Raw genomic sequence first — 56,430 nt, forward strand, 5'->3', positions numbered from 1 at the left:
GGAGCTTGGCGTCCGCGCTGGCATGCACCAGGGCCGGCGCGCGGCCCCTGCTGGTCCACGGACGTGACCAGTTGAGATGGGCGTGGAGCTCCCGCTCGATGTGATGGTCGTCGTCGCCGCCAGCTTTAACGATGAATCGTGACCCGGCGTGGGTCATCTCGAGGACAGTGGTTTCCACCAAGCCCCAGCTGTGGTCCCGCTCGACGGTCGCGCCCGGAAGCCACTGGTCCACCAGTGCCCGCTGCCGCGGAGAGAGGTTTCCGAACGCAGAAGTCACAGCGGGGATCCTATGAGGCCGGACCCGTCGAACAGTAGGTGGCGACCGCGCCGGCCGTCCGCTATGCCGCAAACCGCGCGTCACGCACGGTAAGCAGTCGCGTCCGCTGTCTCGGGCGGTGGTCGCTGGTCGCCGGTTGCTGGTTGCTGGTTGCTGGTTGCTGGTTGCTCGAGTGTCAGCAGCGGTGGCGTGGTGGCGATCGGAGGGGTCAACACCAAGACCGGTTGGGAAAGCGTCAGATGCCCAGGCGTGTCGGCTTCCCACTGCTTAGGTGTGCGAGTGGAGATCGCATACGCCCTGATGCACAGCCCGTTGGAGGGAAACGGGCCGCTCGGCGGACGTGACTCGGCCGACCGCAGCCCATGGTGTTCAGTGCCCAAGAAGCCGGAATCACGCGGGCGGCCTTCGATCGGATGTCGGATCTGCCGCTGACAGCGCGTCCGAGACGACCGGATCTGGCCGATGACAGTGCGCTTCCCGATTGCCGTGTATGGCTCGGAGTGAGCGCGGGAAAGCTTTGCCCAACGCGTTCAGCGCTCGGTCAGCGCATTCACGGCTTCCTTGGGCAGTTGCCGATCGCTGTAGAGCAGCCGGACGGCCGAGGCGTCGGGGTTTCCCGCGTCCGCGCCGCGCCAGGCCAGCTTGAGCCCGGTACGCTCGACAGCCCGCCGAGACCGTTCGTTGCTCTCCAGCACGTAAGCGGTCATCGGCAGGTCGGGGCGCAGATTTCGCGCTGCGGTAGTCGCTGCCGTGCTGATCTCTTGCGCGTAGCCCTGTCCCCAGAACTGGGGAAGAAGGCGGAAGCCGAGATTCCACGCGACGCCGTAGCGGACGAAGCAGCCCCCTATGCCGACGAAGATGTTGTCCGCGCTGTAAGCGGTCCACATTCCCAGGCCATCACGACGCCACGCCGCACACCAGTTGTCGACCATCTTGTCGGTCTGTTCGATCGCGTCGTGGCGAGTCAAAGGGTCGGGCCCCCACACTCGTGGGTCGGCGTACAGCGCGAACAGCTCCGGTAGGTCCGTTCGGCTCGGCTTCCGCAGGATCAAGCGGTCAGTCGCGACGGCATCCGCCGCGCCCTCGGGATCAGACACCCGCCCATCGTGGGCCAACCGAGGGGCAGTTCCAAGCCATATAGCAGGCCGCGCCCGGGCCCCGCGTCTTCAACTTCATCAGCGCGTCCCACCACTCACCCGGACGTCGTAGAGCCCGCTGGGCGCCGCATCTCAAACAGGATGCTGTCGTGGCCTGCCGCGTCAGGCCGGCTTCCTACGCGAACCGCACCGACTTCCTCAAGTGCTCGCTGAGAACGGCGATTGTCTGGGCCGACAAGAAACACGACCCGCTCGACGAAGCGGAACGCGTGTCCCAGCATGAGGGCCTTGAGCTGCCCGTTCGCCTGGCCGCCCCAGTACGACCTGGCGAGGAACGTCCACCCGATCTCAACTTCGCTGCGTCGCTGATCGTAACCGTGGAATCGGGACGACCCGATGATGTCGCCCGCAGCCGACGTGACCGCCAGAGCGCTGGACGCCAGGGACCCCGCGAAGAACCGCGTGAAGACCTCGTACCGGTACCGATCCCTGGCGGGATGCTGATCCCAGATGAGAGGGTCACGATCAACCTGATAGAGCTCATCAAAGTCCGCCGAACGTAAGGGCCTGACGCCAACGAGATCTCCACGGAGCACGGGCTGCAGATCGAACGGCATGATCGAGTGTATCGCCGAATCAGGTCAGAAGACCGCCCGTGGGAAGGGCAGCCTCTCCCCGCCGGAGGAGTCGCGCCCACCGTCGGAGCATCACCTCATACGCTTCTCAAACGCGCTCCGAGGGATCGTCCGGATCTGCCGCTGACCGGGCGTCACGTTGCGTCACGAATTCGCGGTGGCGCTCGACGCGCGGTCGTGCCGAGAAGAGTGCATCCCACCTCGAGGCGTTGCCACCGTTCCGGTACCCCTGGGGGTCACTCTTCAGCGTTCAAAGACGGACGGGCCGACTGTGCCGAGCGGTATGCGCGTGCGACCGTGGACGAAGTGGCGGCCAGCTGCGGACGGGACGGCAACCAGACGGTCTGAATGCCGAGTTGCTCGTTCATCGCAGCGAGCTGGTACTCGTGGCGAAGGTCCGCGGCCGTACGTAGGCCGCGGACGATGACCGTGGCGCCGCGGCGCAGGCAGTAGGCGGTGGTCAGGCCGGTCCAGGTGTCCACCTCGACATTGCCCCAGGCTGTCGGCATGGCGTCGCGCACGCGTACGGCCCTGGTCGTGGCCTCGGCGGTTGGTCGCTTGTCGGCGTTCACCGCCAGCAACACGATGATCTGGTCGAACATCACCCGGGCACGGGCCACCAGGTCGCGGTGCCCCGGGGTGAGCGGATCGAACGTACCGGGATAGACCGCCAACGAACCGTGTACCGACACCACTCCACGATCCGACGTAGCCGTCACCGCGACTCCAACCACATGGCCACGATCATCCCAGCCGTACATGTGCCGACCCGACTTTGGGCCTTGTCGTCACCGCCGACCACCGCCGACATCCTGATCTGCCGCGATCCGCGCTATGCAGTTGCGGCATGTCGGCGTCGTCAGCGCGTGGACGTGCCGCCGACCGTGCGCGCGACTCGGCGGACAGGGTCACGCGTCGTAGCGGACCCTGCCAGACGTAAACGGTCCCAACAGGTCAAAGAGCGCGTTGTCGATGCGGTGAACCCTGTCCGGACGCCATCGTGCTGTCCTCGTCCCGGCAATCGGGGGACGTGGACCGAGTTCGGCAGCTGAGGATGGAGCGGCCGGGCCCGCCGGTTCGCGGGCCCGGGTTGCTCACAGCGGTCCCAGGACCTCCTCGGGTGGCGCATCCAGCGAGAGCGTCTCGAGCACAGTGAGCAGTTGACGCTCCTCGTACCGGAAATGGCTCTCCATAATGGCTGCGACGCCCTCGAGGTGACGATCCAACTCGGCGACCGGTGCGGCCCGATCGGCCGCGGCCTGCAGGCCTGCGAGCAGGTGCGCGATCATCGAGTGGTCCTGGGTGAGGTAGCGGAGCACGGGCTCCAGCTCCGGGTGGACCGCCTTGATCGCCGGGAACAGGGTGTGGTCCTCGCCCCGATGGTGCCCGTCAAGGGCAGCGCAGAACCCGTGGCAGTACAGCAGCAGGTCACGAGTGGCCGCCTCGCCGGACCGGCCTTCGGCAACCGCACTGCGGGTGAGGTCGAGCGCCTCGCGCAGGCGCGCGTGCACCTGGCGAAGCTCACGGCTCCAGGCGATGAGCCTGGTCGTCTCGCGCTCAGTCACGCGAAGACGAAGGATGCGACGTCAACATCGTCGGTCTCCCTCGGTCGGGCGCCTCCATGCCTGACACCGTCTGCCACCGGCACGCGACGCTACCCGAAGCATAGTTCATCGAGATCAGCTGACGGAAAGGCGAAAGACTGCCATGGTCAGACCATGCACGCTTCTGCCGCGGATCGAGCGCGTGGGCAGCCGGTGCGCCCATCACCGTCCGTAGCCGAGCCGCGCTGGCGCGGACGTTCTGCTTTGCCGATGACCGTCCGTTCGATCAAGGCCAGTGGCGTCGTTCGCCAATGGCGAATCTGCATCAGGGGTCTGCTCAGGGCGCGAGTAGGCCGCGCAGCACCTCGCGCGACGCCATGGTGCCGATGACCTGGCTCCAGCCATGGGGCGCCTACCCACAGCGCCGACGAGAGCCCCTGCACGCCCAGCGTGGTGACCGGGGTACCGAGGTCCGAGCACCCAGGAGGTTCTCAAGGTCGATGGGCATAAGACGGGCCGCCGCCGGCTCGATGGTCGGCCCCGCTGGATCTGGCGCGAGACGTGCACGTCGTATTCGGGCTCTTCACAACCTGGGGTGTAGTTGGGGACCGGAATGCGCCGGGGCGCCCGTCAGGGATCGGCGCCGGCTCGATGCTGGCGGCGGCGCGTGATGCCGGATGGGCCGTCGGCGATAATGTCGGCGTGGAGTATGTGTCCAGGGTGCCCGGTCCGCCGCTGGACGGGCTGATCGACGACCTCTACTACCTGGAGGGCGCTCCGCCGTACTCCCGGTTGATGCTGCCGGCGGCGCCCGCGCCATTGCTCATCGTCAACCTCGGGGCGCCGTTTCTCATCCGCGCAGGCACCGACGTAGACGCCGTGGAGTACGCCGACGGCTGCGCGGTCGCCACGCCCACGCGTGCGTGGGAGTTCAGCTACCCAACCCCGACCCGGTCCGTGGGCGTCCACTTCAGGCCGTGGGGCCTGGCACCGTTCCTTCCGATGCCCGCGTTCGAGTTGTCCGACCGACCTGCGACGGTGGAGCAGATCTGGGGCCAGCCCGCTATCGCTGAATTGCGACACCGACTGACCTTGGCGGACGCACCGCACGAAATGCTGATGTTGCTCGAGGAGGAACTGGTGCGACGGCTGCGGGTGATCGACGGTCTTGACCTGGTCCGCCAAATGAGCAGCGCCGTCGCGGCGGCAGGCGGGACAGTGCCGATCAGCGACATCGGTGTGGCGGCCCGCGCCAGCAGCACGTATTTGGCGAAGCGGTTCAAGGCCGTAGTCGGTGTCACGCCAAAACGGCTGGCTCGCAGCTACCGCTTCAGCTCCACCGTGTTGGCGCTCGACGTCGCTGCACCGATCGACTGGGGAGACGTTGCCGCTGGCGCGGGCTACTTCGACCAGGCCCACTTCGTGCGCGAGTTCCGGGAGTTCACCGGGCTCACGCCGACCCGGTACGCCGAAGTCCGGCGGCGATTCCTGCGCGATCATCCCGACCACGTCCTGGACGGCTGGCCGCTCCCGGCCGATTGATTCCGTACAAGAGCGACAGCTCACGCCGCACAAGACTTGGGACTCCGAACAGAGGAGGAATCCATGGGGAAAGTGGTCATGAACGCGTCGGTTTCGGTGGATGGTTTCATCGCGGCTGAGAACGACGATCCCGGTCCGATCTTCGAGTGGCTGGTCAGCGGTGACGTGCCGTTGGACGACAGTGGCGTTCTGAAGGTGTCGCAGGCTTCGTTCGACCACGTCCGGCCGTACTGGGACGAGGTCGGGGTGACCGTTGCCGGCCGTCACGCCTTCGACATCACCGACGGCTGGGATGGGACGCCTCCGAGTGGGATCGACCATGTGGTCGTGGTGAGTCACCGTGGTGCGCCCGAGGGCTGGGACCTCCAGGCGCCGTTCCACTTTGTCGACGGCATCGAGGCGGCCGTGGCCAAGGCGCGGGAGCTTGCGGGTGACCGCACTGTCGAGTTCGCTGCTGGCGACGTCGGCGGCCAGGCGCTCGCGGCAGGTTGGGTCGACGAGGTACGCATGGACGTCGCACCCGTCGTGCTCGGGTCCGGTAAGCGTTACTTCGGCTCCGTCGACGCGCAGCACCTGCTGGAAGGCCCAGACGTAGTTGTTCAGGGCAACCGGGTGCTTCACCTGCGCTATCGGGTGCGCCGTTGACCGATCTGAGTGGGTACGCGAAGAAGACCGCTGCGACGGTGACAGGAGATCGGGCGTCCGGCTGCGTTTGTGCATCGCTGCCCCGGGACGGAAGTCGTGGTCTTCCAGATTGGTACACCTCGACTTGTCTGACGCTACCTTTGCCTGCCCTGACCTGACCAAGTTCTGCCGGCTCGACGAGCTCGGCTTGGCCGTCACCGGCCAACGACTCAGGCCCGACCGTGCGGTGCTGGCATGCCGGGTCGTCGAGCCGGACCCGTGGTGCCGTCGCTGTGGTTGCGAAGGCGTACCGCGCGACATCGTGACCCGGGAGCTGGCCCACGAGCCGCTGGGCTGGCGGCCGACGATGCTCGTGGTGATCGTGCGCCGCTACCGGTGTACCGCTTGCGGTCACGTGTGGCGCCAGGACACCAGCCTCGCGGCTGAGCCGCGAGCGATGCTGTCGCGTCGCGGGCTGCGGTGGGCACTCGAGGCGATCGTGTGTCAGCACCTGACCGTCGCGAGGGTCGCCGAGGGACTCGGGGTCGCGTGGAACACCGCCAACGACGCTGTCCTGGCCGAAGGCAAGCGGGTGCTGATCAACGACGCCACCCGGTTCGACGGCGTGGCCGCGATTGGGGTCGACGAGCACGTGTGGCGCCACACCCGCCGCGGCGACAAGTACGTCACCGTGATCATCGACCTGACCGGCATCCGTGACGGCACCGGACCCGCTCGGCTGCTGGACATGGTCGAGGGCCGCTCAAAGCAGGCGTTCAAGTCCTGGCTCGCCGACCGTGACCAGACGTGGCGCGACGGGGTGGAGGTGGTGGCGATGGACGGGTTCACCGGCTTCAAGACCGCCACCGCCGAGGAACTCCCCGACGCGGTTGCGGTGATGGATCCCTTCCACGTGGTCCGCTTGGCCGGCGACGCCCTCGACCGGTGTCGCCGCCGGGTCCAGCAGGCCATCCACGGCCACCGCGGGATGAAGAATGACCCGCTCTACTCCGCCCGCCGGACCCTGCACACCGACGCCGACCTGCTCACCGACAAGCAGACCGACCGGCTCGCCGCCCTGTTCGACGACGATGCCCATGTCGAGGTCGAGGCCACCTGGGGGATCTACCAGCGGATGATCGAGGCCTACCGCGAGCAGGACCGGGGTCGTGGCCGCGAGCTGATGGTCAAGCTCATCGACTCGATCAGTCACGGTGTGCCGAAGCCCCTCACCGAGGTCATCACACTCGGTCGAACGCTGAAGAAGCGCGCGGCCGACGTGCTGGCCTACTTCGACCGACCTGGAACGTCCAACGGACCGACGGAGGCCATCAACGGCAGGCTCGAGCACCTGCGTGGCTCCGCCCTCGGCTTCCGCAATCTCACCAACTACATCGCCCGATCCCTGCTCGAGACCGGCGGCTTCAGACCTCAACTACACCCTCATCTGTGATGAGCCCGTATTCGACTTCCGCCTCCCCGTCGTGGTGCTCGCGGCGCTGCTGATGGTCTACGTCTTCTGGCTGGCCCGCGAGACCCGCGATAGTTCGACGTGAGCAGCGGATGAACAACTCCGGCTGGGACCTCCTGCTGGCACCCGTGCTGTCACCGGTTGAGGTACGCCAGGACGGCCCGGACACGGCGGTGGGAATCGTCGGCCGGTGGGAGGTCGAGTTTGGCGAGGATGTTGGTGATGTGCTTTTCCACCGACACCGGTGCCAGCACGAGTGCGGCGCAGAGGGCGGAGTTGGACAGTCCCTGTGCCATCAGGTCCAGGACTTCGCGTTCCCGGGGCGTGAGTCCGCTGATGCCGTGGTTTCGGCTGTTGCGGGCGAAGAGTTGCCGCACTACTTCGGGGTCCATCGCGGTGCCGCCGCTGGCGACCCGTTCGATCGCGTCGAGGAAGTCGTCGAGCGCGGTGACCCGGTCCTTCAACAGATAGCCGACGCCGCCTCGGCCGTCGGCGAGCAGCTCTGCGGCGTAGGCCCGCTCGACGTACTGGGAGACGATCAGCACTCGGGTGTCCGGGTCGGCGGCCCGCAGTTGCAGCGCCGCCCGGAGTCCTTCGTCCCGGAATCCCGGCGGCAGCCGGACGTCGACGATGGACAGATCAGGGCGGTGCTCGGTGACGGCGTCCAGCAGGTCGGGGCCGTTGTCCACGGCCGCGACGACGGTGTGCCCGGTGTCGGTGAGGAGCCGTACCATGCCCTCGCGTAGGAGTAGGAGGTCTTCGGCGATCACGATGCGCATGGGAACTCCGCGTGCAGGATGGTCGGCCCGCCGGCCGGACTGGTGAGGGTGAGCAGGCCGTCGAGCGCTTCGACCCGGCGGCGTAGCCCGTCGAGCCCGGAACCGGTTGGGTCGGCGCCGCCCCGGCCGTCGTCGGTGAGGGTGATGGAGATGACGGTGGCCGTGCGGACCAGGTCGATGGTGCAGGTGGAGGCGTCTGCGTGTTTGCCCGCGTTGGCAAGCCCTTCGGCCACGACGAAGTACGCCGCCGACTCGACTGCCGCGGGATATCGGTCGGACTGGTCGCCGCTGAGTTCGACCGCGAGTGGGCTGTCTGCGGCCAGGGCGGCCAGGGCGGCGTGCAGGCCACGGTCGGTGAGGATCGGCGGGTGGATGCCCCGTACCAGCCGGCGCAGCTCGGCGAGCGCCTCGTCGAGTTGCCGGCGGGCGAGGTCGACATCGGGGACCGCCGCCCCACCGCTGCGGAGCTTGCGGGCGGCCAGCGCCAGGGTCATACCGGCGGCGACGATGCGGGCCTGCGCCCCGTCGTGCAGGTCCCGCTCGATCCGGCGCAACTCCGCCGCCTGGGCGTCCACCACCCGGGTGCGGGTCGCGGCGAGGCGGGTGGCCTGCTCGACCAGGCGGCGGTACGTACCGGGTGCCAGCAACACACGGGCGACCAACGCTTGCGCCCGTGCCATGGTGCGCAGCAGCCAGGCGACCACCGGGAGCAGCAGGAGCCCGACCAGGGTAAGGACGAAACGACCGGGCGTGGTGGTCATCAACCACTTCATCGGGAACGGCGCGTGCGGGTTGGGCACGGCCCAGGCCCAGACGGGCGCGATGATGGCGCTCAGGTCGACAGTGGTGATGACGATCGCGACGATGCCACCGACCAGCCCGAGTGGGAACAGCATCACGAGCCAGGCCAGGTCCCGCCAGGTCGCGGGCTGGGCACCGATCGCAGCGGCGCGCTGGCGGATCGTGCCGGCGTCGATCCGGACGTACGGTGATCCGATCTCCTGCCCGAGCAGCCAGCCGGCCCGGCGGCGTTCGACCGTCGCGAGCCGGCGGGTGATCCACGCCGCGCCGAGGAAGGCCGGCCCGCCGAGCTGGGTGATGCCGATGATGGCGACACCCAGGGTCACGGCGAGGCTCCAGGCCAGCCCGACGACGCCGGCGACCATGCTGCTGACCAGGTACGCCAGGGCCCGCGCCCCCGCTCCCACCATCACCCGGATGGTCGTCGCGGCGGCACGGGCCCGGTCTGACATCGTCAGCGCCCTTCGGCGACAAGCGGCAGGCTCCGCCGGCCCAGCACCAACCGGGTCGGCAGCGCACCGGCGAGCAGGCCCAGGGCGGCCACCCCGCCGAGCATGCCCAGGTAGGTACCCGGGTCGACGATCAGCCGGAAGGTGCCGTCCTGCGCGGTGCTGAACGCGCCGACCACGATGGCGGTGACCGCCATACCGAGTATCAGCCCGACCGCGACGGTGATGGCGGCCTCACGGCTGGCCAGCCGGCGGACCTGACCGGTGGTCGCGCCTGCCAGCCTCAGGTCGGCGTACTCGCGTCGACGTGCCGCCGTGGCGATCGCGAAGGTGTTGACCACCGCGATGGCGGTGAAGCCGAGCGAGATGACCACCATCAGCTCCCAGGCACCCTGCTGGTTCTGTGCGTCGCCGGCCCGGGCCGCCTCGATCGCCGGGGTCACCCGCAGCGCCGGCCAGTCGGCGTGGATCTGTGCCGGCACGTCGCCCTGATATCGCAGCGCGATCGCGCTGACCAGGCCACGGGGGTCGTGTGCGGCGACGAGTTGGGCCGGCAGCACCATGTCTCCGAAGCCGCGGGACCGCTCGTACACCGCCGAGAGCCGCAGTGGGGTCTGGTAGCCATCGGCCAACCAGATCGGCACCTCGTCGCCGAGCTGCCAGCCCTCCTGTTCGGTGAGGAAGCTGCTGGCCGCGAAGGTGCCGTCCCCGCCGATGGCGCCGTCCCGCACCGCCAGATCCAGGACCTGCTCGGAGCCGACGGTGAGCAGCCCCTGCGCCACGTAGTCCTCCGGCTTCCCGCCTTGGGCGACGATGGCCCGGGTGGGCAGCGTCGCCGCGGCGCCGGTGACGCCGGGCAACGCGACGAGCCGGTCGACGGTACCGAGCGGGACGCCGCCCACCCCGGTCACCTGGGCGGTCGCCGCGGCGGTGCGGGCGGCCTGCTCGTCGGCGGTGAGCGCGCCGAGCAGGGCGCTGTTGAGCAGCATGGTGGCGTTGATCGCGAACATCAGGACCAACGGTACGGCTACCGCCGCGACCCGCCGGCCCTCGGCCCGGGTGATCGCGCCGGCCAGCCAGCCGGTGACACCGGTGGTCCCGGCGAGGCGCGACAGCGGCACGATCAGCAGCCGGAGCAGCACCGGCCCGAGCGCGGCCACCGCGCACAGCAGCAACGCGGACGAGACGAAGCTCATGCCCATGCCGAGCGGTCCGCCCAGCGGGACGAAGGTCAGCACGGCGATGGCCCCGCCCGCTGGCACCACGGCGAGCAACGCCCGGACCAGTACGCCGCCACCGGGAGCCGTCGCGGTCTCGGCGAGCGCCTGGGTCGGGGCGATCCGTACCGCCCGACGGGCCGCGATCCGCGCGGCGAGGAACGTGACAAGCAGGCCGGCCAGCGCGGCGCAGAGCAGCACCAGCACGTTGATCCGGACGGTGAACTGTTGCGGGATCGCGTCGATCGTCCGGAATCGGGCGGCGACCAGGTGGGCGACCAGCACACCGAGGGCGCACGCCGGCACCGCCGCGAGGCCGGCGATGAGCATGCTCTCCAAGCCGAGTAGCCGGCGCAACTGGCCGGGGGTGGCCCCGGCCGTTCGCAGCAGCGCCAGCTCCCGCAGCCGCTGCCGTACCCCGAGGGAGACCGTGCCGGTCAGCACGAACACCGCGGCGAAGGCGGTGATGCCGATGACGAACCCGAAGATCGAGATCGGGCCGATGTAGTCGGGCAGTGCGCCGGGCAGATCGGCCCGTACCCGGTCCGCGCCGGTGAGCACCGCCGCGTCGGCGGCCTCGGCTCGTACGGCGGCCAGCAGCGCAGTCCGGTCCGCGCCGGGCGCGGTGAGGATGCCGACCGCGGTCGGTCCGGCGAGTTCGGAGATCGTCTGCACCTCGCGGTCCGCCACGAACAGCGCACCCTGCGCGGGCAGCCCGTCCCCGCTCGCGGGCACGGCGATCCCGGCAACCCGCATCGTCCGGACCCCGGCCTTCGAGGTGACCTGCACGCTATCGCCGGCCGTGACACCGGCCCGCGAGGCCAGGTCCGCGTCGAGCACGACCTCGCCAGGTGACGGCGCGGCGCCGGCCCGCAACGTGTACGGGGTGAGCCGCGCGGACTGCCAGCCGTGCCCGATCACGGGCGCGTCGTCGCGGCCCCGGATCGGTTGCCCGGTCATCGTGCTCAACTGGAGCGGAAACGCGGCATCCGGAATCGCGGCCGTGACACCGGTCAGTCCCGCGACCCGGCTGGCGAGGTCGGCCGGCAACATGCCCGCGCCGGTGAGCCGCTCGCTCTTGACCTTGGTCTTGACCTTGTCCTTCTTCTTTGTGACCGTCTCCAGGGTGACCTCGCGGTCGCCGGAAATCACTACGGTCGCGGCGGCGAACCGGTCGGCCGGTGGCTTCGCCGTCAGCACCGAGAACAGCAGCAGGCCGCCACCGGCCAGCAGCGCGACCGCGAGGAAGGCGGCCAGGAACGTGCCGAGGTAGGCGCCGCGTTGCTGGCGCAGCGTGGCGAGGGCGAGGCGCATCATCGGGCGCTCACCGCCATCATCAGCGCAGCGACCTTCTCCGCCGTCGGGTCGACCAGTTCGTCGACGATCCGGCCGTCAGCAAGAAACACCACCCGGTCGGCCCACGCGGCAGCCGCCGGGTCGTGCGTGACCATGACCACCGTAGTACGGAAGGAGTCCACCGCCTCCCGCAGCAGCCCGAGCACCTCCCGACCGGTGGACAGGTCCAGTGCCCCGGTCGGCTCGTCCGCGAAGATCACCTCGGGACGGCCGGCGAGCGCCCGAGCCAGCGCGACCCGCTGCCGCTGCCCGCCGGAGAGCTGGCCCGGCCGGTCATGCTCCCGGCCGGCGAGACCCACCCGCTGCACGACCTCCCGCGCCCAGGCTTGGTCCGGCCGCACCCCGGCCAGCCGCTGCGGCAGCAGGATGTTGTGCCACACCGACAGCGAGTCCATCAGGTTGTACGACTGGAACACGAACCCGACCCGCCGACGCCGTGCCTCGGTGAGCTTCGGCTCACGCAGCCCGCCGATCTCCTGGCCGGCGAGCAGCACCCGGCCGGTGTCCGGCAGGTCCAACCCCGCCGCGCAGTGCAACAAGGTCGACTTCCCGGAACCGGACGGGCCCATCACCGCGCAGAGCGTACCGGCCGCGAACGCCACCGAAACCCCGTCGAGGGCCCGTACCCCGGCACCGCCCGGATAGCTCTTCGCCACGTCAACCACCTCGACGACCGGCCCGCTGGCCTCGGCCGTACCCCTGTTTCTCATGGTGATCAGCCTGGTCGACGCCGCGTTTCCGGACCACATGGCGACCTTTGATCATCGTGGTAGGGCCACCCCTACCCTCTGGCCGTGCTCGGACCAGTCGGCGCGGTCCCCCACGGCGTCGGCGAGGTTCCGTCGGGTTCGATCTGCTCAATGCCGGCCATTGCCCGGCTGTGGGTGGGGCGGAAGGTCCGGCGGTATGCCTGGGGTGTGACGCCGATAGCGGTGTGGAGGTGCTGGCGCAGGGAGACGCCGGTGCCGAATCCGGCGCGGTGGGCGACGACGTCGACGGGCCAGTCGTGGTCTCCAGCAGGTGCCGGGCCAGGTCGACGCGCTGGCGCGGACGAGCCACTGGCCGGGGCTGGTGTCGACTTCTTCGCGGAAGCGGCGGGTGAAGGTGCGGACGCTGTCCTCGGCGTGGGCGGCCAAGTCGGCCAGCGTGGACAACGGTCTGATGCACGCAATCGGCGAAGGCCACCTCGTCACGCTCGATATCCCGGCCACGATCCCGCTTTTCTAGCGAGCATCCGCTTCTGCCGCTGACAGCGCGGGTGGCCGCCTGGCTCGTCACCTGTGTTCCGTGCGGCATGTGATGATCGGTTCGTGAGCCTTCGTGAGTGGAAGCGCCTGACGCATATCGAGCGGGCTTTCTTCATCAACTCGTTCGAGATGGACCTCCTGCCCGGTGTGTTCGGTGACTTGGACCCCGCCCAGCCGGAGCCGTCGTTGTCCGAGCTGGCCTCCGTCCTGCTGACGTTGGTGGACAACGGCTGGATGGAGATGCGCCGCTACGTGCGGCGGGTTGCCGATGACGGTCGGGAGGGCTTGGCGCACGGCGATCCTGTGCCAAGGGACCAGCTGCCGGTGCTGCTGGCAGACCCGGCCAGTTGGGAGTACCCGGATGATCCGAGTTGGATCGGTGCGCTGACGCTGGTGGAGACCGAAGCCGGCAGGACGATCAGCCGGATGTCCGCTGACGAGATTGCCGCACGGGACAACGTATAGGCGAGCGGCTCAGAGTCCTGTAACGGCATCCCCATCTGCCGCCGACCGGGCGCGTTGACTGCTGGGCCGCCGTAACGCTCCGTACGCGCCGCCCCGGTCACCGACGACGGCTCGGTGCGCGCTCGTAGGCGAGATGAGGCAGCGACATCCGAATCGGCAGTCATGTGCTGCGAGAGTGCTCCCGCCGCATCGACGTCGCGTCGATCTGCGCTCGACCGGGTGTGCGAACCTGCTGAGGATCAGGTGTGGTGCGGATCCGGGGGTGTTCAGATGCTGGTGAGTGCGGTCGAGTTCTACGCGGGCTACGGCACGGTGCTCATCGGCTCGATGGCGTTGCCGGAAGCCGAATGGGACGGTCCTGTCGGATCGGACGACCAACATGTTGTCGTCCAGGCCACCGGGCGGGACACCCTTACCCGGGTGTCCTTCTGGAGGGACACCATGCCGCTCGTGGGCGAGGTCGTGTTCGACGGGGAACTCCGACTGGAGAACCAGACACTCTGGCTCGGCGACATCAACCGCCACAGTTGGTGGAGCATGCGACTATTCCGAGGAGGCGACACCCAACGCCTCGTCGTCCGGGTCGACGACCCCGGTCGCGCATCACGCATCGACGTCGGCATCGACATCGGTTCCCATCTGACATCATTGTCGCCGTCCAACGGTCCGGCGTTGTTCGACGTCCGCACCAGCGCGGCGGACGGACTGTCGGCGCCGACCGCGTTGGGTCTGGTCCTCGACGGTCACGACTCGGCACACGCCCGCCTGTCGACCGCTATTACGATCCTCTCCGGCGAAGACCCTGCGACACCGTGGCGCGAGCAGTACGAGCTCAGCAACGTCGTGCAATGGCTGCGGTGGTTGGGCATCGGTCTGAGCATGTCACGAGCCGAAGAACTCGGTGCCGAACTCCGGCAGCTCGTTCGCGCAGCCAGGAATGCCGCACCGGACGGCGCCGTCCCATTGCCGGTCGCAACGCGGATTGCCCGTGCTGTTCTGGACAAGATCGTGTAGTCGGGACGTTGGTTGCAGCGACGTTTCGCATCCAAGCCTTGACCCGCGCCGTGCCACGGCGCCCTACTCGGGCATCTGACCTACGTCTTGTGACGCCGTACGGCAAGGTCACGTGCACGCTTCTGCCGCGATCCGCGCACTACACAGTTGCGGCAAGTCGGCGCCGTCAGCGCACGGACATGCCGATGACAGTACGGTGCCGCCCGTGAGAAGTTGAACGACCTCATGCGGGTATTAGGCCGATCTGATTGCCATTGCCGGGGCGTCGTCTGCGCGTTGCGGCGTCGGCGGCCGTTGCGCGCGGGGTTTCGATCGGGATCCGTGGGAGCTACCGCAGTTGGTCGCGTCGGCGGGTCAGGTAGGCGGTCTCGGCGGTGTTGCCCGCCAGCTCGATGGCTTTGTCGTACGCCGCACGCGACTGCTGACTCTGGCCCAGCCGGCGCAGCAGGTCGGCGCGGGTGGCATGGTAGGCGTGATAGCCGGCCAACCTGTGCTCAAGCCGGTTGACGGCCGCCAGTGCCACCTCCGGGCCGTCGAGCTCGGCGACCGCGATGGCCCGGTTGAGGGCGATGACCGGTGACGGGTCGAGGCGGACGAGCTGGTCGTAGAGGGCGAGGACCTGTGACCAGTCGGTGTCGCGTACGTCGCGGGCGGAGGTGTGGACGGCGTTGATCGCCGCGAGGATCTGGTAGCGACCCGGGGCCACCCCGGCGGCGGCAACGGCGAGGCGTTCGCGCACCAGTCGGTGGCCCTCGGTGATCAGCGTCGCGTCCCAGGCCCCACGGTCCTGCTCGTCGAGGGCGACCAGTTCGCCGCTGGCCGAGACCCGGGCGGTGCGGCGGGCCTCGATGAGCAGCATCAGCGCCAGCAGCCCGGCCACCTCACCGTCGTCCGGCAGGAGGGCACGGATCAGGCGAGTGAGCCGGATCGCCTCGGCGGTCAGGTCGTGACGTACGGCATCGGTGTCGGGGCCAGTGGCCAGGTAGCCCTCGTTGAAGACGAGAAAGAGGACGGCGAGTACGCCGGTGACGCGGGCCGGGAGATCCTGCGCGGACGGCATCCGATAGGGGATGCGAGCCGCTTTGATCTTGGCCTTCGCGCGAGTGATCCGCTGCCCCATGGCGGTCTCCTGCACCAGGAAGGCGCGGGCGATCTCGGGCACGGTCAGGCCGCCGACCATGCGCAGCGTCAGCGCCAGGCGGGCTTCCATCGCCAGCGCCGGGTGACAGCAGGTGAAGATCAGCCGGAGCCGGTCGTCGTCGATGGCGCCGAGAGGCTCGGGCGGGTCGCTGTCGTACACCATCTGAGCCTCCTTGTGCTTGTCGTCGCGCTTGTTCTCGCGCCGGATCCGGTCGATGGCCTTGCGAACGGCGGTGGTGGTCAGCCAGGCGCCGGGGTTGGGGGGTACGCCGTCGGCCGGCCACCGCTCGACGGCGGTCGCGAACGCCTCGGCGGCCGCTTCCTCGGCGATGTCGAGGTCACCGAAACGCCTGGTCAGGGCGGCGAGCACCCGCGCCCACTCCTCGTGGTGGGCCCGGGTGATCGCTTCCTCGACGTCGCTCACTGGAACGGCCGCACCTCGATCTTCCGATCGCAGACCTTCGACGCCTCGGTGGCGAGCTTGAGCGCCACATCCAGATCGGGGGCCTCCCACACCCAGACGCCGGCGAGGTACTCCTTCGACTCCACGAAAGGCCCGTCGCTGAGCACCGCCTGCTCGCCCCGATTGTCGATGACCGTGGCCGCGTCGGTGTCCGCGAGTCCGCCCGCGAAAACCCAGTAGCCATCGGCGATCAGCCGTTCGTTGAACGCGCTGATGGCAGGCTGCCTGTCCGTGCTGCCGGGATTGCTCTTGTCATCGATCACGGAAACCAGGTACTGCATCTGAAGATCATCTCCTGTGGTGTCAAGAAAGCGTGGTTCGGTGGGCAGGGACTTCAGGCCGTTGCATACCGCGGGCGCCCGGCCGGCCGGTAGACCTGGATCGTCACGCCCTTCGAGTCGACCCGCGACTCGATCAGGTCGAGCGCAAGATCCGGACCGGTCTCCGGGAACAGTCTCGCGCCCTGGCCGAGGATCACCGGGATCACGATCAGAATCATCTCGTCGACCAGATCGTTCTCCAGCAGCCACCGGGCCAGGGCGCCACTGCCGTGCACCTGCAGCTCACCCCCGGGCTTGGCCTTCAGCTCGCTGATGGCCGCCGCGAGGTCACCGCGGAGAACGGTCGTGTCCTCCCAACGCGGCGCGGTGAGCGTGGTCGAGGCAACGTACTTGGGGGCCTCGTTCAAGGCCACGCCGATGGGATGTGCGCGCATCTGGTCGATTGATCCCCAGGAGCCGGCGAACAACTCGTAGGTGCGCCGGCCGAACAGGAACGCCTCGGCGCGCTGGTAAGTCTGCGTGATGAACCTCCTGGTCTCGTCGTCACCCTTCCCCCGGGCCCATCCGCCGCGCTCGAATCCGTTCCTGCGGTCATCCGACGCGGCGCCGTTTCCCTGCATCACTCCATCGAGGGTGACCTGGGTCATGGTCGTCAGCTTCATGATCGCGGTTCCTTTGCCTTGGCGCCGCCCCTTGTCGGCGGCCTCATCCCTCCTACGAGCACCACCGCCCCGATCCGACACCGCCTCCCGGATTTCCTTGAAGAACTTTCCGGGACGCCTCTTCGGCAGCACGTCGGAGTCGAGCCTGTCGGCCGCCGAGGTTGCGCACCGCCGCTCGGCCTGACCGCCCGCATCCGGTGCTTCGGCGGCTACCCCACCGACGAGGTTGCCCTCGCGCCCGATCCGTTCGACGCCCGCCACCACCGGTCAGGATCTTCGCGTCCGCGAGGCGGTCACCCGGGCCCCACCACGAGGAGTGTGCCCGGGTGGTCACCGCCCTGACCAGGCGCTTCGGTGACCTCGACATCGCCGAGGAAGCGGCCCGCGATCATCGCCCGAAATGCGGGCAACGCGGCGTCGACCGGCTCCCCAACGTGACCATCCCGCCGCATCGGCTCCCGTCGGGCAACTCCACGAGCCGGTACCGCAGATCCGCACCCATGTGCCGGTACAGCGCACGGTAGTTGCGCCGGTCCACGCTCAACCTGCGGGTGGCATGGTGCTGGACCTCGGCGTACGCCCGCTCCGCGGCGCGTAGCTTCCGCTGCCAGGTGCGCTGCGGCCCACACGCGCCAGCGAGCCGTCCAAGATCAGGTACGCGGATCTGCCGCTGACCGTGCGTCTGAGACGACCGGTTCTGCCGAGTTGAGTGCACTCGATCATGCCGCGATGAATGCGTGGCAGCTGCGGAACTTGGACGACGATCAGCAACCTGCGTCAACGCTTGCCGGCTTGCCGCCCTGTTTCTGGAATAGGTGGTCTGGCCTGCAGCGGTCGGCCGTAGCGGTCGCGGCGGTCGGACGTTGGGTCATCTGAGCCACCGATCGAACCATGCGCGGGTGCGGCGGAGCACGTCGAGCTGGTGGTTGCGTTCGCGGATCGAGTGGTTCTCTCGGGGATAGACGACGTACTCGTGCTCGACGCCGAACCTGCGTAGCGCGCGGTGGAAGAACTCCGCCTGTGATACCGGAACGTTCGTGTCGTTCTCGCCGTGCAGGATCAGCACCGGGGTGCGGACCTTGGAGGCGTACGAGATCGGGCTGAGCCGGTCGTGGCGGTGTGGACCCGTTCCTTCCCAGCCGCTGCTACCGCCGAGGGCGGCCTCGAACGGCCCCTGTTCTCCGGTTGCGGCGAGCATTCCCCAGTCGCTGATTCCGGCTCCCATCACGGCGGCCTTGAACCGGTTGGTCTGCCCGACTGCCCAGGCGGCCAGGAAACCGCCGTGGCTCCAGCCGCCGATGCCCAGCCGGTCGGGGTCGGCGACGCCGTCGGCGATGAGCAGGTCGATGCCGGCGCAGATGTCGGTCCACTCGTCGAGGCCGACCGCACCGGCGACGCGCACCGCGAAGTCGTGGCCGTGCCCTTTGCCGCCGCGCGGGTTCGGCAGAAACACGGCGTAGCCGGCGGTCGCCAGCCACTGGCCGGACGGGTCCCAGCCGAGCATGAGCCGGTCGGCGTGCCGGTCGTACGGGCCGCCGTGGACCAGTGTCACCAGTGGAAAGGGCCCGTCCTTGTGGGACCGGCCGGCGGGCAGGATCAGCAGGCCGTCGAGGGCCAGCCCGTCGGATGCCTCGTATGACAGGCGTTCCTGGACACCCCAGGGGATGTCGCGGAGTTCGGGCCTGAGGTCGGTCAGCCTCGTCAGCGGCCCGCTCGTGGGGCCGGCGTAGACGTTTCCGGGCTCGTAGGACGTGCTGACGACCGCCGCGACGGCGTCACCGTGCCGGTTTGTGGTCAACGACGCCGCGAGGCCGTCGACCCGGGACAGCTCGACGAGGGTGGGCCCGGCTGGATCGAGCCGGTGGATCGCGGTTTCGAGCCCGTCGGCGACCAGCGCCAGAGGCGGACCGGTGTCGACCTGAACCAGGTTGCTCGGGCAGACGGTCGTGCCGGCGGTCAGGCTTCGGTGCTCGCCCACCGGCCCGTTCACCGGCACGGCGACATCGAGAACCGCGTGTCCGCCCACCAGAGCGGGCGGGGTCGTCGCGACATATGCCAGGTGCCAGCCGTCGTCGGCGGGCCACCAGACGAGCGACGACGCGTCCGCCGCGGCCGGGCCGAGGTCCCGCGTCACGCCGCTGTCCGGGTCGAACAGGTGCAGACCGGGCTCCACCAGGCCCGGGTCCACGTCGGGGGTCGACCAGGTCAGTACCGCCAGCATTCCATCGTCGGCCCGCTGGGCCACCTCGACGACATGGCGATCGCCGAACGTATCCAGCGTCCGAACCTCCCGGCTCCGTACGTCGAGCAGCCGCAGCCGATCCGGGCGTACGCGTTCACCCCACACCCGAGCGTCGTCGCGCTCCCTGTCCCGACGTTCGTCCTCAGCGGACGGTTCATCGGCTGCGATCACCACGACAAGGTCCGGGTCGGCCAGCGGGAGGTGACCGGACACCCCACCGGCCCAGGACGTGACCGCCTGCACGACACCGTCGACGAGCCCCACCCGGTGCAGTTGCGCCGTGCCACGCTCGGCCCGGTCGGAGAGAAAGTAAATCAACAGCGAATCCGCAGCCCACCGCGGCGCCAGATCGTGCGCCTCACCCGAGGTCAACCGCCGCGGCGCCCCGGTCCCGTCGGCGGCGGCGACCCAGAGTTCGCTGACCGGGTGAAGACCAGCCCGCCCGACCGAGGCGACCACGTAGGCGACCCACTTGCCGTCCGGCGACAGCGCCAATGCCCGCGGAACACGACCGTCAACCACCAACTCGGCGGTGAGCTGTGCACGGGCCACCGAGGCACAGTATCGATCAACCGCCACGGCGGCCAACCGCTGCCGCAACGCACCGCAGCATGGCTGCCGCGTCCTCGCAGGCCGTCCAATCTCGACCAACAACGCCAGAGCAAACGATCTCACTGCTTGATCGGGATGCGCACTTCTGCCGCGATCCGCGCGGTCATGCCCATGTGCGGACGTGCGACCGGCCGCGTCAAAGTCCTGACGAAGCACCCGGCTGTGTGGTGCTGCTGTGAGGAGAAGGCAACGGCACCCGGCCGGGCTGGAGCTGTTCCGTCATGTGTGGACCTTTGGGGTGGCGGCATCGCGGCCTACCGGACGCATTCGTCAACACGCTGGTCGCCCGATCGCCGAGTTGTTCACCGCCTGACCGGCCCGCCACGCCGTCTCTGGCCGGCGTGCGACAGAATCGGGGCCGTGCGAATGCTGCTGACCTCGAACGGACTGGCCAACGACACACTGCGACAGGCGTTTGCGGAGTTGCTGGGCAAGCCCTGCGCCGAGGCCCGGGTCGCCGCGATCGTGACCGCCTCGCTGGGCGAACCCGGCGACCACGGCTGGTTCGTCGAGGCGCTCGCCGACCTGCACGGCATGGGCTGGGGCGAGCTCGACGTGCTCGACCTCAACGGCCTGCCGCGGGACGTGCTGGAGGGACGTCTGGGCAGGGCCGACGTCTGGTGGGTCACCGGCGGCAACCAGTTCCATCTCGCTCAGAGCATCGCCCGCGCCGGCCTGTCCCAGCCGTTCCCGAGGCTGCTGCGCGAGAAGGTGTACGTCGGCACCAGCGCTGGCTCGATGATCTTCAGCCGGCGCTTCGACGAGCGGGCGGCCGACCTGCTCGGTGACCTAGCCGACCTCCACCTGCTCGGCGAGGAGCGGATCAAGCCGGCCTGCCCGCTGTTCGACTGGTACGTCAAGCCGCACCTCGACTCCCCGTCCTTCCCCAACCGCGACGAGGCATGGGCGGACCGGCTGGCGGCGAGCGTGGACTTCTCGCTCTACCTGCTCGACGACGACTCCGCGATCCGGGTCCACGGCGACAAGGTGGACGTCGTCTCGACCGGGCGCTGGCGGCTGGTCGGGCGATGACGGCGCCGAGCCTGCCGCGCGAAAGTCGGAGGACACCCGCGGTCGCCTACGGGAGGATGGCGGCATGACGATGCACGCCGGCCAGCTCCACGTCGACGCGCAGACCGTCCGCCGGCTGGTCGAGGTGCAGTTCCCTCAGTGGCGCGGACTGCCGGTCACCGAGCTGCGCACGCCCGGGACCGTGAACGCGATCTTCCGGATCGGCGACGACCTGGCCGCCCGCTTCCCGCTGGTCGGTCACGACCCGGCGCAGGCCCGCGCGTCGCTGGCGGCAGAGGCCGAGGCCGCGCGTGAACTGGCCGACGCCGCCACCGTGCCCACCCCGGAGCCGGTGGCGATCGGGGAGCCGGGCGCGGGCTATCCGCTGCCGTGGAGCGTCCAGACCTGGCTGCCCGGCCACGACGCGACGGTCGAGGACCCCGCAGGGTCGAACGCGTTCGCCCATGACCTGGCCGAGCTCATCGCCGGGATGCGCGCCGACGACACCCGTGGGCGACGCTTCGACGGCGTCGGTCGCGGCGGGCACCTCCCGGACCACGACGAGTGGCTCGAGACATGCTTCCGGCAGAGCGAGGACCTGCTCGACGTACCCCTCCTGCGGCGGATCTGGGCGGAGCTTCGGACGCTGCCCGAGGTCGACGAGGACGCGATGTGCCACCGCGACCTCATCCCGCCCAACGTCCTCGTCGAAGACGGCCGTCTCGTCGGCGTCCTGGACGGCGGCGGCTTCGGCCCGGCGGACCCGGCGCTCGACCTCGTGGCGGCCTGGCACCTCCTCGACGAGACCCAGCGCGGCATCCTCCGCCGCGAGCTCGGATGCGGCGACGTCCAGTGGCGGCGCGGGATGGCTTGGGCGTTCCAGCAGGCGATGGGGCTGGTCTGGTACTACCTCGACTCCAACCCGACGATGAGCCGGTGGGGCAGGCGCACCCTGGACCGCATCGTCGATGCCTGGGCCGCCCGAGCGAGGACGATTCCCCTCCTAGAGGCTGACCGAGTTCGGTGAGTGTGTGAACGCACTCATCTGCCGCCGACCGAGCACGGCCTCTTCCGCCGACGGGCCCGACCCCGGCGCCACCCGACAACGGGGGTTTGGGCGGGTCGCGGCGGTCAGCGGGTCGCGGCGGCTACCCGTAGCCCTAGGGCGATGAGCACGGTGCCGCTGACCGCTTCCAGTCGACGGCGGATCATCGGTCTGCGGAACCACGCGCCCGCTCGCCCGACCATGGCCGCCAGACCGAGGTACAGGACGATCTCGACAGCTACCTGGAGCAGTGCGAGGAGGGCGGTGGTCGCGAACAACGGCCGGTCGGCCGGCACGAACTGGGGGTAGAACGCGATCATGAACACGGCGGCCTTCGGGTTGGCGAGCATCACCAAAGCACCCTCGCCGAAGGCCTTCCACCAGCCCCGCTTCGGGTTGGACAGCAAGTCCTCGGTCGGCTCCTGGATCGACCCCAGCTTCCGGCTCTGCCAGGCGGTCCGCCACGCCTTGATTCCTAGGTAGATCAGGAATCCCGCGCCGATCACCCGGAGGAAAATGAAGGCTGCTTCCGAAGCGGCAACCATGGCTGCCAGACCTGCGGCGGCGAACAACGCCCAGAGGTAGAGACCGGCCTCCAGGCCCAGTACGGTCGGCACCGCTCCGGCGAATCCGCGCAGCGCGGCCCGACGCATGATCAGCGCCATCGCAGGACCTGGAGATGCCGAGATCAGCACAACGGCAACGACGAAGGCAGGTAGCGAGGCGACGAGATCCATTAGTGGATCATCCCGGCTGGCGTCGCCCCGCTCAAGCCCTCTCCCAAGCCAGCCGACTGCCGCTGAGGACGAGGGCGCGGGCGAAGACGACCACGTTCGAGGCGCTCGGCGAGCCGGCGCATCGGGTAGCCGTAGCAGTCGCTGTCGTAGGGCAGGTAGGTCCGGAAACTTTGGCTCTGGCCGGCCAGCCGGGTCTGCTCCTCTGGGCGGCTGACGTAGGGCATCTGGAACTCGAACTCGTCCGCTGAGCGGTCGAACCAGCCGGCGGAGGTCATCCTAAAGATCAGGAAATGCACTGCCTACCCTGCCCATGCTGCCCCACGTCGACGTCCGCACATGCCGCGTTGAGGGCGTTTGACGTGCGTTGAACGGGACGGCATTCACGGGTAGCTTCTCGACTGATGCGTGCGGAACCCGACAGCGGAGCCGGGCCGAGGCGACCCGGCTCCCTTGCTGATCAGTACGGGGGAAGCGACGTGAAGAACTGCCTCAGTTCGCCGGCGAGCAGGTCCGGTTCCTCCAGCGGCATGAAGTGTCCGCCCCTACCTGGCTCGCTCCAATGCCGGATGTTGGTGCAGGCGCGTTCGGCGATCTCGCGCGGGAAGTTGGCCATCGACGGTTCGGTGCTCACCGTGAACGCGGCCGGCACGGTGATGTCGGGTCGCGGACTGTTGTGGTCGAAGTCGAAGTACTGCCGAAACGAGGAGCCGATCGCGCCGCTCGCCCAGTACAGAGTGATGATCGTCAGCAGGGTGTCCCGGTCGAACCGGCTCTCCAGGTCCCCGTGGTTGTCACTCCAGTCCCGGTACTTGTCGACGAGCCAAGCGGCCAGTCCGACCGGCGAGTCGACCAGCGCCGCGGCGATGGTGTCCGGCCGGGTGCCCATGATGGCGCTGTAGCCGCCGTCGGTCTGGTCGTAAACCGCTTCGGCATCGAGAAACGCCTGTTCGGCGGGGGACAGCGGGTGGGAGTCGAAACTGGCCGGGAACGGTGGGTGGATCATGTGAATGCCGACCACCTGCTCGGGGTACAGAGCGCCCAGCCAGCCGGTGACCACGCCACCGACGTCGCCGCCGAAGGCGCCGTAACGCTGGTAGCCGAGGACGTCGGTCATCAACAGGTGCAGCGTCTGCGCCATCGCAGCGCGGGTGAGCGGACCCTTCGGCAGCTCCGAGTACAGAAAGCCTGGCAGCGAGGGAACCACCACGTCGAACGCGTCGGCGGGGTCGCCCCCGTGGCGAGCGGGGTTGGTCAGGCGATCGACCAGCGGCAGCATCTCCACGAAGCTGCTGGGCCAGCCGTGGCTCAGGATCAGCGGCAGCGGCGCGGGCGCGCCTGCCGGACGCACCCCGGGTACGCGAAGGAAGTGCATGCGCCGGCCGCCGATCTGGGCCTGGTAATGCGGCAATGCGTTGAGTTCGGCTTCTCGAGCGCGCCAGTCGAACCCGTCGGCCCAGTAGGACACCAGGTCCCGCAGGTAGTCGGGGTCCGTGCCGGCCTGCCACGGCTGATCGCCGCTGCGGTCGGTGAATTGGCTACGGGCCAGTCGGGCCCGAAGGTCGTCGAGTACCTCGTCGGATACATCGATACGGAACGGGGAGAAGGGCATTGTTCCTCCGGCTAGGAGGGCGCTCCCCGACGCGAGGTCAGCGGACAGGGATGGCCGGGTGGAGCGCCCAGACGTGACATTGGGTGTTCACCGGGCTCACCTCCCCTCATCGCTGACGCGGGTCATCCTACACATCCTCTTCTGCCGCTACCCGTGCGGGCGCGGTGGTGCGCTGTTCCTGTTCGGCGAGTGGTTATCGGCCGCGTGTGAGGGCGGCTGCTAGCGGTTACTTCGGCGCGCGGGGTCGCCGTATAGGTGGACCCGGTTGTCGACATCGTGGTCCGGTTCGCCGCGCGGAAAGCGGTCGTGTGCAACATGGCCGTTGCTGACATGGACCGCCCAGTCCTCGTAATACCAGCTGGGGTCGCACGCGCAGTCGGTGAACCGGAACCGGAAGTTGGCCCTATACCGGCCGACTTGCCTGCGGGGTGAGGGTGAACAGGCGGGTCGACACTCCCGTTCGGGGAAACGCTGCCCGGCCGGGCAGGCGCTCGACGGTTACCGCCGAGCCGTCGACGGTGAGCCATAGATTGAGGCTGCGGGCGATGCTCACGCCGCCGGTCAGCACCTCGCCGCGACGTGTGTAGCCGGCGGCCTCATCGGCCAGGACGTCATGGACTACGACGTCGCCTGCGGGCAGCGGCGCAGGAAGTGTCACCGGCCGGTTGAGTCCTCGACGGGCGTCGGCCTGTGGAGCGCCGCGCCCAGCCGCGCTCCATCGCACGCGTACCCGCTGGATGACGATCACGCCCTAACCAGGGCCCACTGGCCGCACGCCTCGCCAGCCGATATCCGCTCATGCCGCTGTCAAGGCGCGCCGGCCGCTGGTCGGCTCGTCACCGTCCGTGCCGGCGGACTGCGTGGCTACGGCATCCGGATCTGCCGATGAGCGCGCACGTGATCATGGCGGAGGCCCGACGTCGCAGTGATCGAACGGCCGCTGGCCGGCGGCGCCGGATTCGGGACGCGCTCCGCTGAACGACCTTGCTCGGCTGATGGCGTTCCGAGGGTGTGGATCAGCGGCGTTCGGCCAGCTCGGCGAGCCGGTCGAGCGAGGCCCGCAGCTTGTCCGCCGTGGTCGCTCTTGCGTGCGGGATGCGCTTCTCATCCGTGAGTTGTGTCCAGTCGTAGGTATGCGTCACGCGCGTGTGTGATGCGTCGATCGGCTCGAGTACCCACCGCCACAGATGCCCGGGTGTCGGCTGGCCTGGCTCGCTTGGTCGCCACGCGATGCGGCGCTGCTCGACGAACTCGACCACATGGTTCTCGCGGACGCTGCCTGTCGTGATCGTCATGATGAAGACCTCACCGACGGCATGGACTCGCTGCCCGGAAAGCGCCTCGGACAAGTTGTCGTTGCCGTCCCAGCGGGGCTGCTGTGACGGATCGGCGATGAGCTCGAAGATCTCCGCAGCCGTCGCGGCAACATCACGGCTGGCGGTGACGACATGCTCGGATTCATGGAGGCGGGTCACCTCCCCATCGAAGCACGCGACAACCGATTGGTCACCCTCGGGCGTCCTGTCATACCGCGAGGTGCTCGCCGCGGCTGAACCCGGCGTAGCCGGGGCAGGGTTGAGATGTCGCCTTACCCGTGCCGGCTTGCGGCCCATGCGGTCGTCCGTGGGCTGTACGGGCTTTCGGTCGATCTCTAGGGTCAGGGCGTGAACGTTGACTGGAGCGCCGAACCGATCGATCAGCTTGAGTGGCACTGGCGACATCAGCTTCGGCCGCGATTGGACGGGTTGACCGATGAGGAGTACTTCTGGCAGCCGGTTCCGGGCTGCTGGACGCTCAGCCGCCGCGGCGCAAGTTCGGCGCCGATGTCGCTGGGCACGGGCGAGTTCACCATGGACTACGCCAAGCCGCCGCACGACCGCGAGCCGGTCACCACGATCGCCTAGCGGCTGTCCCACCTCATCGACGTGTTCGGAGCACCCACTGCACCTCACTTCGATGGCCCGGCCGCGGACCACGCCGTCGGCTACTGCGGCACCGCCGAAGGGGCGTTGCGCCAACGCGACGAAGGCCACGAGGCGTGGATCCGTGATGTGCGCCGTGCGCCGTTTCGGAGGCCGACGTCCGAAAAGATCATTGCATGGCGGTGGCTGGCGGGTGATCGAACGAGACCGGGCAGCGGAAGATGTACAGGGCATAACCCCGGCCGATGGAGACATCGCTGGGGTTGGACGCGGCCTCCGCCGGATCTTCCACCGGCCGCCAGCTGCCGCCCGACCCGTGCCACTCGCCGGAGTCGGCGGTGAACAGCAGCGTCATGGCGGTGCCGCACTCCGTGCAGTCCATTGGATGCGGGTCGGTCAGCGACCAGTTCGCGAAGCCGCCAACTTTCCAGCCCGGCGCCTGTGACAGGTCGAACTGATAGTTGATTGCCTCCTCGTCGTCGGATTCCTCCTCCGTCTCTTCCTCCCAGGCGGTGATCCGGGCGTCGAGTTCCTCGGGCAGCAGTCCGCCGTACTGGTACTCGCGAATCTGTTCTGGGTACAGGACGCAGGGAGTCGGCAGATAGGAGCCGTTGACGACGGGCGGTTCGGAAGCCGCGTCCAAGGGCCGGCTGACGTCGGCGCTGCGCCGCCAGTACAGCCGCACCCGCGGGTTGTAGCCCTCCTCGGGGTGGTCCAGCGGACACCACAGCACCTGCAACAGATCGGCGTCGTCTGGGCCGGCGAAATCGGGAACGTCCCGGCGGTACAGCTGCGCCACTGGGACCAGCGAGATCGGCTGGTTCACCAGGCTGTGCGGCTCGGAGAAGTCGAGGCCCGGCAACTGCGCTCGCTCCTCGTCGGTCAGGGCGTAACGAGTGCCCGTCGTGTCGGCACGGGCCTGCGCCGCCGCGTAGATCTCCCGGCTGCGGCGGACCGTCGCCGGCGTCCGGAGCTGGAAAATGTAGTGGGCGTCGCCATCCGTGCACACCGGCCAGGCCTCGTCGGCCGGCCAGAGCATCGGGCCACCGACCGAACTGTCGGCGGCCGTCGGCGTACCGGGCCGGGGATGCAGCCGCGTGGCCGTCGCCGAGTGCTCCCTCAACTCGGGGAAGAGTTCCGTGATGTCCAGCGGCCGCGGCGGCGTGGTGCGAGTCATGGCCGATGATCCTAACGATCGGATACGAGGAATTATGAGGTCCCGCTGAGCCTCGACGCGGCATCCCCATCCGCGATCCGCGCGTTTAGCCCCGCTCCCGCAACGTCCGACTTTGCCGACGGTCGGGTGTCCGTGGGCCAGCGCCGACAGCTCGGAAGCGCGCGTTCGGCATGCAGTGCCGGGGGAACTGCGGACAACCAGGACCGGCACCAGTCACCGGTACCGCGGGTCGAAGCTGAGCAGCGCAACCTCCCACAGCCGGGCCGCGGCGCGCCAGGCTCATGACCGCCAGCGACGCAGCAGCGCTGACCGACTCAGCCGGTCGTCAAGCTACGTGCAACCGAATCGTCGGCCAGGGTGCACCTATGTGCGAGGGGGTGTCATGCCAAGCGGAGAGACAGAAGAGCAAAGGCAGTTTCGTGAGTACTTCACGGCAAGGCGCGACGCGGTGCGCCGGACGGCCTATGTGTTGTGTGGCGACTGGTACTGGGCAGACGACCTGACCCAGAGCGCGTTCATGCGCCTGGCGGTGCGCTGGCGGACGGTGCGCGACAGGGAAGCGCTCGACGGTTTCGTGGGCACGTGCCTGATGCGGGCGTACCTCTCCGATGTCAGACGCGTATGGCGGCGCCGCGAGCGGAGCGTTGCCCAGCCGCCCGACTTGGCGACGCGGACCAACACGACCGAGCGGGCCGCGGGCCGGATGACGTTCGTGGCCGCGCTGCGTCAACTGCCTCCGCGCCAGCGGGCGGTCCTGGTCTGCCGGTACTACCAGGACCTCGACGTCGCGGCGACGGCGGTGACGCTGGGGTGTTCTCAGGGAACGGTCAAAAGCCAGGCGGCACGGGGCTTGGCGAAGCTCCGCGAGCTGCTCGAAGAAAACGGCGAGATGACAATGGTGGAGGGCAAGCGGTGAGTCAGATGCGAGCAAGATTCGAAGAAGTGGCGGAGACGGCTGCCCCGCCCAGCAGGCTTTCCGCAGACGCCGTCTACGCCGCGGCGTGGCGCACACGGCGTCGGCGCACGACGGCCTGGATGGTCGGCGGGATCGTGACCGGCGCGCTGGTCGCCGGCATGGGCCTCGACGCGCTGCGAGCCCCCGCAGACAAGACGATCGCGCAGGACCCGGAGCCGGCGCAGACCGCCGACGGCTGGCCCGCGGAAACGCGCGACGGCACGGTGATCTCGGCCGCCGCCGCGGACGCCTCCCATGTGTACGCCGGGGTCAACGCCTGCAGCTGGAAGGACAGCGTGCGGCACTGCACCGCCCAGCTGGTCGGCTCCGACGACGCCGGACGCACCTGGACCATTCGCCAGACCGACTTCGGCGACGGACAGGTGGCCGTGCCCGCTCCGGGAGTCCTGCTGCAGACCATCGAGACGATCAACGAGGCCTACGACGGATCGTCATCGGCCGGCCCGAAGACGGTCCTGCAGCCGCGTATCAGCACCGACGGCGGCCGAAGCTGGAGAGACGTACAAGCCGTCACCGAGGCGGTGGCGGAGGTGCCCGCGGGTGGCTGGATTCAGTGTGCACCGAGTACGGCGGACCGGCCCTGCACGCTCCTCGCCGTCGACCCGGCAACTGCACGCTCCGCGCCACTGGCCGGCCAGCCCGCCCTGGATATCCAGGGTCCGGTCGGTGCCCCCACATCGGCTGGATTCTGGATCACCGGTCATGAACGCGGGAAGGACCATCGACCTGCCGTCGCCGTCAGCCTGGATCGGGGCCGCACCTGGTCGGTGCACGCCTTCGGGCAGGGAGAGGCGGATTTCCCGGTCACGGCCACCTACGCGTCCGCCGTGCCGTCCAGCGTCGACGGCGTCACGGGGTACACCATCATCTCCGTGCCGAACCCGAGCGACACCACCGGCGCGAGCCCAACCTCGGCGACGACCGCGAGCCTGAAACAGCTGATCTATCGCACCGGCGACGGCGGGAAGACCTGGCAACGCGTCAACCCCGACCAGACGCTGCCCCGCGGCAACTACGAGGACGGCGACTCCTACGTCGCCGCAGACGGTACCCACGTCGTGCTGACGAGCGCAGATGGGCCACAACGGTGGTATGCCAGCAGCGACAACGGCAATACCTACCGGCCCGCGAACCTGACCGGGCTCGGCGATGACCTGCTCGTGTCCGGCATGAGGGCACCGGTCCTGGTCACCGCACCCGGGGTGTATCTGGCGTTCAACAACACCGCCCTCTACCGTTCGACCGACGGTATCCACTGGACCCGCACCCTGGTCCAGCCGCCGCGCTGACCGGCGCGCCCCTGCAGGATCAGCTGCAGGAACAACCGCTGACAACAACCCTGCAGCACCCGTCCGGCCCGCCGGCCGGACCGTGGGAGAAGGGCCGGCGGTACGAAGCTGAACGCGCCTGGCCGAGCGCGCGCCGACCAGGTAGCGAGCTACCGCGACGCGAGCGGTCGCGGCCATCCGGCTCTGCCGCTGACCGCGCGACTTTGCCGATGTGCGGGTGTTCAGCCGTGCCCGCACTTCCCGGCGAAGGCTAGGGCTTTGACAAACTCACGGCATGGCTTCCCTGCATGAGACGTACAAAGGTGATGACTTCTACTGCGATGTGGCCATGCCGAACATCGACAGCTTGGAGGTGATCCACGAGACTCCCGGCGTGCTCGCCTATCACCACACCCGTCCGTTCTGGAGGACACACATCGTGGTGGTGCCGAAGCGGCACGTTAAGTCTCTGACAACGCTAACAACGGCCGACGAGCCGCTGGTACGAGAGCTCCTTGCCGTGGTGGCCGCTGTCGCTGCCAAAGTTGAGGACGAGCACGGGGCGGCCAGGGTGCTCACTAATCTCGGCGGGTACCAGGACTCGAAGCACCTTCACGTGCACGTGAGCAGCGGGGAGAGCATTCGCTAGTCGACCCATTCCCCTCACGCCGCCGTGGTGATGGCGGCGATCGCCGTCTTCGCATGGCGCCCGTTGCGGCGAAACGGCCGCCTAACATCGCCCGCACCTGGCCCGAGCAGCTAGGTCCCGCTGTTCGGGCCGGGTTCGAGGGCCAGCTCTGGCACGGCATCCGCATCTGCCGCAGATCGGCCGGTCGTAGCCGCCTCGGAGATCCAGCCGTCCTATCCTTCGTCGGGCACGTCGAATGAGGCGGAGTCACAAGCGAACGTGCTCGGTGACAGGCGCGACGTCCCACCCGTCCGGTAGGTCCGGCGGTAGCCAAGCCGGGTGCGGTTGCCAGGACGCCCACGCCTCGTCCCACCACCGCTGTCCGGCGTCAAGCAGGGTGGCGATCCGGCGGCCCTCGGCGCGGATGGCCTCCGCCATGCCGGGGTAACGCCCCTCCATGAGGCGCTGCTCGAACTCCTCGACGTCCTTCCATGCGTGGCTGTCCGAGCCCGCCGCCCACCAAAGATCGAGCTCATGGTCCAACGTGTCGATGCCCCAGGCCGTACGTCTAAACGGATCCTGGAGGTTGAAGTACCAGCCGGCGAAGGACCGTTCCGGGCCGGACCAGAAGACGTCGATGGAGTGCGCCTCACCAGGTCGATGCAACATCAACTTTCCGTGCCCGCGCCAGAACTCGTGGCGCCCCAGCCGCGGGTGACGTCCGGCGGGAAAGACACCGGCCTTCGGGAAACCGAACCGAGTGCCACTGGGGATGTAAAGCGCGAGCAGGTCTTCGGAGTCCTCGACACAGATCGTCGGGAACGCGAACCACACCTCACCGAGCAGGATCTCCCGCCGGACGACCACATCGCCGGGAGCAAACCGGTGCGCTGTCGCCCCCGCGTCCCCGTCCATGATCATGATGGGCACCCTACCAACGAGACAGCGAGCATGTCCCTACCCAAACGTCCCAGCCCTTGTCGGCGTGGAACTCGCGGACGACACCATCGATGACCGCGCCATGGGCCTGCAGGGCTCCAAAGCCGCGTCAACTGCTCTGCCGCACCGCAGCGCCAAGCAGCCGGTCATGCCGCCGACCGTGCGTCAGGCTGAGTGACGGGCGTGGCGGCGGTCGACGCGCGGTCCTGCCGATGTGCGCGCCTCGCCGGTCTCGTCCGGTAGAACGGTGAGCGACCACGACTGGTGTGGGCGAAGGAGCAGGTGAGTTGTCGTGGAGAACCCAGACGTGGGTGCGGCTGCCATATCGCGGGTTTACGTCGACATGGTTGGAGACCTGTTCCACGCGGGCCACGTGTCGCTCCTCCGGGAGGCGCGCCGCCATGGTGACTGGCTCGTCGTCGGCGTGCTGTCCGACGACACCGCAGCCTCCTACAAGCGTCGTCCCATCATGACCCTCGCCGAGCGTGTCGCCGTGATCGAGTCGTGCAGGTACGTCGACGAGGTGATTGAGGACGCCCCGCTCCAAGTGACCGAAGAGTTTCTTGCCGAGCACGGGATCACCACCGTGGTGCACGGCGACGACTTGTCGCCCGAGGGAGCCGAGTTCGTATACGGGCCCGCTGCAGCAGCCGGGAAACTCACTTACGTTCGGCGCACGGGAGGAATCTCAACCACCCAGTTGATCCAGCGGGTGCTCGACGCGGCCGCCTCGCGAATTGAATGACCGGATTTGCCGCAGACCGCGCGCCCGGTCAGCGTCCGCTCGTGCCGACGTGCGTGCACCCGGTTCAGCGGATAGGGCTGCCTCGGGGCGCCTTGCTCGCCAAGAATGCATTGACGAAAATCATGGCACCAGAGCGCGGACCTGTTGTGCGGTGAACCGCGTGAAGCCCTCGAGGTCGGGTTCGTCGGCGGTGGGTTGCAGGATCACGGCATCGGCTCCGGCGTCTCTGTAGCGGTTCACGACAGCGGCTATGTCGGCGGCGCCACCGACTGCTGTTGTATCTAACTTGTCGGACTCGCCCCAGAACTCCAGCTCGCGGGCCATGCGCGTCTCGGCGTCGGGGCCGGTCGCCGCATGCACGTACACCGTGATGGCCTTGGCCATTGACCTGACGGCGGCCACCTCCTGCGGTGGCGTGCCGGCCGTCAGCAGGATCCCGTCGGCGACCTCGCATGCGAGAGCGCGCGTCTTGGGCCCGGTCGCACCGGCGTAGATTCGGGTCGTACCCGCCGGCGGGTAGTCCAGCTTGACCTTGTCGAGCCGAACGTAACGACCCGAGGTCGTGACCGTCTCGCCAGCCAGCAGCGCCTTCAACGCCTCGACGTGCTCGCGCAGCAGGGTCAGCGGCGAGCCGACCCGCGCGCCGACCTGGCCCATCCACTCTTGAACGCCGTGGCCGAGGGTGAGCAGCACCCGGTCAGGGAAGAGCCTGTGTAGCGTGGCGGCCTCCATGCCGAGCACCGCGACGTTGCGAAACGGCACCGGCAGCAGACCGATGCCCACCGCCAGGCGGTCGGTCCAGGCCAGGGCCGCGGCCGCGGTGGCGATGCCGCTTTCGAGGAAGCAGTCCTCCCAGAGCCACAGTTGTTCGAGGCCGGCCTCGTCGGCGGCGCGCGCGACGGACCGGAGGCGTTCGGGCGGGTTCTGCGGGCGGAATACCACACCGAGAGTCGTCATGATGGCCGAGCCTAAGCGATGTCTCGTAACCCGGTGACGGTCCGCTCGGACGATACGTCATCAAGCAGCTTCGGACGTCCGTGCGCGCTCCACCGGTTACCGGCGCCGGTCCCGCCCCCGCAACAGCATCAGGACGACCGATGACACGAGCATCGCACCGGACCCACACAGCACGGCGAAGTACAACACCGGACCACCGAACCCGTGGTTCGGGCCCCTCATCAACATCGACGCAAAGGTGCCACCCGTCGATACCAGCATTACCCAGAGGAACCACCGAGGCTGCCGTCGTAGCTCCCGCCACATCCGTTTTGGGATCACGCCGCCCCGCTCATCGAAAGCCGCTTATGCGCCTCCGCCGTCATTAGCGGCGGCGTCACCGCCAGCTTAAGGGGCGTCTCAGGACCCGGTGACAGTCCAGCGCGGACGGCGAGTGATCATCGATGTGTGCAGGTGTTCTCGGCCTCTCGCCCGGAGTTGATCCACCCGTTCACCGGACTGCGCCCGGCGCAGTTCCGCCGCTTGGTGCGCCTGGTCGCCGCACGTGGCGGTGATGCCATCGCCGACGGGCGCCCGGGCCGGCCCTGGGCCCGACCTGTCAGATCGGGTGCTACTGGTGGCCGTGTACTGGCGCACGAACCTGACCATGCGCCAGCTCGGGCCGCTGTTCGGCGTCTCGCACTCGGCAGTGCACCGGGTCATCGACACGATCGGACCTTTGCTGGCATTGGCGCCGGTACGCCGCCGCCCGAAGGACCAGGTCGCAATCGTCGACGGCACCCTGATTCCGACCCGGGATCACCGGCTCGCAGCTCAGAGTAAGAACTACCGGTACTCGACGAACCTGCAAGTGGCGATCGATGCGAACACCCGCCTGGTCATCGCCCTGGGCGACCCGCAACCCGGCAACCGCAACGACACGATCGTGTACCGCAGCAGCGGCATCATCGACCAACTCGCCGGCAGGACGGTGATGGCCGACGGCGGCTACCGCGGCAACCCTGAGGTGATCATGCCGTACCGCAAACCCCGTGACGGCAGGGAACTGCCAGCCTGGAAGCAGGACTACAACGCCGGGCACCGCAAGATCCGGGCACGAGTCGAGCACTGCCTGGCCAGACTCAAGACCTACAAAATTCTTCGCGACTACCGTCGCGCTGCCCGGACCTTGGCCACCACCGCATCCGGCATCGCCCACCTGCACAAACATCGCCCTGGCCGGCTGACCCGCAAGCCGATCACGGGCAACGCCTGCACCCGGTTACGAGACATCGCTTAGACCGCGCGGAGCCGCCACGGCGTCTGCTGCCGGCACCGGTGCCGGTGCCGGTGCCTGAGGTTGCCGTTGAATACCCCGCGTCGGCCTTTGTCGCGGATGTTGCAGCACTTGAATGCACGAATCTGCCGCGATCCGAGCGCTACTCACTGTCACGGTGATCGGGTCAGCGGTCGCTTGGTCATGTCGATGAGCGGATGCGCGGGGTATCGCGCGAACAGCGCTCTGACGGAGATGGCATGGCATCTGCACTCGACGACCGACACCATGACGGTGTGCCGATCCTGTTTCTCATCGTCGGGCTCCCGGGTGCCGGCAAGACACGGCTGGCCCACCAACTGGCGGCCGAGTATCGAGCCCTGCGTTTGACGCCCGACGAGTGGATGATCCCGCTTTTCGGTGAACCTGAGGGCGACGGGCGACGAGACGTCTTGGAGGGGCGCTTGCTGTGGCTCGCTCTCGAGGCAGCAACGCTGGGAACCAGCGTCGTCCTTGACTTCGGCTTCTGGAGCCGCGACGAACGAACTGCAGTACGGGCGATTGCTTGCGAGCATGGAGTAGCCGTCCGGGTCAATTACCTCCCGATCGACCGCGAGACCCAGATCGCGCGCATCGCGGAGCGCCTCAACCGCGCTCCGGAGACGACGTTTTCGATGACGGCCGCTGATCTTGACGCGTTCGCATCAACCTTTGAGGTACCGACGTTGGATGAGCTGAACGATGGGCCGCTGGACCAGCCACCCACCGGCGGATCGTGGCGCGCGTGGGCAGCCGTTCGGTGGCCATCTTTCCCGGCGAGCTAGTGCTCTGATCACGAACGTTGGCCGGGTTGGTCGGGGTTGGGAAAATGTCGTACCGGTGGTGTTGTCTCGGTTCGTGCCTCGCCGTCGGGATCCGGCCGCGCCTCGGTTCGTGCCTCGCAGCGCGCGGGTCGCGTTGCGGGTGACGCCCGGGCAGCGGCGGCGTTGTTTCGGGCTGCTGCGCTGCGCTGGTGACGTGTGGGCGTGTGTGTTGGAGGTCAACGCGTGGCGGCGCCGCCGTCACGACGTGGCGCTGTCCGGTTATCAGGAGTTGTGCCGGGAGTTGGCGGCGTCGGGGCCGGGCACGTTCGCCGAGCTGGATTGCGTGGGTGCTCGGTCGGTGTTGCGTCGGTTTTCGGATGCGTGGTTCGCGGCGGCGAAGCGCCGCAAGGCCGGCGACCTGTCGGCGCGGTTACCGGACTGCGGTCAGCGCCGGAGAGCCGGCGCTGGGTGCGATCGTTGGGCTTGCCGAGACCGGCTCGGCAGCGGATGCCCCGCTGCTGCGGCCACTGCTGAGCCATCCGCAATCAAAGGTCCGTGCCCAGGCGGTACGCAGCCTGTGCCTGATCGAGGCGGTTGTCGCGCAGGAGGTGCTTCCGCTGTTGCGGGATCCGTCGCCGGCGGTGGTCCGAGAGGTGACCACCGCGCTGCGGCCCTTGACCGGCGCCCTGCCGCCGGGCCTTCCGTGGGAGCTGCTCGGGGACGCCCGGGTGGAGTTGCGTCGTGCCGGCTATCGCCTCCTGCGTGGCCACGGCGTCGACGTCGAGTTGTGTGCTGCCCTGATGCTCACCCTCGACCCGGACTCTCGCCTGGCCGAACGTGGCAAGGCCGACGTGACCCGCCTCGCCCGGGACGGCGCACGAACCACCTGGCGTCGCACTCCGCCACCCGAGCTGCCGGTCACCGTTGCGCAGCACGGCGAGCTCGTCGCGTTGGCGGCACGAGCGACGACGGTGCTCGGCGAGGACACCAGCCGGATGCTCACCACCTGGCTGGCGTGTACCCGCCCCGGCGGATGAGTGCAGCGCCGCCGCTCACTAGCGCTTTGCAGTATTCGGCCGGCCGCCCACCATGGCGCGGCGCCGGAGCCGCTCGCGGCGGGCGGGAGGCGGTTCTCACCACCCGACGTGATTGGACTCCACGCCGTCACCGCTGACCCAGTGATCGGGTCCGTCACCGGAGTAGCAGAGGGTGCTATCCGAGGCCCTGCCGTCTCCGCCGATCGTGAAGGCCTGGGTCCAGAAACCACCAGGGTCGACCGAGTCTCGACAGGTGACAGTGACGCTGGAGCCGGGCGCGAAGCCGGACAGCGCCACCGAGTACCACCAGCCATACCGGGCCGTCCCACCCTTGGCCAGGTCGATCCCCGGGGCCGGCGGGGGAGGGGGCGGCGGCGGGCCGGCCTTCGCCACGGTCCACCGCACGCGGTTGGACTCGACACCGCCGGCGGTGGCCCAGTGGTCCGGGCCGTCGCCGGAGTAGCACGAGTTCTCGGTGTACGCGCGTCCGCTTCCGTCGGTGCGCATGGTGAGCGTGAAAGCCCTCCGGGTTGACGGAGTCCCGGCAGGTGACGGAGATGGCCTGATGCGCCGGGAAGCGCTCGAGGGTGATCGCGTACCGATACCCGGCGGGTGCGGCTGGGCCGTGTGCCAGGTTGATCGACGGTTGGGGCGCTACCGGACGACCGCTGCTCTCGCCCGGCTTGGGCGTGGTGGGCGTCTGAGTGCGGGGGCCGTCCCAGACCGCGCGGTTCGAACTCACGATCCAGTTGGGTTCGAAGGGCACGGGGCGGATCTGCACCCAGTGCTCGCCGTCCAGAGCCGAGGTGCAGCTGGTGTCGTCCCGGGCCCTGCCCGCCGCGTCGGCGACGACAACATTTCGTGGATGGCCTTCGGCGCGCGGCCGGGTACCGGGAGCGGGGAGTCGTCGTAACACTCGACCTTGGCGTGCCATCCCGGGGGCAGTCCCGTCAGTTCCACCACGTACCGGTAACCGCTGTTACCGAGGTCTCCGCGGCGTACCGTCGCCCGGCTATTTGCCAGCAGGTTGCGGTTGGTCACGGTGGACCCGGCGCACTTGGGCACTTTGATCTGCTCCCAGACGAGCTCGGACCACACCCATCCCTTGACTCCGGGGTGTGGTCCGTTCCCTGACTGCGTGACGATGGACCATCGGGACGACGTGCCGGGAAGCGGTTCGCGTCCGTCCCACCAGCAGTTCATCGTGACGTTCGTGTTGTCCGGAAGTTCGTCGATGACGTTGTCTCCGCCACGGGGTTCGGCGCGCATGCGTACCGGGAGTTTCGCGTCGTCGCTGCGCACAACGCTCGTGCCCGATCTCGCCTGCTCGCCGGACGGGTCCAGCCGTTTCTGGGAGCCCTGAGTGACCTCGGTCGGCGCGTCGGGTGGTGCCTCATCGGTTCGCCGCGACACTGACCAGTAGCCGAGTGTAGACACGACCGATACCACCACGAGAGACGAGACGAGAAGAGATGGACGGCGCATGGGCTGCGGATTCCTCCTCGGTTGGATGACGTGCGGGGCTGAGCTCGGTCACCTGTCGACGCAGTCGGGCACACACCGCGCACATCATCGAAGATCAACGACGCATACCTACCGTTGGCGCCGCCACCGGAGAACCACGGAGCGCTCACCCCCGGGTCGCTCGAACCCGCCGGGATTTGACCATGACGGTTCCCCAAGCGTCCGCACCTGCCGATGAGCGCGCATCATGGATGTCGTGCATGTTTTGTTTGATGATCGCGTCTTTGTGGAATTCCACGTGTTCCACTTGGGGGGCGATGTGGCCGCCCACGCGGTCGGCGACGGGCAAGGCGGTCAGGTCAACGGGCTGTGCGGAGCCGCCGAACCGGGCGCGCTCGTGTTCAACACGGGATTGCATACCGGCTATGTGCCGCTGCGCATCGAACGGCACGAAAGCGAGCCGCTGCTCGACCCAGTCTGGACCGAGGTAGTGGAGGCGTCGTACACCTGCACGGAGCCGGACGTGCTGCTCCTGACGGGCGATCACAGGCTGACCGTCCGGCTCGAGTTGGACCAGGACACCTACCGCGTACGGTTCTGCGCGATCGGCTACGACAACGAGGATCGCGTTGTCGACGACCCGCCCGAGCGGTACCTGCTGCAGTTCTGGCCCGCGAAGGCGGGGCCCGACCGGATCGTCCGGCAGACCTCGACGGTCGCTGCGAACCGGCACCGCGTCGCTCAGAAGACGCCGCCGCGGCCGACCTACGCGGAACGTGTCGAAGCGGCCCGCCGGCAACAGGAGGAGAAAAAGAGGCGGGAGAGGGAGTATTTCCGCGCGCGAGCGACGCGTGACTGGGGCGGTCGCCTGCCGGACAGTGACCGGCTCCGCCAGGTCGGAGCGTGGGCGAAGGACGTGGCCCGCGTCGACCGCGACCTGGTCGATGAGATCGCCGCCGCCGAGCCGGCGCAGCAGCGTGCCATGGCAGCCTGGGCCGCCCGGTCAGCTGCTATCCAGGCTGGTGCCGCCGAGCTGGACTGGGTTGCCGAGGCACTGGATGCCCTCGACCGGGGTGACCCGCCGCCTCCCTCGTTCAGCGACTACCGGACGGCGCTCAACCGCTTGTGGGATGTGCCGGAGGAAACCGCCGCGCACAGCTCTATTTCTTCCTTCATCTACAGCCCTACCTCGATCGGGAAGATCGAGCTGCGCGCGATGGAGCCAGAGGTGCAAATGGTCTTCGCGATAGTCGCCGCCCGTGAGGAGGATCCGCTCGTCGCCGCTCTGAGCACGCTCAAGTCCGCGCTCCAGATCGGCCCGGTCGATCTCGCTGCTTTCCGAGCCGTGTTCACCCAGAAGTAGCTGCCGCTCGCAGCCTCACCGGTCTCCTTTCACCTTTCGAGCAGGCGGTGGACCTCCACTTCTAGCCGCTGATCGCGCCCCGGAATGTGACTGGCAGCCAACGTACTGATCTGCCGCCGTCCGTGCGCGTCAGCCGCGCGTGGCCCCTCACTGCGGGTGGTCGGCGCCTCGCAACGCTCGGGCATTCTGAACTGCCGAGAACAGTGATGTTCGGAAACCCGTAAGATATGGCCAGTGGGGTGGGAGGGACTCGGGCAATGGGGTGAAGACGTCGCTCGCATCGAACCGCTCGCTGGCGGAGTCGCCAACGACGTGTGGAGCGTGCGCGTCAACGGGCACCTCGCGGTCGGTCGTCTCGGCACCAGGAGCGACGCTGATCTTGCGTGGGAGACGGAGCTCCTCCAACACCTCGACCGTGAAGGTCTGACCGTGCCGGTGCCGATCCCGACTACGGACGGCCGGCTGTTCGCCGACGGTCTGGTGGTGATGACCTACCTGGATGGCGGACCGCCCGAGACGCAGGCCGACTGGCGTCGCGTGGCCGGCACGCTCCGCGAGCTGCATCGGCTGACGCAGGGCTGGCCGCAGCGCCCAGGCTGGCGATCGTCGACTGACCTCCTGTACGCCGAGACCGGGACGAAGATCGACCTCCGCGCGATGCCCCCTGAGAGCGTTGCTCGATGCCGGGCAGCGTGGGCGCGGCTCGCCGGACGTCAGACATGCGTCGTGCACGGCGACCCCAACAACCCTGGCAACGTCCGCATGACCGCTAGTCAGGTCGCGCTGATCGACTGGGACGAGGCGCACGTCGACGTCCCCGACCTCGACCTCGTGCTGCCCGACAACGCCGCCGGCCTCGACGACGGCGCGCTCGACATCGCCGGGCAAGCGTCGGCCGCATGGGAAGCCGCCGTCTGCTGGGACGACGAGTACGCAGTCAAGCGGCTCGCCGAAGTTCGAGCGGTCTGAGAACGCGTTCGAGGAGTGGGATTATTGGCGGCCGAGTGCGCACATCTGCCGCGATGCGCGCCCCTGCCGCGGACCGTGAGGGCCTCCGCGACTCCTCTTGAGGATCATGTCGGGCATCAGGTGGGACGTGAGCGTCAAGCATGTCCCCTGACAGGACAACGGGCACGGTGAACCCACTGCCGAATTGGCCTCTTCTGAATCAAGGCGGTCCGCAAAGCGGCCGCGCCGGCCCGGCCCACTGACGGACGACAAGGACTCCCGAAGACCTAGGGGCTCCGCCCCGAAACCCCGGCCCTCTTCAGAGATCAGCCGGGGGGCGGATCCCCTCGCCGGGCACCACAAGGGCTACCAGCCTCCCCGGACGGGGCCAAGGTCGTTCGGCTGGTGAGGCGCTCCACCTTGTCCCCGCCCGGGGAGGCTGGACGGTCTACGACTGCCCGATGAGGAGATCCGCCACTGGCGCACAGTGAGCCATTCCGGGTAAGGCCATGGTGACGTTACGTAGTGTTGCACCTGTGGCGTGTGGAACTGGCGCGTGCCGGCAACTGTCTCGCGCCGGCTGACGTCGAAGGCACGTGGACCTACTTCTAAACGTGCTTATGTTTCTCGCGGTGGCGCTGTTCGGATATCTCACGGGGCAACGCTTCCCGCATCTGGGTGGGTGGATCAGCCGGCGGGGCAGTCGATACCGCGCGGCCGTGGTTCGGCCGCCAGGATCGTGGCGTTGGCGGTCACGGCTGCTGCTCGTGGTAGGTGCGCTCGCCGCCACGGCGCCGGTGTGGCCGATCATCCAGCCCGGAGATCCCGTCGCGGACGAGATGTTGGAGCCGGCTGAGGTCGCCGTGGTCGTTTCTGTGGTCCTCGTGTTCCCGGTCGCATGGGCCCTACTGGGCCGGTCCAGGCCGTATGCCTGGCGCGTCGCTATCGTGCTCGCTACGTGTGTCGCCGGGTGGTCGCTGTGGACCGTCACGTTCGGCAGTTACGACACCCCGCCCAACATCGATGACGGACTGCGCTGGTACTTGGTGGCGACAGGCGTCATCGTCGCGTCCGCGACCGCAGTCGAGTCGTGGCAGGGGCGGCCAAGGGAACTGTTGACCATGCACTGGGCGATCGGCGCGCTCGTGTGGATGATCGGCGTGGCCGCTACCTTCGCAATACCGGTCGTCGGCGACCAGCAGGTGCCGCCGCGCGACGCGATCCTACCGCTGCCTCCGACGATGACCGTGGCCCACGAGGAGGCGCGGTGCGCCATGCCCGAGAACTTCGGTTTCGGTCCCCGCTCCTGCTTACGCCGATTTACGGTCGCCGCCACCGACGGGGCGAACGTGCGAGAGCTGACCCGGCGGCTCGGCGAGCATCTGCAGCGAACCAAGGGCTGGCCGGCCACATGGTACGACCCGTCCACCGTGCAGTTCCCATGCCGACGGATCGGCTGGCTCAACCCCTACGAACTCTGCCTCGAACTACGGCACGACGAATCGACGTCGACCGTGAAGCTCCAGATCGCGTACTACAACGGACGAGAACGTGTCATCTACTGAGCCTTCCGCGTAGCACCCTGAGCACCGTTCGTGATGCCCGAATCGGTGGCTACGGGCGGGAAACGCCTGTATAGGCATGGTCGAGCAGCAAGAACGCGGAACTCCGATATGAAGTGTTCCTCTCACAGACCACGTCACCCGGAGTTCCGCGCCTGACCATGAGTATCACCTATACCGCCACCCTGGGCGTACGCGACGAGACCGTCTTCTTCCTGTCCGGGCTGTTGCACGCCGAACAGCAGCGCCGTGGTACCCGTCGCAAGCGGCGTGCGCTGAGCTGCTTCAAACAGGCCGTACTGGTCCTGCGCTGGCTGCTCGACGGCACCCGGATAACTCAGCTGGCCGGAGACAATGGGATCAGCCGGTCCACCGGCTACGACTACGTGCACGAGGGCATCAACGTCCTGGCCGCCCAAGCTCCCGGCCTGCACGGCGCGCTGCTGGCCGCGAAAGCCGCCGGGTACGACTACATCCTGCTCGACGGCACCCTGATCGAAACCGACCGGATCGCCACACCCGGCCCCACCGCCGGCGTGGACCTGTGGTGGTCGGCGAAGCACCAAGAACCACGGCGGGAACGTCCAGGTCCTGACCGCCCCGGACGGCTGGCCGCTGTGGACCTCGCCGGTACGGCCCGGCCGGGAACACGACACCACCTGCCTGCGCACCCACCCCGACCTGCTCGACACCCTCGCTGCCATCCGCGCGGACCTGCGCACCCTGGCCGACCTGGGCTACGAAGGCGAAGCCGACACCATCGCCGTCGCGTTCAAGACCCCGAAGAACGGGCAGCTCACCGACATCCAGCAGCAGTTCAACCGCGCCCACAACCGGCTCCGCGCGATCGGCGAACGCGGCAACAGCCTGCTCAAGATGACCTTCAAAGCCCTCCGGAACGTCAGCCTGTGTCCCCGGCGGATCGGCGCCGTCGCCGCCGCAGCCCTGGTCATCCTCCACATAGAGCACGGACGAACCGCCTGAAACGAACACTACGCACAGTCGCGAACCGTAACTCGGAAAGGCTCAATGCGATGAGAAGGGTGTCGATGTCAGCTGTTACACGCAGACAATGACACCCTTTGCAATGCCGTCACACTCCCACGATGACCAGCCCAATATGCCCAAGGTCCCAATAGGACAGTGCCGATACCGTGTGCCGGTGACTAACCAAGATCTCAAGCGGTACTTGGCCGCCGCCGCGGCCAACCTAACTTTTAACGCGCCGCTGAGCGCGGAGCGGGCAGCGGACCTGATTCGGCGGCTGGCCCCCAGCGGGGCGGGCTGGCGAGCCTTGGACCTGGGCTGCGGCAACGGCGAATTGCTCATGCGGCTGTGTGAGAACCACGGTATCTCTGGTGACGGGGTGGAGCGCGACGCCGGCGACGGTGAACGGGCCCGACTGAACGCGACGAAGCGGGGAGTCTCCGATCGGGTCACGTTCCACAGCACGGATGCCGCCACCTGGGACCGGCCCGCCGACCTCGTCGTCAACGTCGGGGCCGGCTACGTCTGGGGCGACGCCGCGCAAGCCCTCACCGCGTTGCACCGTCTCACCGTGCCCGGCGGCAAACTGCTGTTCGCTGACGGCATCTACCAGGCCAGCCCCAGCGATCAGGTCCGCGAGACCTTCGGTGACCTCCCCGACCTTGCAGCCCTAGCCCAGTTCGCCGTGGACGCCGGGTTTCGACCCCTGCATGTTGCCGTATCGACCCTCGCCGAGTGGGACGACTTCGAGTCCGACTGGCGTGCTGGCATCGAACGCCTCGGCACGCCAGACGCACGCGCATTCGCTGACCAGCGGCGCGACGGATACCTCAACGGCTACCGCGGCATCGTCGGCTTCGGATGGCTGATTCTGACACCGGCCTGATCACCGAACTGCTTCGCGCAACTGACCAGCCAAACAAAGAAATCAGTCATCGCCTTGTCGTTACGGCCGGCGGCCCATCTCCTTGCGTAGACCGCGAACCGCGTTCGTCCGGCGTGGCGGATCGACGTAGCTGCCCCGGTTGATCGCCGCCTCGGCCTCGGCGAGGAACGCGCTGGCTTCCTTGCGGTTGCGGGTCGGTCAGGTGCGTCAGGCATCCCGATCTGCCCGCGATCCGCGCGGTCATGCTGAGTGAGTGTGGCCCGGTCCGTCACGTCGGCAAGTTCAGGGTTTGATGGGTGTGGTCCGCCGCTCGCGGGGGTGCCTTGTGCGGGAGCGGCCCCGCGCATGGGGGTGGAAGGGTGCGGTGCATCGCGTCAGCGGTGGCGTCCTGGTCTGTTGCGCGCGCGCTGCGGCTGCGCTGAATCAGTACGACGCAGGCCAGCACGACCAGCGCCGCCCCGATCGAGGCAGGGGTGACGGTCTCTCCGAGCAGTAGCGCGGACCAGAGCAGGGTGAGTACCGGCTGTGCGAGCTGGATCTGGCCGACCTGGGCGATGCCACCTCGGGCTAGACCTGCGTACCAGGCGAAAAAGCCCAGGAACATGGAGATCGCGGTGAGGTATCCGAGTGCCGACCAAGCGGCGGCGTCGGCGCGCGGCGGGTGGGCCGAGGCGGCGACGAGCGTGATGAGCAGGGTGACGGGCAGCGAGAGCAGCAGCGCCCAGCAGATCGTCCGGGCGCCGCCCAGTTCCCGGGCGAGCGCGCCGCCCTCGGCGTATCCCAGCCCACACAGGACGACCGCCGCGAGCAGGAACAGGTCGGCGGCCGACAGTGCGCCGTGCATCGCGCCGCTGGTGATCAGGAAGGCGAGCACCGCCGCCAGCCCGCCGGCGCTGGCGACCCAGAACAGCAGCGGTGGGCGCTCGCCGGCCCGCAGTACCGCGAACACGGCGGTCATGGCGGGCAGCACGGTGATGACGACCGCGCCGTGTTCGGAGGTTTGGGTGGTCAGTGCCAGCGAGGTGAACAGCGGGAAGCCGACGACGACGCCAAGGGCGACGATTGACAGCCGCCGCCACTGGCTTCGGGTGGGTCGCGGCGCGCCGGTGAAACGTAGGTACGCCCATGCCAGTAGCGCCGCACCGACCGCCCGGCCGAAGGCGACGAACCACGGGTCGAGTTGCTGCACGGCGACGCGGGTGGCGGGCAGCGACATGCTGAAGGCGAGCACGCCCAGCGCGCCGAGGCTGAGGCCGATGACCCGATCGGCCGTTACCGTGGTTGCGACAGTAGCGCTACTCTTATCCTTCATGAACAACGGTAACGCAGTGGACCGCGTTATCCAAGATCTGCGCGGGCTCGTGGCCGTCTCGGGCCCTGGAACTCGGCTGCCCTCGGTGCGCGAGTTGACCGCGCGGCACCAGGCCTCGCCGGTGACCGTCGCCGAGGCGGTCCGACAGCTGGTGGCGCAAGGGCTGATCGAGACGCGATCGGGGAAGGGCACCTTCGTGGCCGCCCCACCGGACGAGCGACGCGCCCCAGACCTGTCCTGGCAAACCGTCGCGCTCGGCGCCCGCCGACCAGGCGAGGAGGAGATGCAGGCGTTATTGGCGTTACCGCGGTCGGGAGCGATTCCGCTGTCTGGCGGCTACCTGGACGCGGATCTGCAGCCGGCTGCGGCGCTCGGCGCCGCGCTCACCCGCGCCGCCCGGCAGCCCGCAGCCTGGCAGCGCGGGCCGGCCGAGGGGCGTGAGGACCTACGCGCCTGGTTCGCCCGTGAGGCCGGGGCCGGGCTGCGCGCCGACGACATGGTGATTTGCCCGGGCGGGCAGGCGGCGCTGTCATCCGCGTTGCGCGCTCTCGCCGCACCCGGCGACACCCTGCTCGTCGAGTCCCCGACTTACCTCGGCGCACTGGCCGCGGCCCGGGCGGCTGGGCTGCGGGTGGTACCGGTGCCCGCCGACGCCGACGGCGTACGCCCTGACCAACTCGCCGCCGCGTTTGCTCGCACCGGCGCGCGACTGTTCTACTGCCAACCCCTCTACGCCAACCCGACCGGTGCGACATTGGCAGCTCACCGCCGAGGCGAGGTCGCCGGTGCCATACGCGACGCCGGAGCTTTCCTGATCGAGGACGACTACGCCCGCGACCTCACCATCGACGGAGAAGCCCCGCCACCGCTGGCTGCCGATGACCCAGACGGGCACGTGATCTACCTGCGCTCACTGACCAAGTCCGCCGCTCCCGGCCTACGTGTCGCCGCGATCGGTGCCCGCGGCCCAGCCGGTGCCCGGCTCCGCTCGGCCAGGTTGCTCGACGACTTCTTCGTCGCCGGCCCGCTGCAGCAGGCCACGCTGGAGTTCGTCACCGCCCCGGCCTGGACACGGCACCGCCGCACCCTGCGCACCGCGCTGCGGACCCGGCGCGAGGCGCTGCTGACCGCACTGCACCGGCACCTGCCGGGACTCGCCCCACCGACGATCCCACGCGGCGGCCTGCACGTGTGGGCCAGCCTGCCCGACAGCACCGACGACGTCGCCCTGACCGCCGCAGCTGCCGCCGAAGGCGTCATCGTCTTCCCCGGCCGCCCGTGGTACGCGGCCGAACCCCCGGCGCCGCACCTGCGCCTGACCTACGCCGCAGCCCCACCCGGCCTCATGGACGAGGCCGTCCGCCGCCTCGCTCGCGCCCTCAGACAAGAAACGATACGTTCGTAGCCTGCCTACTGCGCCCAGAGAGTTCGCTGGTATCCGCGAACAAGATCACGTGCACGCTTCTGCCGCCGAGCGGGCGCGCCCTGCCGGACGTTCGTCATGGCGCCTGACGCTGTCCGTATGCCTCCTCGGCGGTGACGTCTTGGCTGGCGTCGAGGCGGACGTCGGTGGCGAAGTTGGTCATCGTGGGGCTGCTATCCGAAGGGGGTGGGCGGTCTAGTGAACGCATGGTCGCGGGGAGCCAGCCGGTGGCGTGGTCCGGCCGCGCGAAGCACCACGTCGAGGACCTGGTCGGGGTCGGCGGCGTAGCTTGTGCTGAACCAGGCCATGTTCGCCTCCACCACGGCCCAGTGTTCGTCGCCGCGGTCGGCGTTGCTGGCTAGACCGACGTCGACGACGACGGCGCTGGGCAGGCTGTTCGCGAAGGCGTCGAGCAGGCTGGCGGCGAAGTCGAGCACGGCGGCGTGGTGCGGGCATGCGTCGAGTGGGGCCGGGTCGAGCCGACCGTTGATGGCGTAACGGCTAGCGGCGTGCACTGTGGCGTCGAGGACGAACAGCCGGTACTCCACCAGGAACGTCACGATCTCGCTGACCAGCACCGGAGTGTCGGCGGGGTAACGCTCGGCGCGGGGCAGGCGGGAGCCGTCGGCGTAGACGTCGGCCGTCAGGGTCTTGTCTCGGGGCGGCTTGACGAACATCGGCGTACGGAGCCAGCGTGCGTCGCCGAGGGTGGTGAGGGTGATGTCGCGGCGGGTGTACTCGTACGGCAGGTGCACCAGCCAGTCGTCGGCCGGTTCGAGCATTGCCAGGTCGAGGTCCGGGGCGACTGCAGCAGCGAAGGTCGGTCCGCCGTAAAGGTGCCCGCCCCGGGCCCGCCGCAGCTGAGCTGGTACCGACGGATTGGGCAGATGCTCCACGGCCAGGCCTCTTCGCCGGGCCGAGTGAGCAAGCAGCTCGGCGGTGCTGTCAGGGCGCGGCGGTAGCACCAGGAAGTCAGCGACCGGGACGGCGATGGCCATGACTGACGATTCTGAGGGTCCGTCCCGTCAGTAGCAACCGCGGCTCCGGCAAGGTGCGGACCCTGGTTGCTCTGGCGGTCGCACGTGCGGAGCCAGTCGTGCTCCAGCAGCGAGGTTGTCACGCCAGTAGCGGTAGACCAGGCCGGGTACCACCTCAACCGATCGTGCTGCGACGAGGCAGGTAAGAAGATCACCCCCGGCTGGTGCGTCGGCGTCGAAGGCAACGATCGCTGGTGGTTCTTCACCGACGTGCCGACGCACCAGTGCGCGCTCGTCGAAGGTGGGTTCCCGGAACCGAGGATCCCGGAACTGGGTCGGGCAGGCCAGGTATGCGACGTCTGTGAAGAGCACCTCGAGACCGTGGTGGTAGGTCAGGTCGTGTCCCGCGGCCAACCGAAGCTGGGAGCCGTCGAAGTGCAGCACGTCCCAATCCCACCAAGATCCCTCAGGCAGTTCGATCACACCGCCGATCCTCCCATCGGTGATCAGGCAATGAAGCGAGTCGGCATCCTGATTTGCCGCGATCCGCGCGCTGCGCAGGGTGACCACCCAGCAGCAGCCCTCGGAGTGTCCGGACGTAGCCGAGAAGAGTGCACCGCGTCAGCAGTCGATCATGATCTGGGACCGGTGGTAGCGCCAGGAAGCCGAGAGTCATCGGCTACGAGCGGAGACCAGCTCACCGAGGCTTCGGGGCGACTACCTCAAACGCAGCTAACTCCGCCACTTCCCGGTCGACAGCTGCCTCCTCATCGCCACCAGCCCGGCCCGACCCGAGCGCGAAAGGGCTGAGTCAGCAGACATGCCACCTCGTCAGGACTGGACCTTGGCGGTGTGGCCGATGGTGACGACGATGACCGAGTGTTCCTCGTGGGAAGCATGCGCGGTGTGTGTCTCGACGGTGACCAGCATCTCGCGGGACGGGCCCGCGCCAAGCCGCTGGCGTCGTACCGCCGGACGGTCCCTAACGCCGCTGCCCGTCGCCGCTGTCGGGACCGCGCGTGACCCGGCTGCCCCGCGTCGGCCTGGCCGCGGTCGTGTTCGACCTCGACGGCACCCTGGTCGACACGATGACGATCGCCCCCACCGTGTACGTCGACACGATCCGCGCCCTCGGCGGGCCGGAGGTCTCGCCAGCGACTGTGGTCGCTACCTGGCACATCGGGGCCACACCGTTCGTGCTTGCCCATTTCCTGGGCCGCCCCGTCTCGGCCGAAGACGTCGAGTGCTACCACCGGCACTTTGCGGCGACAGTCGCGGACGTTCGACCGTTCCCCGGCGTACCCGAACTGGCCGACGATCTCGATCGGGCCGGCTGTCAGCTCGGCATCTTCACCGCCGCCACCCGCCGGGCCACGGCCCTCGTACTGGCCTCCACCGGGCTCGACCGACTGTTCCCGGTCGTCGTCTGTGGTGACGAGATCGCCGAACCGAAGCCCGCACCGGAAGGCCTATTGCTGGCCTGTCAGCGCCTGGGTGTCGACGTCGCCGAAGCCGCGTACGTCGGCGACGCGGAGGTGGACCTCAAGTGTGCCGAGGCGGCCAGGTTGCTGGCCATACACGCCCGCTGGGGCATGACGTCCCCCGCACCGGCCGAGGTCATGGTGGCCCACCGGCCTGCCGACATCCTCGAACTGCTCGCAGGACCGGCACCCGGGTCGCCGGATCACGCCACCGCCGCAGGACAGACGCACCGCACGACACCCCGAAAGGACAACCCTTGATCAGCGTCACCCCGCTTCAATCCGACGACCGCCCCACCTGGGAAGAGCTGTTCTCCGGCTACAACGCCTTCTACGGGCGCACCTGGCCGGCGGAGAACTACGACCATGCCTGGCGGGAGTTCCAGCGAGACAAGCGGATCCATGCGCTCGGCGCCCGGCTCGACGGCCGGCTGGCCGGCATCGCCCACTTCCTCGTCCACGCCAGCACAACCTCGCCCGACGTCTGCTACCTCCAGGACCTGTTTACCGCCCCGAACGCCCGAGGCAAGGGCGTCGCCCGAACCCTGATCCGGGCCGTCGAGGAATGGGCCCGCGACCAGGGCTGTACCCGGCTCTACTGGCACACCCAGCAGCACAACCACACCGCCCGCCGGCTATACGACCAGGTTGCGGATTTCCGCGACTTCATCGTGTACGCGATGCCGCTGTAGCCAACGCCGAACTGCGGTCGGCGCCGCTCGTGCCCAGCGGAATCGACGGTACGGCGTGTCAGGTCGGAACGACCCGCAGGAGCAGCACACTCTCATGCCGCTGATCGGTCGAGCATGCCACGCTGTCATGCCGACCGGGGCGGGTCGCCGCGCAGCCAGGCCAGTACCTGCTGGGCGTGCTCGTTCGGCGGGAAGATCGGGTAGAAGACATGTTCGATTCGGTCGTCCTTGACGACCAGCGTGAGCCGCGTGAACAGTCGCATACCGCCAGCCTCGAAGGTGGGCAGGTTCAGCGCGTCGGCCAGGGTCAGCGCCGGATCGGAGAGCATCTGGAACGGAAGCCGCAGCCGCGCCACGGTTTCCCTCTGGTAGGCGGTGTCCTGGCTAGACAAACCGAAGACGCGTCCGGCACCAGCATCGAGGAGGTCCTGGTGGTGGTCGCGGAAGTCGCATGCTTCCGGAGTGCAGCCGCGCGCTCCCGGAATAGCGTCCCAGCCCTCCGGCAGGTCGGTGTCCGGGCGGCCCGTCAACGGGTAGATGTACAGCACGGTGCGGCCTGGGCCGAGATCGTTGAGCCGGACCACCCCACCCCCGGTTGCGGGGAGATCGATGGGCGGCATTGGCATGCCGGACAAGTGATCAGCCGCCCTGTCATCCTCGGGTACGGGCAGGTTCGGTGGCAATTGGTACAGGTCGGTCACGGGATCTCCTTGGTTCACGGCCGGGACGATGCTGTGGCGGTGAGCGGCCGCCCGCAGGTGAGCAGCCAGGGCCGCCCGACGGGCCGTAAGGGCGCCAATCTGCCGGGTTAACTCGTCAATGGCGTGGCGGTAGCCGGCCAGCGAGGCCGGACAGTCGTCGGCGTGCTGGCTGCCGGCGGCCAGGCATTGCAGGAACGGTCGCGCACGCTCCGCCTGGATCCCCAACTCGCGCAACGACCTGATCTCGCGGATCAGCCGCACGTCTGCCTCTTCGTAGTTCCGGTAGCCGTTGGCCAGCCGGCCGGGGGTGATCAACCCGAGCGATTCGTAGTAGCGAACCGCCTTGGTCGTGACCCCCGCCCGGGCCGCCAGCTCACCGATCTTCATTCCACCCACCCGGAAACGCTAAACCCTGCCCCAAAGGGCAAGGTCAGCCGCCGTGATCGATCCGCATCTGCGGCAATGCGGGCGGTCATGCCGATGTGAGGGTGCTTTCTCAGCCCTCCAGCTGAGAAGGACGGGCCCGCCATATGCAATCAGGTCTGCAAGACGCGGGCGACCGTCACCGTTCCTTCGAAGAAATTTCGCTCGAGAAGTGCACCGGCGCGGTACATCCAGAGGACAGCGTCGACGTCCAAGATCTCCGAGATCCTGGGCAACGCCTCGGTGGCCCTCAGGAGCACGCTGGGAATCGTTAGGCTTCCCCACATGATCACGAGGTCGCCGTCATCGCGGATGAACTCCCCGATCACGTGCATGCCTTCGTCCTCGGCGTGAACGACCAGATCGCCGGCCACCTTGGCCCACGCGATCGAGCCGTCCCGATTTTGCGGGAACAGCCGGAGGCTCGCCGCCTCATACCGAAGATGCTCCTGCAGGTCCAGCAGGCGGACGCCTGGGCGCCCAACCCACGTCAGCAGCCGAGACTCTCCCTCGGGTGCCCGAGCCACCTTGACCATCGATCGCGGCAGAAGGTCGGCCCGGGTTCCGTAGAGGTCACTCACGAGTCGAACACCCTACCTCGACCTACGAAGGTCAGGTATCCGCATCTAGCCGCGATCCGCGCGTGGCGGAGCGTGACGGCGGCCGCGACCGCTCGGCATCCTGATCTGCCCAGATGCGTGCGTGGCCCTGGTTCCTACTCGCCGAGGCGGTTCCCGAGACGTGATCCTGGCTCCTCACCGTAGAGGAGTTCCAGAACCCACAAGGTCTCAAGCGGGTCGATGGGGTCACGCAGGGCGCGCAGGACGACCGGGTGGTCGCATCCGGCGGTTGTCAACTGATCGGCCAGTTCGACGGGATCTAGGTTCTCTCCGGTAGAGGTCTTGGTCCGGAGAGCGGGCACCGACCGCCAGCCGGGGTCGACGGTCGCGCGGTAGGCGGCCACCACGTCGTTCATGAACGCTGCCCACTGCAGGAACGGAAACTCCACACTGCCTGGACTGCGGATGGTAAGTGGATCCCACCCATCCTCCTCGGCTTCCGCGAGAGCCCAGCCCTCTGCGGTGGAGATCCACCGGTAACCCGATCCTGGCTCACGGCAATCCCAGTGATCGAGCTGATACGCCAGTCGCTCCTGCAAGGTGGGGCCGAACCGCGGCTCTGGCAACAACGGCCCTTCACTGAGCAGGTTCAGCGCGACAGCGAGCATCGGCCGGGCAAAGCGGATCTCCTCGTCGGTGGTCAGCGGTGTGAAGCGCGACAACAGCGCAAGCAACGGACCCGGATGCCGTAACTGCACGTCGCGCAGGGCTGCGAGCCGGGCGATGTACTCCAGCTCGACCCATCGGAAGGTCCAGGGGAGAAACTGGGCGCAGTCGTCGTCGTAGCCCAGTTCGGGCAGCAGCTCATCGCCTTGACGAAGGAAGAGCGTCATCAGGTTCGGGTTCTGCAGCATCCGAACCTCCAACGACATCTCACCAGCAGTCAGGAGCACAAGCTCCGTAACAAGTTCGGGCGGATCATCATCAAAGTCCTCCCAGGGCCGGTCGAGATAGCCGTCCCAGAACCCGTAGTCCAGCACGACCCGCCGGATCAGATCACGACTCGCGGAAACCACCACAAAGTGATCTTTGCCGGACCGGCGACGGATGTCGAGCGGCCAGCGCCACTATCCGGATCTAGCCGCGATCCGCTCGCCCGAGGACGGCAGATGGAACACGAAGCGGGATCGAGGTGGGATCCGACGCTGTTACAGCACAACCCGCCTGATGGCGGCGATCTGGCTGGACCAGCTGCTCAGCCGCGAGATCTTGACCATGTCGCCGGTTCTTGGTGCCTGGATGATCAATCCCTGCCCAATGTACATGCCGACGTGGCGTGGGTTGGTCATGGCGCCTTGGCTGCCGGGGACGAAGATGAGGTCGCCGGGCAGCAGGAGCGCCGGGTCGGGCACCGGCTTTCCGGCTTTGATCTGGTCGGTGGTGACGCGTGGGATGTCGATGCCGGCTGCTCGGTACGCCGACTGCATGAGCGAGGAGCAGTCGCATTGTTTGGCGGGGTCGCCGGAGTGCGGGTCGGTGCAGGAGCCGCCGAAGTAGTAGGGCGTGCCGACTTGGCCGACTGCCCAGAAGATGGCGGTCGCTACGGCGGGTGGGGTGTTGGCGGGTAACGCGAACCCGGCGGGGAGCGCGTCGAGGGCGTCGGTGGCGCAGTCGGCGGGGGTGCTGGTCAACTGCTCCACGAGGTGCAGGGCGTCGTCGGTCCACTTGGTGTAGGCGTCGGGGATGGCGGACACCTGGACGGCTTGTGCGGCCTGGGTGAGCGGCATCGTCTGCCAGCCGGGCACGGTCTGGAGCTTGTCGAAGAACGTGCCGGCCTGGTAGGCGGGCTCGGACAGTTGCGCGATGGTGCCCCAGCCTTGGCTGGGGCGTTGCTGGAAGACGCCGATGGAGTCGTGGTCGTTGTTCTCGCCGAGGTGGGGCAGGTTTCGTAGGCCGGATTCCTGCATGGCGGTGGCGACGGCGACGATCCAGCCCCAGCGGGGTACGCCTTTGGCGACCCCCACGTCGATGATCGTGGCGGCGGTGCTGAGTTGCTCGGTGTCCCATCGGCCCGTGTCGGGCGGCTGCCCGGAGGGACGTATGGCGGGCGCGGCGGCGATGGCGCACCCGCCGGGGCCGCCGCCGGCGACGGAGGACAGCAGCAGTAGGGGCAGGCCGAAGCAGGCGATGACGACGACGGTAACGACGACGACGATGATCTTTGTCATGGTGATGACCTCTCGGGATAGCAAGAAAGGGCCGGTCTGCGTGCGGGTGCGCGGCCGGACGCCGCGACGTGCGTTCTGAAGGCCGTTGAGAAGGGGGAGCAGCTCGGCGTGGGTCTCGCGGAGGAAGTCGGTGATCAGGGTGCTGGCCGTGAACAGCGGGTGGCCCACGCCGACGCAGGTGGCGTAACGCCAGTCCCAGTGGCCGGGCTCCAAGCTGGGCACTTACCAGAGGGCCCCGGCGACGTCGAGGAACACGACGTTCGTTGATCTGGGGTGCCAGCAGGGTCATGGGCTGGCTGGCGCAGGTGGCCAGGCAGTGGCAGTCGGGGTCGTTGTAGATCGAGCGAGGCCGGCCGTGGTGGATCGGGCGGTCGCAGGCGCGCTCGCAGGCGTTGCGGTAGGTGCGGTGCATAGATGTCTTCCTTGGTCGTGAAGCACGAAAAGGTCGTGGGTCGCCCGCCTGGGCGGCCCACCTCGAGCGGTCGCGTCAGTCGGTGGACGTGCCGAGGACGTTGGCGGCCTGGCGGAGCAGGTGCTCGATGACGAGGCTGGCGTCGTAGACGTCGGCGCGGGTGTCGTTCCTGGTGGCGTTGTCCCAGTCCCAGGTGCCGTTGGCCATGGCCGGACGTGCCACAGGTCGCCGCACTGGCCGAGGAACAGCGCGCGACCCTGCTGATTGGCCAGCACGGTTATGGGCTGGGTGGCGCAGGTGATGGTGCAGGCGCAGCCGTGCTCGTTGTAGGTGGTGCGCGGCAGGCGGTGGTGAATGATGCAGCGGCAGTTGCAGACCCTGCGCCACGGTGGCGTGTACGTCACGGGTTCCTCCCCGAGGGGTGCATGCGCGTACGCCTCGGTCGCCGCCGGCGTAGGGGCGGCTTCCGAGACGTACGGGGTTGGGACGGGTGGTGTCAGGCCGTCATGGGTTCGACGGCGGGACGGTGGAGGTGCCGCGTGGTCCGAGGAGCACGCTGTCCTGGATCTGGCGGGTTTCCTCGACGGTGAGCACGGAGGCCGGCAGCCGCAGTACGTGCTCGCACCAGGCGCGGTAGAGGCGGTGGGTCCCATCGATGAGCAGCGGGCCGGGCGGCGCTCCGTTGACGCTGATCTGCGCCACGATCAGCGGCTGGGTCAGGTCGGTGGTCATGGCGTAGCTCCGGTTGAGGGCGGTGCTGGTCGGGCCGATGAGGCTGGTTGCCCACGGGTTGGGGTTGCCGAGATGGGTAAGGCCGTACGCGGCGGCCCACGCCAGCACGTCCCGGGGCCGGGTGTCGCGGGGCGACGCTGCGATCAGCGCCTGCGCGGCGTCGATCGAGAACACCCACGGCCCGACGTGGAACCACTGGGGTAGTCCGGGTCTGGTCACTGGTGGTCCTTCGTCGCGGTGACGCGGGTGTAGATCGCGATGCAGCCCAGGATCAGCTCGTGTGACGGCAGGGCCAGCAGCCGTTGCCGCTTGTCGTCGCGGAGTCGGTCCCAGATAAGGACGGTGACGCTGGCCGACCACAGGTCGACGAGGACACCGTCAATCTTGGCGTGCTGCCGGTTCGCGACGATGCGCCGCAGCGTGCCGATGAGCGTGGGGTCTCCGGGTGGGTGGTGGGCGTCGTCGGGTCGTTGCGCTTCGGGGAGCAGGGTGTAGCAGTCCTCGCAGGTGGACTCGACGCGCGGCAGGTCTTCGGTCTCCCACCGCTGGACGTCGGCGGCGGGCAGGCCGCACACCGACTGTCGGAGGTCGCGGGGGTAACGGATGTGGCGGATCATCGACGGGACGTCTCGTCTGGTCCGCGCCGCCCGGTGCTCGGCGGTGCCATGGGTATGTCCGTTCCGTGTAGGCCGGGGCAGCGGTCGGTGGACCGCTGCCCCGGGGGTTCGAGGTGCGGTCAGACCTTCAGCAGGTCGAAGGCGGCTACCTTCAGCTCGCCGACGTTGCCGGTGAGCACCCGGTTGGCGCGGGCGATCTCGTTTTTGGCGGGTTGGTAGTGGTCGAGGTACTCGGTGATGGCCTGGTATCCGGCCCACCGGCTGCCGGCGATGTCTTTCTGGGTGTCGGCCTCGCGGATCAGGTACTTCAGGGTGCCAAGCCGCTGCTTGGCGTTGTTGCGGGTTTGCTCGGAGGCGTTGTCCTTGACCAGCCACACCTGGCCGACGATCTTCTCGAACTCGCGCATGGTCAGCTCGGTCTGGAGCATCCGCTCGGCGGCCTTCTCGAAGGTCTCCATGTACGTCCACATCAGTCCCAGCGCTTCGCGGGCCTGGCTGATCTGGGAGTTGACGTTGGAGGTGTGCCGGAACGTGTAGTGCCCGACCGAGTGGGCGAAGGCGGCGCGTTGCGTATTCGCGCACACGACCCGGATCGGGCTGGCGTCCACCCGCAGCGCGGCGGTGCCGTCGTGGGAGGTGGTGCCGATCAGGTAGAGGTCCAGGCGGTCCACGCCAGCGATCTCCATCGCCGTAGGCAGCTTCATCGTGACGAACACGCTCTTGCCGCGACGGAGGCTGCCGGCGGTCTCGAAGTGGGCGCCGCCCACCTGATCGACGAGGCGGTCGAGCATCTCGGCGCACTGCTCGTTCTGGACCACGGTGTAGTCGGTGCCGACGACGCCCAGGTACTCCGTCTGGCCGGTGACGGGGTTGCGGCGCACGGTCATCCGCTTGTCGTCGGCGGGGATCTGCACCTCGACTCCGTCGATGATGTCGATGCCGGCGGTGCGGATGGTGCGCACGCCCCAGTCGCCGAGCCGGGCGGCGGCCATGATCTCTTCGGCCTTCATCGTGTCCTGGGTGACGGTGCCCAGCTGGTGCCAGGCCGACAGGCGGGCGCTGGCGAAGGCGGTCGTTCCGTCAGCGAAGGTCTCGAGTTCGTGTGGCACGGGTTTCTCCTTTTGATGTGCCGCGGGGGGCCGAGCGCGCGCTCGGCCCCCCGCGATGGATTGGGCTGGTGGGGGTCAGGACTGTTCGGCGTCGTTGTCGCCGTGCCCGGCGCTGCCCGCGCTGGCCTCGGCGGCGGGCTGGTCGGGCTGCGCCGGGTAGGCGAAGGTCAGCGGCGCGTCGGAGACCAGGACGATGCGGCCGGCGGCGGCGGCCTTGGTGCAGTTGTTGCGCACGGCCCCGGAGCTGACCGCGCGGGCGAGCTGCCCGCTGATCGCGGTGGCGATGTCCTGCGGGGTCATCGCGCGTCCCGGGTGGGCGGCCAGGATGTCGAGGGTTAGCTTCTCCAGCTCGCCCCGGCCGAACGGCTGGCTGCCGTCGGCGTTGATGCTCACGTCGCTGCGGCGGCTCGTGCTGCCGGTGATGCCGGGTGCACGCGGGGGTGTGCGGGTGGGCAGTGTGACGACGTGGGTGTCACCGTCCGGCCCGACGACGTGCAGGGTGCCGTCCGGTCGGATGAGGGGCAGC

At 68.6% G+C, this 56,430-nt stretch carries 58 protein-coding genes and 2 pseudogenes (1 of these 60 only partly in view); 26 read left to right on the forward strand and 34 right to left on the reverse strand.

Going from position 1 to position 56,430, the window contains the following annotated elements; translation table 11 throughout:
- The 5 genes from NCC78_RS02685 to NCC78_RS02705 form a co-directional block, all read right to left on the reverse strand.
- Nucleotides 1-277: hypothetical protein (locus tag NCC78_RS02685; protein ID WP_250791511.1), on the reverse strand; the 277-nt coding region annotated here is incomplete at its 3' end.
- A gap of 530 nt (nt 278-807) precedes the next feature.
- A complete protein-coding gene (locus tag NCC78_RS02690; protein WP_250791513.1) occupies nt 808-1,374 on the reverse strand; it encodes a GNAT family N-acetyltransferase in 567 nt (188 codons plus the stop codon).
- A gap of 95 nt (nt 1,375-1,469) precedes the next feature.
- Nucleotides 1,470-1,991, reverse strand: coding sequence for a GNAT family N-acetyltransferase (locus NCC78_RS02695; protein ID WP_250791515.1), 522 nt, complete (start codon nt 1,989-1,991; stop codon nt 1,470-1,472).
- Between the two features lie 254 nt (nt 1,992-2,245).
- On the reverse strand, nt 2,246-2,770 hold the full coding sequence (coaD, locus tag NCC78_RS02700; RefSeq protein WP_250791516.1) for a pantetheine-phosphate adenylyltransferase: 525 nt from the start codon (nt 2,768-2,770) through the stop codon (nt 2,246-2,248).
- Between the two features lie 333 nt (nt 2,771-3,103).
- Complete coding sequence (locus NCC78_RS02705; RefSeq protein WP_250791518.1) at nt 3,104-3,574, reverse strand: hemerythrin domain-containing protein; 471 nt, start codon at nt 3,572-3,574, stop codon at nt 3,104-3,106.
- A gap of 630 nt (nt 3,575-4,204) precedes the next feature.
- Between NCC78_RS02705 and NCC78_RS02710 the strand changes: the two genes are divergently transcribed.
- The 3 genes from NCC78_RS02710 (at nt 4,205) to NCC78_RS02720 (ending at nt 7,172) form a co-directional block, all read left to right on the forward strand.
- Nucleotides 4,205-5,095 carry a helix-turn-helix domain-containing protein gene (locus NCC78_RS02710; RefSeq protein WP_250791520.1) on the forward strand — a complete coding sequence of 297 codons (891 nt, stop codon included), beginning with the start codon at nt 4,205-4,207 and terminating at the stop codon, nt 5,093-5,095.
- A gap of 63 nt (nt 5,096-5,158) precedes the next feature.
- Entirely contained in the window at nt 5,159-5,740 is a 582-nt protein-coding gene (locus NCC78_RS02715; RefSeq protein ID WP_250791521.1) for a dihydrofolate reductase family protein, read from the forward strand.
- Nucleotides 5,741-5,864: 124 nt separating this feature from the next.
- Nucleotides 5,865-7,172, forward strand: coding sequence for an ISL3 family transposase (locus NCC78_RS02720; protein ID WP_250791523.1), 1,308 nt, complete (start codon nt 5,865-5,867; stop codon nt 7,170-7,172).
- A gap of 152 nt (nt 7,173-7,324) precedes the next feature.
- Here NCC78_RS02720 and NCC78_RS02725 read toward each other — a convergent pair whose 3' ends face one another.
- From NCC78_RS02725 to NCC78_RS02740, 4 genes are read right to left on the reverse strand one after another with little or no spacing between them, the layout of a single operon-like run.
- Complete coding sequence (locus tag NCC78_RS02725) at nt 7,325-7,969, reverse strand: response regulator transcription factor (RefSeq protein WP_250791525.1); 645 nt, start codon at nt 7,967-7,969, stop codon at nt 7,325-7,327.
- Nucleotides 7,957-9,222, reverse strand: a complete 1,266-nt coding sequence (locus NCC78_RS02730) for a sensor histidine kinase (protein ID WP_250791527.1) — start codon at nt 9,220-9,222, stop codon at nt 7,957-7,959. Before NCC78_RS02730 ends, NCC78_RS02725 begins: the two co-directional genes overlap by 13 nt.
- Nucleotides 9,223-9,224: 2 nt before the next feature.
- A complete protein-coding gene (locus NCC78_RS02735; RefSeq protein ID WP_250791528.1) occupies nt 9,225-11,753 on the reverse strand; it encodes an ABC transporter permease in 2,529 nt (842 codons plus the stop codon).
- Nucleotides 11,750-12,502 carry an ABC transporter ATP-binding protein gene (locus NCC78_RS02740; RefSeq protein WP_250791530.1) on the reverse strand — a complete coding sequence of 251 codons (753 nt, stop codon included), beginning with the start codon at nt 12,500-12,502 and terminating at the stop codon, nt 11,750-11,752. Before NCC78_RS02740 ends, NCC78_RS02735 begins: the two co-directional genes overlap by 4 nt.
- A gap of 310 nt (nt 12,503-12,812) precedes the next feature.
- Here NCC78_RS02740 and NCC78_RS32160 point away from each other — a divergent pair, with 310 nt between their 5' ends.
- The 3 genes from NCC78_RS32160 to NCC78_RS02755 all read left to right on the forward strand — a co-directional run bounded on the left by NCC78_RS32160 (nt 12,813) and on the right by NCC78_RS02755 (nt 14,518).
- Complete coding sequence (locus NCC78_RS32160; protein ID WP_308220856.1) at nt 12,813-13,019, forward strand: hypothetical protein; 207 nt, start codon at nt 12,813-12,815, stop codon at nt 13,017-13,019.
- Nucleotides 13,020-13,102: 83 nt separating this feature from the next.
- Nucleotides 13,103-13,504, forward strand: coding sequence for a hypothetical protein (locus NCC78_RS02750; protein ID WP_250791531.1), 402 nt, complete (start codon nt 13,103-13,105; stop codon nt 13,502-13,504).
- A gap of 270 nt (nt 13,505-13,774) precedes the next feature.
- Nucleotides 13,775-14,518, forward strand: coding sequence for a hypothetical protein (locus tag NCC78_RS02755; protein ID WP_250791533.1), 744 nt, complete (start codon nt 13,775-13,777; stop codon nt 14,516-14,518).
- A 328-nt stretch (nt 14,519-14,846) separates the two neighbouring features.
- Here NCC78_RS02755 and NCC78_RS02760 read toward each other — a convergent pair whose 3' ends face one another.
- The 4 genes from NCC78_RS02760 to NCC78_RS02775 form a co-directional block, all read right to left on the reverse strand.
- Entirely contained in the window at nt 14,847-16,082 is a 1,236-nt protein-coding gene (locus NCC78_RS02760; RefSeq protein ID WP_250791534.1) for an RNA polymerase sigma factor, read from the reverse strand.
- Complete coding sequence (locus NCC78_RS02765) at nt 16,079-16,402, reverse strand: YciI family protein (RefSeq protein ID WP_250791536.1); 324 nt, start codon at nt 16,400-16,402, stop codon at nt 16,079-16,081. Before NCC78_RS02765 ends, NCC78_RS02760 begins: the two co-directional genes overlap by 4 nt.
- A 53-nt stretch (nt 16,403-16,455) precedes the next feature.
- Nucleotides 16,456-17,325, reverse strand: a complete 870-nt coding sequence (locus NCC78_RS02770) for a dihydrofolate reductase family protein (protein ID WP_250791537.1) — start codon at nt 17,323-17,325, stop codon at nt 16,456-16,458.
- Nucleotides 17,326-17,932: 607 nt separating this feature from the next.
- The gene (locus NCC78_RS02775) at nt 17,933-19,858 is read right to left on the reverse strand and encodes a S9 family peptidase (protein WP_250791539.1); all 1,926 of its coding nucleotides are present in this window, start codon (nt 19,856-19,858) and stop codon (nt 17,933-17,935) included.
- A 426-nt stretch (nt 19,859-20,284) separates the two neighbouring features.
- Between NCC78_RS02775 and NCC78_RS02780 the strand changes: the two genes are divergently transcribed.
- Both NCC78_RS02780 and NCC78_RS02785 read left to right on the forward strand, forming a co-directional pair.
- Complete coding sequence (locus NCC78_RS02780; RefSeq protein WP_250791592.1) at nt 20,285-20,950, forward strand: Type 1 glutamine amidotransferase-like domain-containing protein; 666 nt, start codon at nt 20,285-20,287, stop codon at nt 20,948-20,950.
- 64 nt (nt 20,951-21,014) lie between these two features.
- Nucleotides 21,015-21,956 (forward strand): phosphotransferase, encoded by a 942-nt coding sequence (locus tag NCC78_RS02785; RefSeq protein ID WP_250791541.1) that lies wholly within the window; start codon nt 21,015-21,017, stop codon nt 21,954-21,956.
- Between the two features lie 104 nt (nt 21,957-22,060).
- On the opposite strand, the gene NCC78_RS02790 is transcribed toward NCC78_RS02785, so the two are convergent.
- From NCC78_RS02790 to NCC78_RS02810, 5 genes are all read right to left on the reverse strand, one after another.
- Nucleotides 22,061-22,711, reverse strand: a complete 651-nt coding sequence (locus NCC78_RS02790; RefSeq protein ID WP_250791542.1) for a LysE family translocator — start codon at nt 22,709-22,711, stop codon at nt 22,061-22,063.
- Nucleotides 22,711-23,007 (reverse strand): hypothetical protein, encoded by a 297-nt coding sequence (locus tag NCC78_RS02795; protein ID WP_372495037.1) that lies wholly within the window; start codon nt 23,005-23,007, stop codon nt 22,711-22,713. The genes NCC78_RS02790 and NCC78_RS02795 overlap by 1 nt, the downstream gene beginning before the upstream one ends.
- Before the next feature lie 161 nt (nt 23,008-23,168).
- Nucleotides 23,169-24,320, reverse strand: a complete 1,152-nt coding sequence (locus tag NCC78_RS02800; protein WP_250791544.1) for an epoxide hydrolase family protein — start codon at nt 24,318-24,320, stop codon at nt 23,169-23,171.
- A gap of 403 nt (nt 24,321-24,723) precedes the next feature.
- Entirely contained in the window at nt 24,724-25,068 is a 345-nt protein-coding gene (locus NCC78_RS02805; RefSeq protein WP_250791545.1) for a hypothetical protein, read from the reverse strand.
- Nucleotides 25,069-25,336: 268 nt separating this feature from the next.
- Nucleotides 25,337-25,795, reverse strand: coding sequence for an SRPBCC family protein (locus tag NCC78_RS02810; RefSeq protein ID WP_250791547.1), 459 nt, complete (start codon nt 25,793-25,795; stop codon nt 25,337-25,339).
- Between the two features lie 189 nt (nt 25,796-25,984).
- Here NCC78_RS02810 and NCC78_RS02815 point away from each other — a divergent pair, with 189 nt between their 5' ends.
- A complete protein-coding gene (locus tag NCC78_RS02815) occupies nt 25,985-26,224 on the forward strand; it encodes a DinB family protein (RefSeq protein WP_250791548.1) in 240 nt (79 codons plus the stop codon).
- A gap of 187 nt (nt 26,225-26,411) precedes the next feature.
- On the opposite strand, the gene NCC78_RS02820 is transcribed toward NCC78_RS02815, so the two are convergent.
- Entirely contained in the window at nt 26,412-27,419 is a 1,008-nt protein-coding gene (locus NCC78_RS02820; RefSeq protein WP_250791550.1) for a hypothetical protein, read from the reverse strand.
- Nucleotides 27,420-27,801: 382 nt separating this feature from the next.
- On the opposite strand from NCC78_RS02820, the gene NCC78_RS02825 reads away from it, so the two are divergent.
- From NCC78_RS02825 to NCC78_RS02835, 3 genes are all read left to right on the forward strand, one after another.
- Nucleotides 27,802-28,335 (forward strand): SigE family RNA polymerase sigma factor, encoded by a 534-nt coding sequence (locus NCC78_RS02825; protein WP_250791551.1) that lies wholly within the window; start codon nt 27,802-27,804, stop codon nt 28,333-28,335.
- Nucleotides 28,336-28,340: 5 nt separating this feature from the next.
- The gene (locus tag NCC78_RS02830) at nt 28,341-29,684 is read left to right on the forward strand and encodes a WD40/YVTN/BNR-like repeat-containing protein (protein ID WP_250791552.1); all 1,344 of its coding nucleotides are present in this window, start codon (nt 28,341-28,343) and stop codon (nt 29,682-29,684) included.
- Between the two features lie 274 nt (nt 29,685-29,958).
- A complete protein-coding gene (locus tag NCC78_RS02835; RefSeq protein WP_250791553.1) occupies nt 29,959-30,312 on the forward strand; it encodes an HIT domain-containing protein in 354 nt (117 codons plus the stop codon).
- A gap of 246 nt (nt 30,313-30,558) precedes the next feature.
- On the opposite strand, the gene NCC78_RS02840 is transcribed toward NCC78_RS02835, so the two are convergent.
- Nucleotides 30,559-31,212 (reverse strand): ribonuclease FAU-1 family protein, encoded by a 654-nt coding sequence (locus NCC78_RS02840; RefSeq protein ID WP_250791555.1) that lies wholly within the window; start codon nt 31,210-31,212, stop codon nt 30,559-30,561.
- Between the two features lie 64 nt (nt 31,213-31,276).
- Here NCC78_RS02840 and NCC78_RS31945 point away from each other — a divergent pair, with 64 nt between their 5' ends.
- Together NCC78_RS31945 and NCC78_RS02845 are read left to right on the forward strand one after the other, a co-directional pair.
- On the forward strand, nt 31,277-31,408 hold the full coding sequence (locus tag NCC78_RS31945) for a hypothetical protein (RefSeq protein ID WP_284706209.1): 132 nt from the start codon (nt 31,277-31,279) through the stop codon (nt 31,406-31,408).
- Nucleotides 31,409-31,522: 114 nt separating this feature from the next.
- Complete coding sequence (locus NCC78_RS02845; RefSeq protein ID WP_250791556.1) at nt 31,523-31,975, forward strand: adenylyltransferase/cytidyltransferase family protein; 453 nt, start codon at nt 31,523-31,525, stop codon at nt 31,973-31,975.
- Between the two features lie 120 nt (nt 31,976-32,095).
- On the opposite strand, the gene NCC78_RS02850 is transcribed toward NCC78_RS02845, so the two are convergent.
- A complete protein-coding gene (locus NCC78_RS02850; RefSeq protein ID WP_250791558.1) occupies nt 32,096-32,932 on the reverse strand; it encodes an LLM class flavin-dependent oxidoreductase in 837 nt (278 codons plus the stop codon).
- Between the two features lie 447 nt (nt 32,933-33,379).
- Between NCC78_RS02850 and NCC78_RS02855 the strand changes: the two are divergent.
- The 3 genes and pseudogenes from NCC78_RS02855 (at nt 33,380) to NCC78_RS02865 (ending at nt 36,027) form a co-directional block, all read left to right on the forward strand.
- Nucleotides 33,380-34,158: pseudogene (locus NCC78_RS02855) on the forward strand (transposase family protein).
- A 289-nt stretch (nt 34,159-34,447) separates the two neighbouring features.
- Complete coding sequence (locus NCC78_RS02860; protein ID WP_250791559.1) at nt 34,448-35,011, forward strand: P-loop nucleotide/nucleoside kinase family protein; 564 nt, start codon at nt 34,448-34,450, stop codon at nt 35,009-35,011.
- 599 nt (nt 35,012-35,610) lie between these two features.
- The gene (locus NCC78_RS02865) at nt 35,611-36,027 is read left to right on the forward strand and encodes a hypothetical protein (RefSeq protein WP_250791560.1); all 417 of its coding nucleotides are present in this window, start codon (nt 35,611-35,613) and stop codon (nt 36,025-36,027) included.
- Nucleotides 36,028-36,123: 96 nt separating this feature from the next.
- Here the strand turns inward: NCC78_RS02865 and NCC78_RS02870 are convergent, their stop codons facing one another.
- The gene (locus NCC78_RS02870) at nt 36,124-36,534 is read right to left on the reverse strand and encodes a hypothetical protein (protein WP_250791561.1); all 411 of its coding nucleotides are present in this window, start codon (nt 36,532-36,534) and stop codon (nt 36,124-36,126) included.
- 631 nt (nt 36,535-37,165) lie between these two features.
- On the opposite strand from NCC78_RS02870, the gene NCC78_RS02875 reads away from it, so the two are divergent.
- From NCC78_RS02875 to NCC78_RS02900, 6 genes and pseudogenes are all read left to right on the forward strand, one after another.
- A complete protein-coding gene (locus NCC78_RS02875) occupies nt 37,166-37,390 on the forward strand; it encodes a hypothetical protein (protein ID WP_250791562.1) in 225 nt (74 codons plus the stop codon).
- Nucleotides 37,391-37,738: 348 nt separating this feature from the next.
- A complete protein-coding gene (locus NCC78_RS02880; protein ID WP_250791563.1) occupies nt 37,739-38,854 on the forward strand; it encodes a hypothetical protein in 1,116 nt (371 codons plus the stop codon).
- Nucleotides 38,855-39,088: 234 nt separating this feature from the next.
- The gene (locus NCC78_RS02885; RefSeq protein WP_250791564.1) at nt 39,089-39,823 is read left to right on the forward strand and encodes a phosphotransferase enzyme family protein; all 735 of its coding nucleotides are present in this window, start codon (nt 39,089-39,091) and stop codon (nt 39,821-39,823) included.
- Between the two features lie 611 nt (nt 39,824-40,434).
- Nucleotides 40,435-41,367, forward strand: a complete 933-nt coding sequence (locus NCC78_RS02890) for a hypothetical protein (protein ID WP_250791565.1) — start codon at nt 40,435-40,437, stop codon at nt 41,365-41,367.
- 158 nt (nt 41,368-41,525) lie between these two features.
- A pseudogene (locus NCC78_RS02895) lies at nt 41,526-42,348 on the forward strand (HARBI1 family protein).
- Between the two features lie 205 nt (nt 42,349-42,553).
- The gene (locus NCC78_RS02900) at nt 42,554-43,237 is read left to right on the forward strand and encodes an SAM-dependent methyltransferase (protein ID WP_250791567.1); all 684 of its coding nucleotides are present in this window, start codon (nt 42,554-42,556) and stop codon (nt 43,235-43,237) included.
- A 268-nt stretch (nt 43,238-43,505) separates the two neighbouring features.
- Here the strand turns inward: NCC78_RS02900 and NCC78_RS02905 are convergent, their stop codons facing one another.
- Complete coding sequence (locus NCC78_RS02905; RefSeq protein ID WP_250791568.1) at nt 43,506-44,549, reverse strand: DMT family transporter; 1,044 nt, start codon at nt 44,547-44,549, stop codon at nt 43,506-43,508.
- On the opposite strand from NCC78_RS02905, the gene NCC78_RS02910 reads away from it, so the two are divergent.
- Nucleotides 44,548-45,954 (forward strand): aminotransferase-like domain-containing protein, encoded by a 1,407-nt coding sequence (locus NCC78_RS02910; protein ID WP_284706210.1) that lies wholly within the window; start codon nt 44,548-44,550, stop codon nt 45,952-45,954. The two genes, NCC78_RS02905 and NCC78_RS02910, sit on opposite strands and share 2 nt — an antisense overlap.
- A gap of 191 nt (nt 45,955-46,145) precedes the next feature.
- Here the strand turns inward: NCC78_RS02910 and NCC78_RS02915 are convergent, their stop codons facing one another.
- Both NCC78_RS02915 and NCC78_RS02920 read right to left on the reverse strand, forming a co-directional pair.
- The gene (locus NCC78_RS02915; RefSeq protein ID WP_250791571.1) at nt 46,146-46,970 is read right to left on the reverse strand and encodes an ATP-grasp domain-containing protein; all 825 of its coding nucleotides are present in this window, start codon (nt 46,968-46,970) and stop codon (nt 46,146-46,148) included.
- 27 nt (nt 46,971-46,997) lie between these two features.
- Nucleotides 46,998-47,519, reverse strand: a complete 522-nt coding sequence (locus NCC78_RS02920) for a hypothetical protein (RefSeq protein ID WP_250791572.1) — start codon at nt 47,517-47,519, stop codon at nt 46,998-47,000.
- A gap of 485 nt (nt 47,520-48,004) precedes the next feature.
- On the opposite strand from NCC78_RS02920, the gene NCC78_RS02925 reads away from it, so the two are divergent.
- Nucleotides 48,005-48,691: an HAD family hydrolase gene (locus tag NCC78_RS02925; RefSeq protein ID WP_284706212.1), complete on the forward strand. Its 687-nt coding sequence runs from the start codon at nt 48,005-48,007 to the stop codon at nt 48,689-48,691.
- Complete coding sequence (locus tag NCC78_RS02930) at nt 48,688-49,122, forward strand: GNAT family N-acetyltransferase (protein ID WP_250791575.1); 435 nt, start codon at nt 48,688-48,690, stop codon at nt 49,120-49,122. The genes NCC78_RS02925 and NCC78_RS02930 overlap by 4 nt, the downstream gene beginning before the upstream one ends.
- A 125-nt stretch (nt 49,123-49,247) precedes the next feature.
- On the opposite strand, the gene NCC78_RS02935 is transcribed toward NCC78_RS02930, so the two are convergent.
- From NCC78_RS02935 to NCC78_RS02970, 9 genes are all read right to left on the reverse strand, one after another.
- Nucleotides 49,248-50,210: a MerR family transcriptional regulator gene (locus NCC78_RS02935; RefSeq protein ID WP_250791576.1), complete on the reverse strand. Its 963-nt coding sequence runs from the start codon at nt 50,208-50,210 to the stop codon at nt 49,248-49,250.
- Nucleotides 50,211-50,359: 149 nt separating this feature from the next.
- Nucleotides 50,360-50,827 carry a hypothetical protein gene (locus NCC78_RS02940; protein ID WP_250791577.1) on the reverse strand — a complete coding sequence of 156 codons (468 nt, stop codon included), beginning with the start codon at nt 50,825-50,827 and terminating at the stop codon, nt 50,360-50,362.
- Between the two features lie 134 nt (nt 50,828-50,961).
- A complete protein-coding gene (locus tag NCC78_RS02945) occupies nt 50,962-51,885 on the reverse strand; it encodes a hypothetical protein (protein WP_250791578.1) in 924 nt (307 codons plus the stop codon).
- Between the two features lie 129 nt (nt 51,886-52,014).
- Complete coding sequence (locus tag NCC78_RS02950; RefSeq protein ID WP_443677193.1) at nt 52,015-53,034, reverse strand: C40 family peptidase; 1,020 nt, start codon at nt 53,032-53,034, stop codon at nt 52,015-52,017.
- A 487-nt stretch (nt 53,035-53,521) separates the two neighbouring features.
- Nucleotides 53,522-53,653 (reverse strand): hypothetical protein, encoded by a 132-nt coding sequence (locus tag NCC78_RS31950; RefSeq protein WP_284706211.1) that lies wholly within the window; start codon nt 53,651-53,653, stop codon nt 53,522-53,524.
- Between the two features lie 297 nt (nt 53,654-53,950).
- Entirely contained in the window at nt 53,951-54,397 is a 447-nt protein-coding gene (locus NCC78_RS02955) for a hypothetical protein (protein ID WP_250791581.1), read from the reverse strand.
- Nucleotides 54,394-54,795 carry a hypothetical protein gene (locus NCC78_RS02960; RefSeq protein WP_250791582.1) on the reverse strand — a complete coding sequence of 134 codons (402 nt, stop codon included), beginning with the start codon at nt 54,793-54,795 and terminating at the stop codon, nt 54,394-54,396. Before NCC78_RS02960 ends, NCC78_RS02955 begins: the two co-directional genes overlap by 4 nt.
- A 119-nt stretch (nt 54,796-54,914) precedes the next feature.
- Nucleotides 54,915-55,904 carry a DUF932 domain-containing protein gene (locus tag NCC78_RS02965; RefSeq protein WP_250791583.1) on the reverse strand — a complete coding sequence of 330 codons (990 nt, stop codon included), beginning with the start codon at nt 55,902-55,904 and terminating at the stop codon, nt 54,915-54,917.
- Nucleotides 55,905-55,979: 75 nt separating this feature from the next.
- Nucleotides 55,980-56,430: the 3' end of a MarR family transcriptional regulator gene (locus tag NCC78_RS02970; RefSeq protein WP_250791585.1), read on the reverse strand. 908 nt of this gene lie beyond the right edge of the window; only the last 451 of its 1,359 coding nucleotides appear in the window; the start codon falls outside the window, past its right edge; it ends in the stop codon at nt 55,980-55,982.

Origin of the sequence: Micromonospora phytophila, assembly GCF_023656545.1 — a bacterium.
In the GTDB taxonomy this organism is placed as follows: Bacteria; Actinomycetota; Actinomycetes; order Mycobacteriales; family Micromonosporaceae; genus Micromonospora; species Micromonospora phytophila.

Bases quoted from the DNA above. Each gene is read 5' to 3' on its own strand.
- NCC78_RS02695 (WP_250791515.1), bottom strand. From the start codon at position 1,991: ATGCCGTTCGATCTGCAGCCCGTGCTCCGTGGAGATCTCGTTGGCGTC.
- coaD (WP_250791516.1), bottom strand. From the start codon at position 2,770: ATGTACGGCTGGGATGATCGTGGCCATGTGGTTGGAGTCGCGGTGACG.
- NCC78_RS02710 (WP_250791520.1), top strand. From the start codon at position 4,205: ATGCTGGCGGCGGCGCGTGATGCCGGATGGGCCGTCGGCGATAATGTC.
- NCC78_RS02715 (WP_250791521.1), top strand. From the start codon at position 5,159: ATGGGGAAAGTGGTCATGAACGCGTCGGTTTCGGTGGATGGTTTCATC.
- NCC78_RS02725 (WP_250791525.1), bottom strand. From the start codon at position 7,969: ATGCGCATCGTGATCGCCGAAGACCTCCTACTCCTACGCGAGGGCATG.
- NCC78_RS02730 (WP_250791527.1), bottom strand. From the start codon at position 9,222: ATGTCAGACCGGGCCCGTGCCGCCGCGACGACCATCCGGGTGATGGTG.
- NCC78_RS02735 (WP_250791528.1), bottom strand. From the start codon at position 11,753: ATGATGCGCCTCGCCCTCGCCACGCTGCGCCAGCAACGCGGCGCCTAC.
- NCC78_RS02740 (WP_250791530.1), bottom strand. From the start codon at position 12,502: ATGAGAAACAGGGGTACGGCCGAGGCCAGCGGGCCGGTCGTCGAGGTG.
- NCC78_RS02755 (WP_250791533.1), top strand. From the start codon at position 13,775: ATGCTGGTGAGTGCGGTCGAGTTCTACGCGGGCTACGGCACGGTGCTC.
- NCC78_RS02765 (WP_250791536.1), bottom strand. From the start codon at position 16,402: ATGCAGTACCTGGTTTCCGTGATCGATGACAAGAGCAATCCCGGCAGC.
- NCC78_RS02780 (WP_250791592.1), top strand. From the start codon at position 20,285: ATGCTGCTGACCTCGAACGGACTGGCCAACGACACACTGCGACAGGCG.
- NCC78_RS02785 (WP_250791541.1), top strand. From the start codon at position 21,015: ATGACGATGCACGCCGGCCAGCTCCACGTCGACGCGCAGACCGTCCGC.
- NCC78_RS02790 (WP_250791542.1), bottom strand. From the start codon at position 22,711: ATGGATCTCGTCGCCTCGCTACCTGCCTTCGTCGTTGCCGTTGTGCTG.
- NCC78_RS02800 (WP_250791544.1), bottom strand. From the start codon at position 24,320: ATGCCCTTCTCCCCGTTCCGTATCGATGTATCCGACGAGGTACTCGAC.
- NCC78_RS02820 (WP_250791550.1), bottom strand. From the start codon at position 27,419: ATGACTCGCACCACGCCGCCGCGGCCGCTGGACATCACGGAACTCTTC.
- NCC78_RS02825 (WP_250791551.1), top strand. From the start codon at position 27,802: ATGCCAAGCGGAGAGACAGAAGAGCAAAGGCAGTTTCGTGAGTACTTC.
- NCC78_RS02830 (WP_250791552.1), top strand. From the start codon at position 28,341: ATGCGAGCAAGATTCGAAGAAGTGGCGGAGACGGCTGCCCCGCCCAGC.
- NCC78_RS02835 (WP_250791553.1), top strand. From the start codon at position 29,959: ATGGCTTCCCTGCATGAGACGTACAAAGGTGATGACTTCTACTGCGAT.
- NCC78_RS02840 (WP_250791555.1), bottom strand. From the start codon at position 31,212: ATGATCATGGACGGGGACGCGGGGGCGACAGCGCACCGGTTTGCTCCC.
- NCC78_RS02850 (WP_250791558.1), bottom strand. From the start codon at position 32,932: ATGACGACTCTCGGTGTGGTATTCCGCCCGCAGAACCCGCCCGAACGC.
- NCC78_RS02860 (WP_250791559.1), top strand. From the start codon at position 34,448: ATGGCATCTGCACTCGACGACCGACACCATGACGGTGTGCCGATCCTG.
- NCC78_RS02870 (WP_250791561.1), bottom strand. From the start codon at position 36,534: ATGCGCACCGACGGAAGCGGACGCGCGTACACCGAGAACTCGTGCTAC.
- NCC78_RS02880 (WP_250791563.1), top strand. From the start codon at position 37,739: ATGGATGTCGTGCATGTTTTGTTTGATGATCGCGTCTTTGTGGAATTC.
- NCC78_RS02910 (WP_284706210.1), top strand. From the start codon at position 44,548: ATGAACAACGGTAACGCAGTGGACCGCGTTATCCAAGATCTGCGCGGG.
- NCC78_RS02905 (WP_250791568.1), bottom strand. From the start codon at position 44,549: ATGAAGGATAAGAGTAGCGCTACTGTCGCAACCACGGTAACGGCCGAT.
- NCC78_RS02915 (WP_250791571.1), bottom strand. From the start codon at position 46,970: ATGGCCATCGCCGTCCCGGTCGCTGACTTCCTGGTGCTACCGCCGCGC.
- NCC78_RS02935 (WP_250791576.1), bottom strand. From the start codon at position 50,210: ATGAAGATCGGTGAGCTGGCGGCCCGGGCGGGGGTCACGACCAAGGCG.
- NCC78_RS02950 (WP_443677193.1), bottom strand. From the start codon at position 53,034: ATGACAAAGATCATCGTCGTCGTCGTTACCGTCGTCGTCATCGCCTGC.
- NCC78_RS31950 (WP_284706211.1), bottom strand. From the start codon at position 53,653: ATGGCCAACGGCACCTGGGACTGGGACAACGCCACCAGGAACGACACC.
- NCC78_RS02960 (WP_250791582.1), bottom strand. From the start codon at position 54,795: ATGATCCGCCACATCCGTTACCCCCGCGACCTCCGACAGTCGGTGTGC.